Below are 57,671 nucleotides of genomic sequence, written 5' to 3' on the forward strand. Positions count from 1 at the left end.
TATTCCCCATATTCCCCACTGCTGCCTCCCGTAGGAGTCTGGACCGTGTCTCAGTTCCAGTGTGGCTGATCATCCTCTCAGACCAGCTAGGGATCGTCGCCTTGGTGAGCCCTTACCTCACCAACTAGCTAATCCCACCTGGGCATATCCTGACGCGAGAGGCCCGAAGGTCCCCCTCTTTGAGCCGAAGCTATTATGCGGTATTAGCCATCGTTTCCAATGGTTATCCCCCACATCAGGGCAATTTCCCAGGCATTACTCACCCGTCCGCCGCTCGACGCCGTTATCGTCACCCGAAGGGTCAGATARCTCGTTTCCGCTCGACTTGCATGTGTTAGGCCTGCCGCCAGCGTTCAATCTGAGCCATGATCAAACTCTTCAATTAAAGTTTTGTGCATCTAAGATGCGGCTCAATGAATACTGATAACATTACTGTGTAATGTTGAATTGACTGTGCCGGTATTACTACCGATTGGTCACTCAGTTCATTGATAAATCTTTTTGGATTATCATCAACGAGTGCCCACACAGATTGATAGGTTTAGTTTGTTAAAGAGCGTTCTTCTTTAGTTTTATTTACTACCTAAATAAGAGTCGGCCATTCTAGCCATATAAAGTAAAGAGTCAAACACTTTTCTTTATTTTTCTTTTGCTTAGCCTAGTAAAGCCAAACTGACCGATATATCAGTGCTTCTGCCCTGACAACAAGAGCGGATTATAGAGAAGAATTCTAAGAGCACAAGAGCAAAGCAGTAAAAAATTCAATTTACTGTATCGTTAGCTCACAATTCACACTAAAGGAGTAAAAACCACTCGATAGTAGAGCAAAGATTTACTCTACTATCAGGTATAAGCCTATTGCTGAGCAACTATCTGATCTTTACTCACTGATAGTTTAATCGGCTTGTCTGGTATCACCTTACCAGCAAGGATTGCCTTAGCTAGCGGATTCTCGACACTTTGTTGAATGGCTCTCTTTAACGGTCGAGCACCAAATACAGGATCAAAACCAACTTGAGCAATGAGATCTAGCGCTTTATCTGTTACTTGCAATTTATATCCACCGTCTTCCATTCGCTTGGAGAGTCTATCCAACTGAATAGAGGCAATAGATTTGATATGCTCTTGTGCGAGCGGATGAAACACTACACTCTCATCGACTCGGTTAAGAAACTCAGGACGGAAATGCTTGTTAACCACTTCCATTACTTCTTCCTTTATACCCTGATAATCCAATGAACCAAAGTTTTCTTGGATTCTTGTTGAGCCAAGGTTGGAAGTCATAATAACAACAGTATTGCGAAAATCGACGGTTCGACCTTGGCCATCTGTGAGTCTTCCGTCATCTAGAACTTGGAGCAATATGTTAAACACGTCTGGATGAGCTTTCTCAACTTCATCGAGCAAAATAACTGAGTAAGGCTTTCTTCTGACTGCTTCAGTGATATAGCCACCCTCTTCATATCCAACATATCCTGGAGGAGCACCTACTAGTCTGGCAACGGAGTGTTTCTCCATAAACTCTGACATATCAATACGAACCATGGCGTCTTCACTATCAAATAAAAAGTTAGCTAAAGTCTTACAAAGCTCTGTTTTACCTACACCTGTTGGGCCTAGGAATAAAAATGAACCAATGGGTTTATTGGGGTCAGATAGCCCTGCACGGCTGCGACGAATCGCGTTGGATACCACTTCAACCGCTTCTGTTTGACCAATAACACGAGTGTGGAGAACTTTTTCCATCCTAAGCAGCTTTTCTTTCTCAGCCTCAAGCATCTTAGATACAGGAATACCTGTCTGCTTAGATAGCACTTCGGCTATTTCATTATCCGTGACCTTATTGCGAAGCAGAGTCATTTCCTGCATCTCGGCTTGGGTCGCAAGGTCTAGCTGCTTTTCTAGTTCAGGAATACGCCCATACTGGAGTTCTGACATTCGATTAAGGTCACCAGCACGACGTGCAAAGTCCATATCAAGTCGCGCTTGTTCTAATTCACCTTTTATGTGTTGTGTACCCGATAGCGCTGCTTTCTCAGCATTCCAGACCTCTTCAAGCTCAGCAAAAGCACGCTCTTTATCTTGTAACTCCTCAGTGAGGTTAAAAAGGCGCTTTTCACTCGCTTCATCATGTTCATTGGTCAGTGCTTGCTGCTCGATCTTAAGCTGAACAATTTTTCGTTCAAGCTTATCCAATGATTCTGGTTTAGAATCTATTTGCATTCTGATACTGGATGCCGCTTCGTCGATTAGATCTATCGCTTTATCTGGTAACTGACGGTCCGAAATGTACCTGTGGGACAAACTCGCTGCAGCAACAATCGCTGGATCTGTTATCTCTACATGATGATGAAGTTCATAACGCTCTTTAAGGCCGCGTAGTATTGCCACTGTATCCTCTACTGAAGGCTCATCAACCAATACTTTTTGAAAGCGACGCTCTAGTGCTGGATCTTTTTCTATATACTGACGATATTCATCTAGTGTTGTCGCACCAACGCAATGAAGTTCACCTCTCGCTAAAGCCGGCTTGAGCATATTGCCCGCATCCATTGAACCCTCACCTTTACCAGCTCCGACCATAGTATGAATTTCATCTATGAACAGAATGACGCTGCCCTCTTCTTTAGACAGCTCACTAAGTACGGATTTGAGGCGTTCTTCAAATTCTCCTCGATATTTTGCACCCGCCACCAGAGCTCCCATATCAAGTGAGAGAACTCTTTTATTTCGCAATCCTTCTGGGACTTCATTATTTATGATACGCTGTGCCAAACCCTCGACAATAGCCGTTTTACCGACTCCAGGTTCACCGATAATGACGGGATTGTTTTTGGTGCGTCTTTGCAAGACCTGAATAGTACGACGGATTTCATCATCACGACCGATAACAGGATCTAATTTCCCCTGTTCAGCTCGCTCTGTTAGATCAATAGTGAACTTTTCAAGTGCTTGACGAAGTTCCTCTGCATTCGGGTCATTAACCGTTTGACCACCTCGAATTTTATCAATTGCAGCGCTCAGTTTCGCTTCAGTAAGGCCCAACTCTTTAAGTAACTCACCTAAAGGCCCTTTATCTTCTATTGCCGCGAGGAGGAAGATTTCCGATGAAATATAAGCATCTTTGCGCTTTTGTGCGACCTTATCACAAAGGTTAAATAAGGTTCCCATCGAACTTGATAGTTGTACATCGCCACCAATGCCACTCACTTTGGGCAAACGATCAAGGATTTCACTTAATTTGGATCTCAGGTGAGTAACATCAACATCGAGCGTGGTAAGCAATGGACGAATAGGGCTACCGTTTTGGTCCATTAAAGCAACCATAAGATGAACGGGTTCAATGTATTGGTGATCGCGCCCTAACGCCAGTGATTGTGCGTCAGATATCGCGATTTGAAATTTGCTAGTAAACCTATCAAGGCGCATATCTACCTTCCTAACCTTAACGAAGAAAACTCTTTTAGTCAGTATGATAGATGGATGCGAAAGCAGCGACTTTCAAGGGGAATGTATTGAAAAGTATTATTTATCGATCCAGATAAAAGTAGCTTGTCGACCTGTTATACCATCCCGACGATAGGAAAAAAAACGCTCAGGATCAGAAAAAGTACACATGCCGCTGTAATACACATCGTTAATGCCTATGCTATTCAATCTTTGAGTGATGAGTATGTTCATATCAGCTAACCATTTCAATGGTGAGTTCGTCGGATAAAATGCCTCACAAGCTGAGGGATTTTTTGCGACAAAAGCTTCTACTACGTCCTCCCCTACTTCAAATGCTGACACGCCAATCGCAGGGCCTATCCAAGCCATTACTTGGCTGTCAAATTGTGCAACCGCATTTTCAACAATCCCATTGGCTAAACCGCGCCATCCCGCATGCACTGCCGCCACTTCAGTGCCAGAGATGTTTGATAGCAACACAGGAAGGCAATCAGCTGTCATGGCAGAGCAAACCACGCCCGCATGCTTGGTATATAGACCATCAGCATTGAGTACTTCCTGAGTTGGCTTGGAGACTTCCAACACTGTGGTTGAGTGTGTCTGATTTAACCAAATCGGTGCACTAGGCATCGACGATTGTTGAGCTAACCAAGAGCGATTACTTTCAACATGAGTGATATCATCCCCAACATGACTACCAAGGTTTAACCCTTGGTATTTGCCATTCGAAAAACCCTGCTTACGAGTCGAAGAAAAAGCTTTAACATTTGCAGGCACAGGCCAGTTGGGAATAATCATCTCCACCTTACATGTCTTCCTCAATACCGTGTTCATGAACGTCTTGGCGCAAAGCTTCTGTCATCGATACCATATCTTCAGGTACCGGGGCATGAAACTCTAATTCCTCTCCCGAGATAGGGTGTTCAAACTTAAGCATCACGGCATGTAGGGCCTGACGATCAAATTGGCGTATCATGTTCGCCAATTGTTCCGAAGCCCCAGCAGGAATTCTTGCCCGTCCGCCATAAGCAGAGTCACCAAGCAATGGATGCTGAAGATAAGCCATATGAACACGAATCTGGTGAGTTCGGCCAGTTTCTAACCTTAAACGAATACGCGTATGCTCTCGAAAATGTTCAGCAACGCGATAATGCGTCACTGCTGGCTTACCCATAGGACTAACCGCCATCAATGTGCGTTTTGTAGAATGACGACCGATAGGCTGTTCAACTCGCCCACCAGCTGTCATGCGGCCAATCGCAATAGCTTCATATTCTCGGGTAATATTGCGTTTTTGTAGCGCTCGGACTAAACGCGTTTGTGCTGGCACTGTTTTGGCAACAACCATTAAACCAGTTGTATCTTTGTCGAGACGATGGACAATTCCAGCACGAGGAACTTCGGCAATATCTGGGTAATGATGCAGCAAAGCATTCAATACTGTTCCATCTGGCGTACCCGCTCCCGGATGAACGACAAAGTCCCTCGGTTTATTAATAACGATAATGTCGTCATCTTCGTAAACGATGTCCAACGCAATATCTTGAGCTTCCCAACGCTCTTCATCCTCTAATTCGGCTTGAACGATTATAATTTCACCACCCATAACTTTGGTACGAGGCTTAGTGACAACTTCTCCATTTACCTGAACTTTGCCATCTAATAACCATTCCTTAAGACGAGAACGAGAAAAATCGGCGAATAATTCTGCGATTGCCTGGTCAAGACGCTGACCCAATTGACTATCTTTTACTGTATTACTTAATTCAATCTGCTGAGCCATATCGAACTTTTTCAAAAACTGTGGGACTAATTGCCACTAGTGTGGAAGAATATTGCTCCATTGTATCTGCTCCCGACCAGAAAGTAACGGAAGCAACAAAATATTTATCTCAAGGAATCGAATCCTGACATGAAAAAGCATACTTTATCTGGCTTATTAGCATTATCTGTATTAGTCGGCTGCTCTAGCAGCGATGAGATTGTTCCGGATATCCCACCTTCCGAATTATATTCTGAAGCTCAAGTATCTTTGCAAAGTGGAAACTGGTTATCGGCAATTGATAAGTTGGAAGCTTTGGATTCTAGATATCCATTTGGTGCTTATTCAGAGCAGGTTCAATTAGACCTTATCTATGCCTACTATAAAAATGATGACTTAGCTCTAGGATTAGCAACCATAGAGCGCTTTTCCCGATTAAATCCAACGCATGAAAAGCTTGATTGGGTATTGTATATGCGTGGCCTGACTCACATGGCACAAGATCGTAATTTTATGCATGACTTATTTAACGTAGATCGCAGTGACCGAGATCCAGAACCTGTGAAAAAGGCTTTTGCTGACTTCAAGAAATTACTCGAGCGTTACCCAAATAGCCCATATGCAGAGGACGCTCACAAGCGCATGATTTCGCTAAAAAATCGCCTTGCTGATTACGACCTAGCGACTGCAGATTTTTATCTTCGCCGCGAAGCTTGGATAGCCGCAATCAACCGCGCACAAGAGTTACAAAAAACTTACCCTGACACTGAAGCCGCATTAAGATCGCTTAAAATTCAGCTGGAAGCATATCAAGAGTTGGGCCTAGAAGATGCTGTAAAGCACACTCAACAATTAATTGATTTGAACGATATGTAGATTGTGCTTTTGGGATATTGTGTTAACAACAAGACACTAAACGTATCCCACAAGTGCTCAGATAGCATTGGGGTATGTTTTTTTAAGCCGAGGGGATGCACTAAAAAGTATAGACTTTTTAGTTTATTACACCAACAAACTAGCAACTCCTCATTTCTTCACAAGTCTTTTCTTTCATCCAAAAGTTCAATTCTAGATATCGATCACGTTTAAATTGCCTATCTCGAGACATAAAACGAATATTGATCTTGATCACATTATTTTGGTGTTAGATAGGTAATCTGGAGTTAATCCATTAAGGGTGCTACAGAGGAAGAACATCTATGAAAGTAAACATCACTGGTAAAAATATTAACATCACCTCTGCTATCCGAACTCATATAGAGAGTAAATTTAAGAAGTTAGAAAAATGGCAAGTCGATATTATCAGCTGTCAAGCCTGCTTTAGTGAAGAACCAAATAAACAAATGAAATTTGAGGCAGTGATTACCGTACCTAAAGGTAAATTGGTTGCTTCTGCTATACACGAAGATCTTTATGCCGCTGTTAATGAAGTGGAACAGAAACTTGAGAGACAACTCAATAAGCTACGCCATAAGCCTGAAGCTCGGCGTGCTGAGAAACTAGAGCCCGAAGAAATCGAAGCTGAATAAGCTCTATCTGAATCAGTTTGGAATGACTAGTTAGAAAATAGCGCCTTGTGCGCTATTTTTTTGCTTGACGCTGATTAACCGCTTGCTTATTGTGTTAACGCCATCACAACTATATTGATAGATATGATTCTAAACAACCTGTTCTTTTTTGACTTCTTTTTTCTCCGATAAATCTGGAGGCACTCTCGTTTTCGAAAGATAAGTCAGAAACGAACAGGAAGCCTCCCATTTGGGAGGCTTTTTTAATGAGGACAACAAGATGACTGAACAAAAATACTCACTCGATGATATTCGCTCACGTTTGAATGAGTTAGACGACGAACTGTTAAAGCTCTTATCTGAGAGAAGACAAATGAGTATTGAGGTAGCCAAAAGTAAGGTTCAGACATCTAAACCTGTACGCGACGCAGCTCGTGAGCAACAACTTTTGGTAAAACTAATTAACGCAGGACGTGATAAATATGAGCTGGATGCCCAATATATCACAAAGCTATTTCATACTATTATTGAAGATTCAGTCTTACTTCAACAGTCTTACCTGCAGAACCTCGCTAACCCTGAACTCAGTCGTAAGCCATTAGCTAGGGTCGCATTTCTAGGGGCAAAAGGGTCATACTCTCACCTTGCTAGCCTTGAATATTTCAGCCGAAAAAATACCGAGTTAATCGAGCTTAATTGTCAGCATTTTAAAGAGGTCGCTCAAACGGTTGAATCTGGCCATGCTGACTTTGGCGTTCTACCAATTGAAAATACCAGCTCAGGCTCAATTAATGAGGTGTACGACCTACTTCAACATACGACTTTACACATTGTTGGAGAAATTATTCTGCCAATAGAGCACTGCCTAGTTGCCACGTCAGACGTGCGAATAGAAGACATCAAAACGCTTTACTCACATCCCCAGCCCCATCAGCAATGCAGTGAATTTCTGAGTCGATTTAAAAATATCACACTCGAGTCATGCACTAGTACTGCAGATGCAATGAAAAAAGTAAAAGAAATAAACCAAAGCGATGTCGCTGCCATTGGGCATGCTGCAAGTGGAAAGCTGTATGGTTTACAATCTATACAGACAAATATTGCGAACCAAACAGAAAACCATACTCGCTTTATCATTGTTGCAAGAAAGCCAGTGGAAGTCTCGAGTCAAATTCCAGCGAAAACAACATTAATAATGTCAACTTCTCAGGAAGCAGGATCATTAGTTGCAACCTTACTCGTATTGCAAAAATATTCAATTAACATGAGTAAACTAGAGTCTAGACCTATCATGGGAAATCCATGGGAAGAGATGTTCTATGTAGACTTGGAGTCTCATCTTGAATCAGAGCAAATGCAAAAAGCACTGCAAGAACTTACAAAGCTAACCAAGCATCTCAAGGTCTTAGGATGTTATCCCAGTGAAAATGTGTCGCCCACAACAATAAAAAGTGAATAAAAAAGGAATATAGATCAAATAAATAATCTCATATGACTGACACTAATAAGAAAAATATTTAGTATGACAACATTAGTTGCATATGAATGTAGTGTCAGTCATTTCAGGCATGTCATTTTGAGCGAATTTATCGGAGCATATGGAGCTTCCCGTTTGATATGAGATCGCTATTTCTCCTTTTAATCGCGTTCACCACGCAAAGCTTTTCAGCACAAACCAAAGCACCTATAAACATCTACATGTGGGAAGACACTATATCACCTTACGTCGTTGAAGATTGGGAGTCATCAACGGGCATGCCTCTAAAAGCAACCCATTTTGATAATGATGATGAACGCAACTTATTGATGATGAAAAGTCTTCAATTACCCTTTGATGTAGTGATTTTAGACAATGTCTCAGCCCAAATTTACGGCCGTTTTGGGGCTTTTAAAGATCTCAGTACTCTCAAAAATCGTCACCATAACGGAAACAAATGGTTGCAAGCTTGTGGTGATTACGCTGTCCCCTATTTCTGGGGGACAGTCGGAATAGCATATAGAAAAGACCTAGTCCCAACCCCACCTTCAACATGGAGCGAGTTTACTTCCCCTCCGAAGGAACTGGAAGGGCGTATTGGAATGATCAATGATACGATTGAGAGCTTTCTTCCTACATTTTATAGCTTAGGTTTAGCTCCTGATGAAGGTACCCCCTCAGCCATCAAAGCTGCTTATCCTCAACTACAAAGTTTCAATGAAAAAATATTAACATACGAATATATATTGAGTTACGTAAGGGGAACAGAAAATCACAACGATAAGCTTGCTATGGCTCTAGCCTATAGCGGAGACCAATATTCTCTCAACCGCTATTTTGTTGGTAATAAATGGGCGTTTACGATTCCTGATGGTGAAATATTCATCTGGCTTGATTGCCTTGCTATCAATAACCGCTCAACTAACCCTGAGGGAGCAAAAGCTTTTCTGGAATATTTGATGGACCCTGAGGTGGCTGCAAAAAATGCAATATTTATCAAGGCTTCAACTCCCAATCTTACTGCATTAAAACAAACGCCTGATTGGTATAAAAATGATGCATCATTGTTTCCATCACAGAAAAGAATAGATCAGGGTCGCGTTGATGTAGAGCTATCCCCTGAAAACATCAGTTTACGAACTAAAATACTCAACCGCATTCTAAAACGTCATGAAACTCAGTACTAGAGTACTGTTGCTAGTATCGCCAGTCATCCTAATTAGTGCTGCATTTTCTAGCTACGGTATATATAACAATCAAAAAGATGCGTTAGTAAAACGCGAAAATAGTTACCTTCAATTAACAATGGAAAAGCTGGCAGGGCATTTTCGTCAGTCTGTAGCTATGTTAAATAGTTACTCTTTGACTCTAACGAAAAGCGATATCATACGCCATTATTTCATCAAGGAAGATAACCCATATCGCGAGATGGAACTCATCGATACGCTGCACACTACGCTCTCTAGCCTTCAGGTAAATAAAAATAGCGATGTGGCAATAGCGATCCTTGATCACTCTCGTAGTCCCTTGTTTTATGCCGATAATCAACTTGACCCGTTTTCAACGCTCGATAAAAAGGTGCATAATTTTGTAGAAGCTAATTATCGGTTGACTGGAAGTGATTCTTTTATCGGATTTACCCAAAACCATCAGGGTCAAAGTGTCCTAGTCCGTTACGATGTCCTAGATATTGACACTTTAATGTCACCACTTAGTTATAATAGAGATCATTTCTTCTTTGTTGTTGTCTATATATCCTTAGACAAGTTTGATCAGCTCAAACATATTATTGAGTTTGACAATGACACCAGTATCTATTTCAGTGATTACCCTATTGTAAAATCGGGTCTAACTCAATCGGTTGAGCTGTTATCAGATATTTATGCTGTTTTGGATCCTGCTCAATATTTACTTACAGAGCAACTTTATACGATTAAACAGAGGCTGCTCCTTTTTTTTGGCGCTTCCACCGTAGTCACTATTTTTATTCTACTCTTTCTACTACATAACCGAGTTATCAGCCCGATTACTTTTTTAGATAAACAGTTACAGCAAGTAGAACAGCGACAAAGTTTTAATATTCAGCGCCTTAACACTAGCGATGAGATTGGACGACTATCAGCTAGATTCTACGACATGTATAAGGAGCTCAGTTCGATCTATCAAAAAACCAAGGCGATGGCTGAAAATGACCATTTAACCCAACTCGCGAATAGATACCAATTTCAAGTATATGTAAACCAAGCAATAAGAGATAATATTCTATGTACTCAGGCTTGGATTTTGTATATTGATTTAGACAATTTTAAATACGTTAATGACAAATATGGTCATCATGTAGGTGACTCTCTCCTAATCGATTTCGCGGAGCATATTCGTACAGTCAGCCATACATATGAACAGAAACAATGCACAAAATGCCTCGCATCAAGATTATCTGGTGATGAGTTTGCTATTTTTATTTCCTCTTCAACAAGCAGTGATTATTCTTATCAACTCGCCGTAGATATCCTAGAGCCAATACAAAACTCTCAAGGATCCCCCTTGGGTAATTTTCCAATCACTGCAAGTATAGGTATCGCAACCTACCCTGATGATGGCCAAGATCTGGAAAAACTACTTTCCAATGCAGATACAGCTATGTATCAAGCCAAACGAGCAGGAAAGAATCAAATTGCGCGATACTCACAAGAGCTAGATGAAGTTGTACGACGCAGAAATCAAATAGAACAAGCACTGAGAAACGGGGAGTTCGATGATGAGTTTTCATTGATGTACCAACCCTACTTTGACCGTTCAGGTAAGAAAATTGTGGGGGTTGAAGCATTACTGCGTTGGTTTTCCCCAAACATGGGAAAAGTCAATCCTGCAGAATTTATCCCCATTTCGGAAAAAACAGGCCTATTTGGTAAAATTGATCGTTGGGTTATTCATCAGGCATTCAAAGACTTCCAAGCATTGCAAGAGTGCTTCGAATACCCTCTTCAATTGTCTATTAATTTATCCTCTGCTGAATTGGATTCCCAGCAGTTAGCAAGAGACATACAAACGGCAGCTCAAAAATATCACGTAAAGCCCAGTTTAGTTGACTTCGAAATTACTGAAACTTTTGCGACTGACTCACAAAGCTATCCTCTGCTGCATGAACTTTCTCTAATGGGCTTCAAGCTAGCTATTGATGATTTTGGTTCAGGTTACACCTCTATCACTCAATTAGTGGAGTATCCAGTACAGAAGATCAAACTCGACAGAGAGTTTCTGACCACATTGATAAAAACCCAAAATCAAAAAGTCATCAAGCCATTGGTAGAACTATGCCACTCGCAATCAATGATAGTAATCGCTGAAGGAATAGAGTCTGTATCTATGTTAAACTGGCTCACTGACAACCAGTGTGACTATATGCAGGGTTATTTCCTATCTCCACCTCTATCACTATCAGAATTAAAAATTATCAATCAACCAGAACATAGGTGTAAAGATGTCAATACAGAAAGTTGTTATCACTTCTCTTAACCCTGCGAAGAAGAGGGCTGTAGAGAGTGCTTTTGAGGCTGTATTTGGCTCTCAGCGCTTTGATTTTATGTCGATTAAAGTACCAAGCGATGTTGCAGATCAACCTATGTGCGATAAAGAAACTCGTCGGGGTGCTATTAACCGGGTAAAAAATGCAAAAAGAAACCAGCCAAATGCAGACTATTACGTGGGCCTAGAAGCAGGAATAGAGGGTAATTCTACTTTTGCATGGATGATAATAGAGTCATCGACACAGAGAGGGGAGTCTCGCTCGGCCAGTTTAATACTTCCCCCTCTGGTATTAGAAAAACTGGTAGATGCAAACGAGCTGGGTGATGTAATGGACGACGTGTTTGGCACCGAAAATATTAAGCAAAAAGGTGGGGCGATTAGCCTATTAACCCATGACCGCCTTACACGTAGTCGTGTCTATCATCAAGCCTTGATATTAGCACTGGTTCCATTCACTAACCCTGAATACTTCCCCAACAACCTCCTAAATATCGATTAACCTTATTCGATATTTAGGAGTGAGAGTATCTGAGCTCTTTCTGTTGCTGACTTTGATTTTAACTCATTAGAGCCCCGGGTTATTGTCGCGACTCCCACACCCAATTTATTGCTTATCTGCCTTTGAGAAAGCTCACCTTTAAGTAATTCACAACAAATGTTTACTCGCGCAATCAAAGCCTCTCTCTCATCCGCAGTCAGTAGCATAGTAAGCAGCATCTCGTGTTGATTAGCTGTAGTGCTGCTTTTTATTAGATCTAAGATTTGTTGCCACTCATGATATTCGGTTTGTGTTGCCATTTATTGTACAGTTCCAAGAATTCTTAAGACAGATAGGGCTTGCTGGCCCTTTTGGGGTTGAATAGTAGCCAAAGTAAAAGCTCTTTAATCAAGTAAGATATTCAAATATGCTCTTTTAATGTTTAAACGCTAATACCTAGTTTCAATCTCATGCTGGTTTAAAAACGCACCATCTACTCCTAACAGATCACGGTAATATGTCTCGAACATCAAGATATTTTGGACATAGCCACGTGTTTCTTTAAATGGGATAGCTTCTATAAAAGCATAGGCATCAAGCCGGCCTTGGGTACGTTCTCGCCAAGTCTTGACTCTATGCGGCCCCGCATTATACGCCGCAAGAGCAAAGACTCGATTATTATCGTACCTGTCTAGCAAACCTTTCAAATAGTGACTGCCAATTTCAATATTTTTTCCGACTTCATACAAATCATTACTGCTGCGATACATTAATTGATATTTACGTGCCGTATATTTAGCCGTAGACGGCATGACTTGCATAATGCCTCTTGCACCAACAGGCGATCTTGCTAGAGCATCAAGTGCACTCTCCTGCCGAGCCAAAGACATCAACGTAATAGGGTCAATACTATGCTTTTCGCCATAAAAGTCGAACCACCACTGATGAGCCACGGGAAAACGCAGCTCGATATTGTCCCACATTTTAGCTTGAATACTAGCTTTGACAGACAGATGGGACCATTGCTTATTGGCAGCATAAGCGGCTAACATTTCTTTTTGTTCGTCATTAGCTCGGTCGAGTAACCATTGCCATTCATTTTTTGCGACTGCAATTTTATCACGTTCGATCAACTCTTCAATTCTAATTAAAGTGGTTCGAAACGGTTGTACTGCCTCTTGCTGAAAAGAAATAGTAGAGACAGGATAGTTAATCGAGCGCTTAATCTCTTTCGCTGCAGCAACACTGTAAAAGTTTCTCTGGCCAACAATTTTCTCTAGACGTTGACTCCCCTGCTTAATTTTTCCCTCTGCCAACTCACTTCGGCCCAACCAATATTGCCAGCGTAAACTTGCCTGATTGCTTTCAGGAAGTAAATCAATCCAATTAATGATCCCCTGCCAATCGGCGTCCTGTATTGCAAGTCGTATGCGTCTTTCTATCAGCTTATAGTTGGATGAGGTGGCTATTTTTTTATCACGCCAGTGTTGCTGCAGCAGCGAATCTGTATTGATTAATCGAAATGCTAGATGATCTGCCAAATCCTGAACTTGTTTCTTCGACATTTTCTTAGCCGAGACCACTTGCTCAAAAACACTAAAAGCTTTTTTACTATTTTTGCGAGCAAGTTTTCTTAAAGCCATTGCTGTCAAGGTTCGATACCAATCATTATCTGGCTTCTCAAACGCAAAATCGAGTACTTGTTCAGGGCGATTGAATAAGACTTTCATTTCCTTCGCTTGCTGCTGGGCTTTTTTCGTTCTGAGCTGCTTTCTCAAAAAATTCATCAGAGAGCCGTTACTTGTTTCGAATACAAGTTGCATTCGATCTAAAATATCTTGATCTGTTCTAACTCCTGATTGATCCCAAGCACTAAAAAGGCCATCACAAGCGTCAGAAATACTCTCTCCTGAACGCCATAGCTTCTTGGCTCCGATAAAGGCTTTGTCTTTGTGTCCCGATTTGTATAAAGCATAGTAATAATGACATTGATAGCTTTCTCCTCTAGGCTCAACCCTTTGGAATTCAATTAGCTTTTTCCACTGTTTTTTATGCGCAAGGCTATCGATATAAGGGGCTCGTATTCGGCCAGAAAAAGGTACTGTTTTGTAATTTTCAATAAAGGTATCAACTTCTTGTGGCGTTCTATCACCAATGTTAATCAAAAAGGCTCGGTAATCTGTATAGGGAGTGAGCGGATAGTCCTCAATTTGTTCACGAATATTAAAATACTGAGATACCTTCCCTGCATCCAATAAACGATGGGCTTTATCATAAATTCTGCGTTGCTGTTGAAGATCGCCAGCTAGGACAGGTAAGACAATTATTGAGCTGCAAACCATTGCCCCTAACGCAAGAGACAGTGAATGAATGCGATGCAGCGACTTAGGAAACATTAGTGTCATAAGTTCTCATCCCATAGAGAAATTAAGGTTTAGTTCGCGGTTATCTACGATTACTACAACAATCTGATACACGCTAGAAGAGAGCGTGTTGGTCTACTTTCAGCTCAGCCGAACTAGGCTGTTACCATTCTATTTCTTAAAACTCTTTTTAAAGGATAGCCATAAAAACAAGCTATGCATCACAAAAAAACCAATAGGCTTCTTTCTCAAATTAGAAAAAAACAGTGTGTTTACAAATCACTCCCAACATACCCCCATTCTAAACAGAACAGTCCACTTACTAGATATAAATACTAATAAAATCATATCAACGTGAAGCAAGTCGATAAAATCAATCCAATTAAAAACAAAAAAATCAGAATGATTATCCCTTGCTTGGACGGTAACAAAGCGTCTCGTCTTAGTATAAAATAGCCTTTTATTTCAATTCATAGTCTAGGGACAATCGGCAATGGCTGAATACGTATATACCATGTCTCGGGTGAGCAAAGTTGTGCCACCGAAACGTCAAATTCTCAAAGATATCTCTCTTAGCTTTTTTCCCGGAGCAAAAATCGGCGTTCTAGGTCTAAACGGTGCGGGTAAATCCACTTTACTGCGTATCATGGCCGGTATTGACACTGATATAGATGGCGAAGCGCGCCCACAGCCTGGCTTGAATGTCGGTTACTTACCTCAAGAGCCGGTTCTTGATGAGTCAAAAACAGTGCGAGAAATTGTCGAACAAGCGGTATCTGACGTTGCTGGAGCAATGAAGCGACTGGATGAAGTTTACGCTGCCTACGCAGAGCCTGATGCCGACTTTGACGCGCTGGCAAAAGAGCAAGGAGAGCTTGAAGCTTTAATACAAGCTAAAGATGGACATAACTTGGAAAATGCTCTTGAACGAGCGGCAGATGCATTGCGTTTACCTGAATGGGATGCACAGATTAAACACTTATCTGGTGGTGAAAGACGCCGAGTCGCCATTTGCCGACTGTTACTTGAAAAGCCCGATATGTTACTGCTTGATGAACCAACTAACCACCTAGATGCAGAATCTGTAGCCTGGCTTGAGCGCTTCTTAGTTGACTATACGGGGACGGTAGTCGCAATTACCCACGACCGTTACTTCCTCGACAACGCGGCTGGATGGATTCTAGAGTTAGATAGAGGTGAAGGCATTCCTTGGCAAGGTAACTACACGTCTTGGCTAGAGCAGAAAGACGCACGTTTACAACAAGAAGCGTCTCAAGAAAAAGCCAGACAAAAAACCATAGAGAAAGAGCTAGAATGGGTACGTCAAAATCCTAAAGGACGCCAAGCTAAATCAAAAGCTCGTATGGCTCGATTCGAAGAGCTTCAAAGTAACGATCACCAAAAGCGTAATGAAACTAACGAGCTGTTCATTCCGCCAGGTGAGCGCTTAGGTGACAAGGTTATCGATGCAAAGAACATCTCTAAGTCATTTGATGGACGTGTATTAATTGATGATTTGTCCTTTAGCATTCCCAAAGGTGCGATCGTAGGAATCATAGGTGCTAACGGTGCTGGTAAGTCAACGCTATTTAAGATGCTAAGTGGCGTGGAGCAACCTGATTCGGGAAGTATTGAAATAGGTGATACTGTCAAACTAGCTTCGGTAGATCAGTTCCGCGATAGCATGGATGATAAAAAATCCGTCTTTCAGGAAATTTCTGAAGGTGCTGATATTATCAAAATCAACAACTTTGAGATCCCAGCACGAGCATACTGCTCTCGCTTCAACTTCAAAGGCAGCGACCAACAGAAAATTATTGGAGAGTTATCAGGGGGCGAACGTAACAGAGTACACTTAGCCAAGCTGTTAAAAGCTGGCGGCAATGTATTACTACTTGACGAACCTACCAACGACCTAGACGTAGAGACTCTCAGAGCTTTAGAAGAAGCACTATTGGAATTCCCAGGCTGCGCCATGGTTATCTCTCACGACCGTTGGTTCTTAGACCGAATTGCAACCCACATTATTGACTATCGTGATGAAGGTCAGGTCAACTTCTATGAAGGTAACTATACTGAATACATGGAATGGCTGAAGAAAACGTTAGGGCCAGATGCGGCGGAACCTCATCGAATCAAGTATAAGCGTATTACTAAATAAATTTCGCTTAGCATTCGTAGTAAGGCCGCTTAACTTAGCGGCCTTACTTGTTTCAACGCCACAGCAAACAAAGCCATAATCTCACCTTGTTGATATTAAAGGCTAAGTGGTAGTTATTCCTGATTGGTGATCATTGAATACTAAGTACCACAGAGAGAGACAGTCATGATAGAACGCAGACAATTTTCGCGTATTATTTACCAGACGCCGGCAGTGTTATCTCAACATAATAAGGTAGTAGAATGCTTTATTTGCGATTTATCCCTGCACGGACTGCTACTCACGTCTGATAACGCAGACGAGTTAAGCCTTAATACCATGGTAGATGTAGAATTTTCGCTTCAAGACACTGATATCGTTATTGAACTTGTGGGAGAAGTTGTTGGCCTCAACAGCAATGTAATACGCCTGAGTATCGACCACATTGACATCGAAAGTATTGGGCACCTTAAAAGGTTAATCGAATTGAATGTGGGAGACGATGAACTTCTCCACAGAGATATAGAACACTTAACCGATTTGGGAGAATATCACTAGTTGTAAGAATACAAAATAGGCAACAACTCATAGGCCAGAACAAAAGTCTGACCTAATACCAGAAGACCGAATTGTGCCTCGGAAACATCTACTAACACTGGGAGACATTATCCCCTGTGTACAGCATCATTTGCCTGTTTCAACAAATTTTGGCTCTCATACAGAAAATGCTGGGAGTACTCACCAAACCACTCACTGACCTTATCAAAACTAGCAACAAAAGCTTGCTTATCTCGTTTATCAAGTATCTTAATCGCTTCGCCAAAACAGTGATGAAAGCGCTTAATCATCTGGATATTCTCATCCGATGAGAGAATAATGTCAGCATATAGGTTAGGATCTTGTCCGAATAAACGCCCTACCATAGCCAATTCAAGCCGATAAATAGGCGAACTGAGCTTAAGAAGCTTATCAATGCTTGGATTCTCTCGGCTCAAATGTAAACCATAAGCAAATGAAGTGAAGTGACGTAACGCTTGAATAAATGTCATACCATGATCATGTTCATAGGCTTCCATGTCACACAAACTTGCGCCCCATATAGAAAACTGTTTCAATAACCATTGGTATTGCTCTTCACCTCGACCATTACAACAAACAATGACTTGCTTGGCTAAACTCGGCACATCAGGTCCGAACATAGGGTGAAGCCCTACTACCGGTCCATGGTGAATATCTAGCATGGCCTGCAACGGCTTAGCCTTAATCGATGTCAAATCACAAAGAATACAGTTTTTAGGTAAATTACCCAGTTTACCGATTACCTCTAGTGTGAGGTTTATAGGTACAGTAACAACCACCAGGCCAGCGTTAGCTAGCGTATCACCGGCTTGCTCCCAGTCATCACTGCCAATGACTTCAACTTGATAGCCCGATAAGGTAAACATTTTACCAAACAAGCGCCCTAGCTTGCCTTGACCACCAACTATTATCACAGTCCCCAACTCGGGATTCAAACACTTAAAGCCGGCGTCTTTCTCACTTGCATAAGATTCTCGCATGGTACGGCGTAAAATATCTTCAATCAGCTGAGGAGGAACACCAATCTTTTCAGCTTCTTCACGGCGTGACGTTAACATGGCCGCTTCACGATCAGGAGCGTAAATGGGTAAACCATGAGTGCTTTTCACCTCACCAACCTGCTCCACCAAGGATAAACGTTGTGCCAATAAATCAAGAATTTTCTTATCGACAGCATCTATTTGATCGCGCAATGCGTTCAGTTCAACAGCCATGCGTATTCCTTTTTTAGTCTTCTAACCTTTAACTCGTTGCACCAAAAATGGCACCAACTCACTATGTGCTCGACGTAATAATGCCTCAGTGTCATCCCAATTAATACAAGCATCGGTAATTGAAACACCATATTCCATTTGATCAAATGGGATGTCCGAAGCTTGATTACCTTCGTTGATATGACTTTCAATCATCAAGCCCATAATGGACTTGTTACCCTCTCGGATTTGGTGAATCACATCTTCAGCAACCAGTGGCTGGCGACGGAAATCTTTTCGAGAGTTGGCATGACTGCAATCAACCATCAAGGATGGGGACAATCCTGCTTTTTCCATCTCCTGCTCGCACTCTGTCACCGATACTGAATCATAATTGGTCTGCTTCCCACCACGCAAAATCACATGGCCATCCGTGTTACCTTGGGTCGTTAGCAATGCCACTTGCCCTTCACGGCTGATCCCCATGAATCTATGACTCGAAGAGGCCGCTTGCATGGCGTTTATGGCTGTAGATAGACTGCCGTCTGTACCATTTTTAAATCCGATTGGCATTGATAGACCGCTGGCCATTTCACGGTGAGTTTGAGACTCTGTGGTTCTCGCACCAATTGCGGCCCAGCTAAAAGTATCAGCAAGGTACTGAGGACTTATAGGATCGAGAGCCTCAGTAGCAAGAGGGATTTCCATCTCAGCCAAATCCACCAATAACCTTCGGCCAACATGTAATCCTTGCTCTATATCAAATGAGCCGTCAAGTTGAGGATCATTAATCAAGCCTTTCCAGCCCACAGTCGTTCTAGGCTTTTCAAAATAAACTCGCATTACGAGGTAAATATGATCATTTAATTGCTCAGAAAGTGCTTTCAAGCGCCTAGCATAATCTTTGGCAGCATCGATATCATGAATTGAACATGGCCCACAGACAACCAACAAACGATGATCTTTTTTATGAATAATGTCCGATATTGTCTGACGAGACTGTTGAATAAAATGGCGAGCCTTTTCACTTAACGGCAACTTTGCTTTAAGTTCCTCAGGAGTGATAAGCACCTGCTCTTCGGTAATATTTATATTGCTCAATTCACTTTTTTGCATAACCACACTTTGTACATATAAGTTTACATCAATTCACCTCAAACCTGCCAAGGCAGGACAAACAAACCTTATCAGTCTTTGTTAAAAATTCAAAGTGTAAATCAAAAAAAACATTATGTAATAAAATATTTACAAACTTAGTCAGGGATGAATTTCATCGCCTCTGATGCATTTTTCCACTCTTGACTACGACGAAGTTCGTCAAGTTTAAACGATTGCTTCTTTAACAAACCCGTAGCCTTTGGAACCTGACTGATTGGCAAAGTATCTAGCACCTTGACTTGGGCATCACGTTGGTTACAAACAAGTATCATGTCACAACCTGCTGCTAATGATTTTTGCGCACGCTCTGCAACATTGCCCATGACCGCTGCACCTTCCATGGTCAAATCATCAGAAAAAATAATCCCTTTAAAGCCTAACTGTTCTCTTAATACTTTCTGCAACCAATATTCTGAACCACTCGCTGGCCTGGGATCATAATGAGGAAAAATAACATGAGCTGGCATCATGGCATCAAGCAAATTGTTTTTTATCTGAGCATCAAAAATTGCCATGTCCTGCTCAAAGATTGACTCTCGATTATCGCGGGGTGTTTCAAGGTGAGAATCTTCTGTTACCCCACCATGGCCTGGAAAATGTTTCCCTGTTGTCGACATTCCCACAGACTTCATTCCGCGCATAAATGCGCTGCTATGGCGAACTATGGTATCAATACTTTCACCAAAAGAACGACTTCCTATCGCTTTAGATTGATGACCTTTATCGAGCACCGGGGCAAAACTAAGATCGATATCATGAGCAATCAATTCAGCGGCCATGAGCCACCCTCCTAGCTCAGCTAACTTTTCACCTTGCGGCTGTTTAGCATACAGCTCTGCTGCTGGAATGTTAGAAAAACCCTGTTTAAAGCGCTGTACTCTTCCCCCTTCCTGATCGACGCCAATTAAAATAGGCTTCTTAGCGGCGGTTCGAATTGACTTATTTAGTGCCATAAGCTGTTCATTATCATAGTAATTTCGAGAAAAGAGTATGACTCCTCCAACTGTCGGATGCTGAAGGATTTCTCTATCTTCCGCCGTCAATTCACACCCTTTCACATCAAGCCATAAAGGTCCCATACCATTCTTCCTCATTATTTAAATAACTAGCAAAGTATTATCGTTGCAAAGAGACAAAGATAATAACAAGATCTCGACAGTATCGGCAGAGCATTTTCTTCTATGCCTCACTTGCCAATACCAGATTTGATTGAATAAACACGCAACACTCTAACTCATAGATAATAAGCCTATATAGCTCATCAAATAACACCTTATCTATCGCTTTTTCCTTCTGTATCATCGCATACTATGTACTAGGAACGTTCTAGAGAAGACAGGGGTCTATGAAGAAAGAGCAATACATTGGCATTATGTCAGGTACCAGCCTAGACGGCATCGATGTGGTATTAACGGAAATATGTGATGACAAGGTGGTATTGATTGAGGCTAAAAGCTTTGAATATCCGGATGTAATCAAGCAACAAGTCTTAAGTGTATCCCTTGGCCAGAGTACAGATCTAACCAAACTCGGTAAACTAGATAATCAACTAGGTCACCTCTATGCTGAGTCCGTACTGGCGCTCCTAAAAGAAACGGAAGTGGATAAAGAAAGAGTTACTGCCATTGGTAATCATGGTCAAACGGTTTTTCACCAGCCTACAGGGAAAACGCCATTTACCATACAGCTGGGTGATGCCAATATCATTGCTGCGAGAACAGGAATTACTACCATAGCAGACTTTAGACGCAAAGATATCGCACTGGGAGGTCAAGGCGCGCCATTGGTCCCAGCCTTTCATGACGCTCTATTTCGCTCACAAGAATTCACCACTGTGGTGCTGAATATCGGCGGCATTGCCAACATTTCTGTACTGAGCCCAGAGCAACCTGTGCTCGGTTATGATACGGGCCCCGGTAATCTACTAATGGATGCTTGGTGTGTGAAACATAAAGATTTGCCTTATGACAAGGATGCTATTTTTGCCTTGCAAGGGAGTGTACACACTCCGTTATTAGATGAGCTGCTAGCCGAACCTTATCTGACAAAACCATCTCCCAAGAGTACCGGGCGTGAGCTGTTTAATCTGACATGGCTAGGCAAGATATTAGAAAAATACTCATGCTCAGCTGAAGATGTACAAAGAACTTTATGCGAATATACAGCTCAAACCATTTGCAATGAAGTTAAAAAATACGATAACAATAGTCGGCAAAGGCTCCTAATCTGCGGCGGTGGAGCTAAGAACCCTTTATTAATGGAGCGATTGAAGGCGCTGTTACCGCTCTGGTCGGTTGAGTCAACAGAATCAGAGGGAATCGATAGTCAAAATATTGAAGCGATGGCGTTTGCTTGGCTTGCCTATCGCCGCATGCACAACCTACCAAGCAACATACCACAAGTCACGGGAGCAAGTCGCTTGGCTTCTCTTGGTGTCGTATATTTTGCCGATTAGACCGAGTGATACATAAGGAAGACCATGACAAACGACGCATTGATTAACGCACTTTCTCATTTGATATCAGAAGGTCGTAATCCAGATACCATGGACATTGACACACTTTCATCATTGGACATTGTTGAGCGTATTAACCAGCAAGATAAACTAGTACCTCTCGCTGTCGAGAAAGTTTTACCAGAGATAGCACAAGCCGTCGATAAAATCACTGACGCCTTTAAAATTGGTGGCCGACTTATATATATGGGCGCGGGAACAAGTGGTCGTTTAGGTATATTAGATGCCTCTGAGTGCCCCCCAACCTTTGGCGTTTCTGATGATATGGTAGTTGGATTAATCGCTGGTGGTAAAGAAGCAATATTAAAAGCTCAAGAAGGAGCAGAGGATTCACCATCATTAGGAGAGCAAGATTTAAAAGGTATTAAACTTTCCCAGCAAGATGTACTAGTTGGCGTCGCCGCTAGCGGGCGCACTCCATATGTAATTGGCGGGTTAGACTACGCCAATAAAGTAGGCGCAACAAGCATTGCATTATCTTGTAATCCAGAATCGCCGATTGCCAATATTGCCAGTATCGCGATATGCCCAGTTGTTGGACCAGAAGCATTAACCGGTTCCACTCGCCTCAAATCTGGGACAGCACAAAAGCTCGTACTCAATATGCTGACAACAGCAAGCATGATTCGCTTAGGCAAAAGCTACCAAAATTTAATGGTCGATGTTAAAGCGACTAACGCCAAGCTGGTTGCAAGAGCTACCCGCATTGTCATACAGGCAACCAACTGTAATCAACAACAAGCCCAAGACACCCTTAAAAAAACCGACTATGACGTCAAACTCGCTATTTTGATGATATTAACTGGCCTAGAAAAGGATACAGCTCAAGAACAGTTAAACCTTCAACATGGTTACTTGAGGAAAGCTGTCATTGAACAAACAAGCGGGAGTTAACATAAATAATGCGCCTAACTTTAAATTAGGCGCTTGGTAATATTGGCGATGGAACAGGTTCAATGTTAAATGAGTTAATTGGAATACTCATTCCAGCCACGCTGCCATTCCATGCGAAACTTTTGAGCATCATCACTTCCCTCACAGACACCATCATAGTGCTGACCTGTAAGCCCTATTTGGTAGGCATGGTTAGGATTGCAAAACTCTTCTAATCCAACCATATAACCTTGTTCATAATCACTATGCTTGGTACTTCCTAGTTTAGAAAGCTGGTTTATGGAACGCTGATTATTACCTCGAATACCATCTTGATAACCTATCGTGTACCAATCACCTTGTTGGACAAGCAGCTCTGTCGTAGCCGCACACGCGAATAACGTAGTTAGCATAGTGAGAAGGGTCAGTTTTTTCACGATTTTTCCTTGTTTGTCTCTCAAGTATCTAACGGATGCAGAGAGATAATGTCAATTGCCGCCGTTTGCGTCAACACCCGCTATTAATCAACTTTCTAAATCCTAAACAAAGTAATAAAAACGGATTTATTGAGAACAATAACCGAGCTAACAGAACCTACTGGCATAGATATGTATTATGTCAACTCAATAACTCACTTATCACTGTGGAGCAAGTGTCATGATTTGGTTTTTAAGCTGTGTTGCAGCGCTCATTGGAGGCTACTTCCTCTATGGAGCATTTATCGAAAAAATTTTCCGTATAAACGTAGAACGTCAAACTCCAGCACACAGTCAATCTGATGGCGTTGATTATGTGCCCATGTCAACTAAAAAGGTTTATCTAGTTCAGTTACTCAATATAGCAGGCGTAGGCCCTATTTTTGGTCCTATAATGGGCGCCTTGTATGGTCCGGCGGCTATGCTGTGGATAGTGATTGGCTGTATTTTTGCGGGCGCTGTACACGATTATTTCTCTGGTATGTTGTCGGTACGTAACGGCGGGGCATCTATTCCGACAATTACTGGTAAATACCTGGGCAAAAGCGCCAAACACTTTATGAATATTTTTGCGATTGTCTTGCTGCTACTGGTTGGTGTTGTATTCGTTTCAGCCCCTGCTGGTATGATCACCAACCTTATCAATGACCAAACTAACCTATCGGTTAGCATGACAACAACTGTGATCGCTATCTTTATTTATTATATTGTCGCTACCCTCGTCCCTGTAGATAAAATAATCGGTCGGTTTTACCCATTGTTCGGTGCCTTACTCCTTTTCATGTCTATCGGTTTAATCAGTGCAGTTACACTATCAAGTGAACACACGCTAATGGGGAGCTTTCATGTCAAAGACATGTTTACCAATCTAAATCCAAACGATATGCCTCTATGGCCAGCATTATTTATTACTATTGCTTGTGGTGCTATATCAGGCTTCCATGCGACTCAATCGCCACTCATGGCTCGCTGCATGGAGAATGAGCGCAATGGACGATTTGTCTTTTATGGTGCAATGATTGGTGAAGGAGTCATTGCCCTTATTTGGTGCGCACTTGCTCTGTCCTTCTTCGACAATTTAGAGGCTCTATCACAAGCGGTAAGTGCCGGAGGACCTGGAAAAGTCGTCTACAGTGCGTCTTTTGGCTTACTAGGAGTACTTGGTGGCGTCATGGCTTTTCTGGGAGTGGTCATTTTGCCGATTACCTCAGGGGATACCGCCTTTCGTTCAAGTCGTCTGATATTAGCTGAATACTTCAGCATGGAACAGAAAACACTCAGTAATCGCCTAGTAATAGCCGTCCCACTCTTTATTATCGGTGGCATACTGACCCAAGTCGATTTTGGGGTCATTTGGAGATATTTTGGGTTCGCAAATCAAACCACAGCAGTGATGATGCTATGGACAGCTTCAGCTTACTTAGTTCGTCAAAATAAACTCCATTGGGTAACCACTATTCCCGCGATCTTTATGACAACGGTTGTGACCAGTTTTATTCTCAATAGCAGCACTCTTGGATTGGGGCTTGCAATAGACATATCAACCGCCGTTGGTCTCATCTGTTCAGTTATGACTACTCTTTATATCACCAAGCTTCCGAGAAAGGCTCAACCAGATGACGGTGAAGAAAGCGATACTGAAACCGAAAGGCTAGCATAATCGATAAAAAGGCTCCCTAGGAGCCTTTAAACGTGTAAACAATATTCATGGGAAAAAGCACTGAAGAGCGGCAAGCTAGACTAATCAACTTGCTTAATTTGTAGCTCTCTCGGTACTTCGAAGAACATATTTTCTTCTCTACCTTGTACTTCTTCTACCGTCCGGGTTCCAATCAAGTCTTGAATTCGTTCGAGAATCTTGTTCACAAGCTCTTCTGGTGCAGAGGCTCCAGCGGTAACACCGACTTTTACTTTCCCTTCTAACCATTCAGGCTCAATATCTTCAGGACAATCAGTCAAATAGCCAGGTGTTCCCAACTTTTCAGCCAATTCCTTTAAGCGAGTGGAGTTAGATGAGTTTTTCGACCCCACTACAATCACAACATCAACATCGACTGCCATATCTCGCACAGCATCTTGGCGATTTTGTGTCGCGTAGCAAATATCATCTTTACGCGGACCTTGGATATGTGGAAAAACACGACGAAGCTCTTCAATCACATCCGCAGTTTCATCAACAGACAAGGTTGTTTGGCTCACATAGTGAAGGTGAGTAGGGTCTTTAACTTTGTCGACAAGCCCAACAACATCTGCTGGCGTTTCAACCAAATACATACCACCCTGATCGCTTGCGTATTGCCCCATGGTTCCCTCGACTTCAGGATGTCCGGCATGGCCAATCAATACAACTTCCATATGTTTACGGCTTGCGCGTGCAACCTCCATGTGGACCTTGGTTACCAGTGGGCAAGTTGCATCAAAAACCGTTAAATCTCTCTCTTTAGCTTCCTTTCGAACTGCTTGCGAAACACCGTGAGCAGAAAATATCACAATATTATCATCTGGAACTTCACGCAACTCTTCAACAAAGACAGCACCTCTTTGCTTCAGTCCCTCCACAACAAATCGGTTGTGAACAACTTCATGGCGCACGTAAATGGGAGGCTGATAGATCTCCAACGCACGCTCAACAATACTGATGGCACGATCGACACCTGCACAAAACCCTCGAGGGTTAGCTAAAAGAATTTTCATTTCATCGCTCATAATGAGTCTATTGTTACTTCAGTTCATTATTCTACTGACAAAATCTCAACTTCAAAAGTCACATCTTGACCAGCTAGAGGGTGATTAAAGTCTACCGTTACTGAATCACCTGCGATTTCAGTAATGATTCCAGGAATTTCCACGCCATCTGGACCGGAAAATGCCATAACTGTTCCAATTTCCACTTCTGCATCACCGACAAACTTAGCTCGGTCCATATAGTGGACATTATCAGGGTTTGGAGCGCCGAATGCATCTTTAGCTTGCAGCTCAACGGTCTTCTGATCCCCAACCTTCAAACCCAGCAAACATTGTTCAAAGTTTTCACTAAGACTCCCATCACCCATAACGAACTTAGCTGGTTTGCCCATGTTATAGGTACTATCGGCGACAGAACCATCTTGAAGTTTGATCGTAAAATGCAGAGTCACTGCAGATTGTTGGACAATCGTCGTCACAATATTATTTCCTTGATACTATTTAGAGTTCTCAATTTATAGAGAGCTCAAGCATAAACGCATTACCTATTTACCAGAAGTAATAAGCTTAAATTTAACCCGTCTCTTGGCCTTTCTTGTTACGGAGGCCATCCAGAATAATCATCACTGCGCCAATACAAATTGCACTATCGGCAAGGTTGAACGCAGGCCAATGATAACTTCCCCAGAAGAAGTCCAGGTAGTCAATCACAAAACCATGTACAACGCGATCAAATACATTGCCAACTGCTCCGCCAATAATTAGAGCGTAAGCAATGTTGTTCCATTTCTCTTTAGCCGAAAGTTTTCTCATCCAGTAAGTTAGTAGACCCGTAACCCCGAAGGCAATACCAGTAAATAACCAGCGTTGCCAGCCTGCTTGATCACTTAAAAAGCTAAATGCAGCTCCATAGTTATGAACGTAGAGTAAATTAAAAAAAGGTAACACCTCGATGCGATTAGCCCAACCATATCCCATGGTATCCATGACTAAAAGTTTAATACCTATGTCCATCAGAAAAATAACCATGGCGACCCACAGCCAGCGCACCCCTGAATTCTTAAGAGTTAATGCTTGTTCGTTCATACCATTCCTAAAACTAGCCCCAGTAAAGACTGGGGCTATCAACTGACTAAAAAGTTCCGAATGAAGGTAACATTCGCTTGTTAAGCGAATTTACGAACTTCACCCTCTCCTTCCACGTTAGATACGCAGCGACCACAAATTTTTTCATGGCCCTCAATGCTGCCTACATCAGGTGAATGATGCCAGCAACGATCACACTTTTCTGCATCTAGCACTGAAACCTCAACAAATAGCCCCTCAATATCGGTAGCCTGCGCTGCATCAGATTTATCACTGATAGGCCTTACAAGCGCGGCTGAAGTGAGCAACACAAAACGCAATTCGTTGGCCAGCTTATTTACTTTTTCTGCAATAGCATCATCGGCGTATAAAATCACTGAAGCCTGCAATGCACTACCTATGGTTTTGTCATTTCTAGAGGTTTCTAGCAGCTTATTTACTGAGCCTCTAATAGTCTGAATGTCAGACCAGAATTCGTTATTTAGTGCTTCACCATCGGCAAGGCCAAACAAGCCATCAAACCATTCGCCTGTGAAAACAAATGTGTCACGTTCACCTGGCATCTCGTTCCATATTTCGTCTGCAGTAAATGACATAATAGGTGCCATCCAGCGAACCAGAGCTTCAACAATATAGTAAAGCGCCGTTTGACAGCTGCGCTGAGCATGCCCACCACGCTTGGCCGTGTACTGGCGATCTTTAATTATATCGAGGTAGAAAGAACCCATTTCGATCGAGCAGAATTGCATTAGACGCTGTGTTACCGCATGAGTATTATACTCATCGTAGGCTTTAACGATTTCTTCTTGGGCTGCAAGCGCACGCCCTACAGCCCAGCGATCTAACGCCACCATATCTTCTGCTGCAACAATATCCGTTTCAGGATTAAAGCCACTAAGGTTGGCTAAGAAGAATCGAGCTGTGTTACGAATACGGCGATAAGCGTCCGCGCTGCGTTTTAAAATCTCATCAGAAACGGCCACTTCGCCAGTATAATCCGTTGATGCTACCCATAAGCGCAATATATCCGCACCGAGCTTGTTAGTCACATCTTTCGGAGCAACAACATTACCAATAGATTTAGACATCTTACGGCCTTGACCGTCAACCACAAATCCATGGGTTAGAACTTGTTTGTATGGCGCTTCACCCTTCATCGCTATCGACGAAATGAGCGACGACTGGAACCAACCTCGGTGTTGGTCAGAGCCTTCAAGGTATAAGTCTGCACTATGACCATTGTATTCTTCACGAGCATCAACAACAGAATAGTGAGTCACGCCTGAATCAAACCATACGTCGAGTGTATCTAACACTTTTTCGTACTTGTCTGCATCATCACCTAGTAACTCTGAAACTTCCAGGTCCCACCATGCTTGAATACCTTTTTGTTCAACCAGCATAGCAACTTGTTCAATCAGCTCTGATGTATTTGGGTGCAATTCAGCCGTTTCTTTATGAACAAACAGTGCAATCGGCACGCCCCAAGTACGTTGACGAGAGATACACCATTCAGGACGGCCTTCAATCATGCCTTCAATACGGCTCTGTCCCCATTCAGGCATCCATTCAACGCTTTTGATAGATTCAAGCGCTTTGTTGCGCAGACCGGCTTGATCCATAGACACAAACCATTGCGGTGTCGCACGGAAAATAATAGGGGTTTTATGGCGCCAACAATGCGGGTAGCTATGTTCATAAGCATGGTGATGAAGTAAAGCACCCTTTTCTTTTAGCGTTTCAACAACAGCATCATTGGCTTTAAACACATGTTGACCAGCAAACAGCTCAGTATCTGGAAGGTAAACACCGTTAGAGCCGACAGGGTTTGCTACTTCCAAATCATATTTATTACCCACTGCGAAGTCTTCTTGACCATGACCTGGAGCAGTATGAACCACACCTGTACCAGATTCAGTGGTGACATGATCACCAAGAATAGCTGGCACGCTAAAACCGTAAAACGGGTGATCAAACTTAGACAGTTCAAGATCACTTCCTTTAGCAAAGCCTAGGTTGTGATAATGCTCGACACCAACGCGATCCATGACGTCTTTGGCAAGCTCAGAAGCCACTATGATTCGCTCCGGGTTGTCCCCTTCTACTTGCACTAGGACATACTCAAGATCATCACGCAGACATACTGCTCGGTTTGCAGGTAGTGTCCAAGGTGTTGTGGTCCAAATAACGATGGAAATATCACCTTTGCCTTCATGCCCTTCAGTCAATGAAAACTTAGACAGTAAAGCCGCCTCATCACTGGCTTTAAAGCGCACGTCGATAGATGGGGAGACTTTATCTTTATACTCAACTTCTGCTTCAGCTAGTGCACTACCACAGTCTGTACACCAATGAACGGGTTTAAAACCTTTTAAGAGGTGGCCATTATCGGCAATCTTACCGAGTGCACGAATGATATTGGCTTCTGTAGCAAAATCCATAGTGCGGTATGGTTTATCCCACTCACCCATAATACCAAGGCGCTTAAAGCTCTCTTTTTGGCCCTCAACTTGGCCTGCTGCATACTTACGGCATTCTTCACGAAACTCAGCCGAAGAGATTTTTTGTCCCGGTTTACCTTTCTTTTTTTCTACCATTAGTTCAATTGGTAGGCCATGACAATCCCAACCAGGAATGTATGGCGCATCAAAACCAGAAAGTGTTTTGGATTTAATAATAATGTCTTTAAGAATCTTATTTAGTGCATGGCCAATGTGAATGTCACCATTCGCGTAAGGGGGACCATCATGTAGAACGAAAGATTTTTTGCCTTTCTTCGCTTTACGGATTTCACCGTAAAGGTCTTCTTTGTACCAACGCTTAAGCATTTCTGGCTCACGATTAGCCAGGTTGCCACGCATTGGAAACCCTGTTTCAGGAAGGTTCAGGGTATCTTTATACTCACTCATCGACTCTTAATTCCGTTGTGTTGGGTGACAGTTAGACATTATGCCAAGCAGCGAACTAAACCGCTTGGTCTTCATACTGACGCAGCCACACCCTTGCTGCTTCAGCATCCAATTTAATTTGTTGTTTTAGCAAGTCAAAAGACTCAAATTTTTGCTCATCTCGAATTTTATTCAGCAGAACAATTTCAAGCTGTTTGCCGTATAAATCCGTATCAAAGTCAAACAGATGCACTTCTAGTTGCTGGCGAATACCATTCACCGTTGGTCGAGTGCCTATATTCGCAACACCACCTATCGGCCGCTCATTTAGACCAAGAACATGAACCGTATACACTCCTGCAACTGGTGAGACGCAGCGTTTAAGTGGAATGTTTGCGGTAGGAAAACCAATGGTTCTACCTAGCTTTCTGCCATGAGCGACTCTGCCACTGATGCTGTAATTTCGCCCCAACATCTTTGAAGCAAGTGGTAAGTTATCACTCGCTAAAGCTTCTCGTATTGCCGTACTGCTGATACGTAGCTGCTGCAGACAAAAGCTATGGGTATTCACCACATCGAAGCCATGCTCCTTACCAGCCGCTTGTAACATTGCAAAGTTACCTTGCCGCTCTCGACCAAAGCAAAAGTCATCTCCAACGACCAGAAACTTAACACCCAATCGCCTTACCAACAAGTCACCAATAAAGTCTTGGGCAGTTTGATTAGCAAAGCCATGGTTGAAATTGACACACAGCAGGCGGCCAATATCAAGTTTCTCTAATTGAGTAAACTTATCTCTCAGGCGAGTTAATCGAGCAGGCGCTTTATCTTTAGCAAACAGCTCCAATGGCTGTGGTTCAAACGTCATGACTGTCGAGGGCAAACCGATTTCTTTTGCTTTATCAGACAGTTTATTCAAAACAACCTGATGGCCAAGGTGTACTCCATCAAAGTTACCTATCGTCAGAACGCACCCCGAATGATGTGCTTTGATATTGTGAATACCTCGAATCAATTCCATTCAGCGCGTCTAAGTCCTATTAGCTTCAAATTTAATACTACGTGAAACCGACAGATTATATACTAATCATCATTGCTATGTCGCGGCTTTTAAATCTTTTAAACGAACACCCATAGTCAAAAGCGAGATTAAATAAACCGCAGCGCCTGCGACGATCAAAAGGAATAGCCAAATAACTCGATTAGATAAGCTCCAATTTAACCAAACTGAGATATCTTCCAGTTGCCATAAAATAGCACCAGCCATCAAACCACCAGCAATGAACGATTTGACAATGAAAACCATAGTTCGTCGAGTCAATTGATACACTTCAGCCAGATGGAGACCTCGATATAACAAAGACATATTCACAAAAGCAGATAACGCCGTGGCAATAGCCAAGCCAACATACCCATAAAACCAAGCGAATATAGCGTTAAACACCATATTGGTTACCATGGCGATAATTCCGTACTTAACAGGCGTTTTGGTATCTTGGCGCGAGTAGTAGCCCGGAGCGAGAACCTTAATCAGCATAAAATTAAGCAGGCCAGAGGCATAAGCCATCAAAGACATGGAGGCACGTTCAACGTCCATAGGACTGAACTCACCACGCATAAAAAGAACCATTAACATAGGCTTAGCTAGCACCATCAAGCCCAACGTGGCTGGAACACCGAGCAAGACGACCATGCGAACTCCCCAATCCATAGTCTGCGAAAAGCCAACACTATGAGAATCTACGTGCTTTCGCGACAAAGCAGGTAAAATGACGGTAGCAATAGCGATACCAAACAAGCCTAAAGGGAATTCAAGTAAACGATCTGAATAATAAAGCCAACTAATTGACCCCGTTTGTAAGAAGCTGGCAATAAAGGTATCAAACAGTAGGTTTATCTGGCTAACCGACACACCAAATAAAGCCGGGATCATTAGTGTCCGAATTTTAACAACTCCTGGCTCCTTCCACCCCCAAGCAGGTTTAACAAACACCCCGGCTTTAACTAAAAAAGGAATTTGAAATAGAAACTGCACTAAGCCGCCAAGAAAAACACCAATCGCCAAGCCTACCTCAGGCTGAGAGATATTAGGCGAGATATACCAAGCCGACAAAATTATCATTACATTTAGGAAAACAGGCGTAAAGGAAGAGACGGCAAATTTCCCTAAGGTATTTAAGATCGCGCCCGACAAAGCAACAAAGGTGATGAACCACAGATATGGAAAAGTGATCTTGAGCATAAAGCTCGCCAACTCAAATTTTCCGGCAGAAGGGCCGCCATTAAGCCAGTCAAGAAACCAACCAAAGCCAAATAAAGCGGTCACAGCGCCTGAGCATAAAACGCCTAAGACGGTGACGATAGACACTAAAACACCTAACGTGCCCGCAGCTCTCGCAATTAATTGACGTGTTTTATCCATATCACCCGTTGCATGATATTCCGTTAGCACAGGTACAAATGCCTGAGAGAAAGCGCCCTCTGCAAATAAACGACGCAGAAAGTTGGGGATTTTATTGGCAAAAAAGAACACATCCGCACTGGCGCCAGCCCCCATTAAATTGGCCACAACGACATCGCGTACCAAACCCAGTACACGGGAGACAAAAGTCATAGCACTAACAATTAGTCCTGATTGGAGTAGACGTTTACTCACAGCTACCTCGAAAGTCCTGTAATACTAATTATTAACCTCCACTCTACAACGCGAATGTCAGCGCTAGAGTAGATTAGTATTAGCAATGAAAAAAAAATACTGATAGAATCCCCGCCATCTTAACCGTGAAGACCCCTCTAATCCAAAATTTGTTTGGCTTCGATTGGTTTTTGCACAAATCATTTGACATTTAAGCGCAAATAGGGGATATTCCTCGCCCTTAAATTGTCACCGAACTTAAGTTTTTGGGAGTTAGACCCTTGGCAAATAGTAAATCTGCTAAGAAGCGCGCTATCCAAGCTGAGAAACGTCGCCAGCACAATGCTAGCCGTCGTTCAATGATGCGCACTTACATGAAGAAAACTGTTGCTGCTATCGAAGCAGGCGACAAAGCTGCTGCAACTGAAGCTTTCGCTACAGTTACACCAATCCTAGACCGTATGGCAACTAAAGGCCTTATTCATAAGAATAAAGCTGCTCGCCACAAGTCTCGTTTCGCTGCGGCAATCAAAGCTCTGTAGTAAAGCTCAGATTCCTTTAGCGAAAAAAACCGGCCTAGGCCGGTTTTTTTATATCTAAGAAAGCCAAGTTCAGGCGTCTGCCGCTTCTGCACAATATATACTATGCAGAAGGTGTATCATTGACTTAACTTCTTCACTACTTAACGTGTAAAACACGGTTTGTGCTTCTTTGCGAGTGTTCACTAAACCATCACGGCGCAACCATGCTAAATGCTGCGATAATGCCGATTGGCTTAACTCTAACTGACTACATAACTCGCCAACAGAAAGTTCTTGATTATGCAATAAGCATAAAATTTGCAGGCGTCTTTCATTTGCCATGGCTTTGAGTAGTACCACCGCTTTGGCAGAATTTTTTTCCATTTCTTTTAAATTCATCGGCTAGCACCTCTTAAAACACCATAAAATCTCAAGCCTGTCATTTACATATTGATACATTCACAAAGCTGATATTAATCTATTTGCATCAAGTAATCTATTTGTTATAACCAGAAATATTAGTACTGGAATAGATCCGTAAAATCAGCATCACATACATTCTTTACCGAAGGGTGTTGAATCATACGTTCCGCAAAAATAACGTAATATTCTTCTTTAAGTTCTTTTACATGCTCTATCAGTCGTAGAGGCAGATCATTCTCAACTTCAGACATATAAAGAGAGGGCGCCAACAAAATCACATCTGAGTGATAACGTGAGAATGATTTCATCAAGGCCGCATCATCAAACTCTCCTAGAATATTAGGTTGTAGTCCTTGATAATCAAACCACTGTAATACTTTTCTCCCCATTGCTGTTCGGCTACCAGGTATCAATAGTTTTTTCTCCTCTAATACCGCTGGAAACATTAGATGCTCAGTATCGCCATTAGAGAAAAAGCCCATATGACATTCTCCAAGCTTTTTACTATATAAACCTGGTAGCTGACTTGAATCAACGGGGCAGTCAGACAAAATCATATCAAGCTTATGTTGAGACAATTGCTCAAGAAGCATTTCATGGGTCGATTCAAAACAGCGTAAGTGGATACTATTGTCAGGTGGCACAGCGGTCATAAGAACCTTACTTACCAAGCGTTTAGATAAAGCATCCGCAACCCCAACATCAAACAACATATTTGCTCGCTGGCTGTAATTAACGATATCCAACATCTCGTAACTAAGACCAAACATACGCTCCGCATATTTAAAAACCAGTTGCCCTAACTCAGTAGGTTCAATGCCCCGGCCACTGCGTTTGGTTAACTTACCTCCCATGCGCTCTTCCAATGCCTTTATTTGCCCTGTTACTGTTTGAGGGGTAAGAAATAGGGCATCAGCCGCTTTTGTTACTGACCCTTGGCTACATACCATCCAAAAGTAGTAAAGGTGATTGTAATTTAAATGCGACATCATCTCTCTCTGCTTTCAATATCGTTATCGGTTATAGCAAAACCAGTTTATGACAACAAGCATTCGAAAAAACCGAAGTAAACACAAGAATAAGCATGAATAAGGCGAAGTCTACTTCACGTAGAATGACCATCAGGAGTAATCTGCATCACAAAACTTTGTTTTTAAATTCTAACTAGAGAAAACTAAAATATAAATATTTAATAAAATCAAAAACTAAAGACCATTAGAGCTTCTTAATAAGCAAAAAATCACCGCAACATATAACTGTAATATTAATGACATAATTAACCTCTACTATCGCCAACAGTTTTAATAATTGACCGTAACAATGATTCTGGTCCACGGAGAAAATTTATGAACCAAGCTATTACAACAGCAGCACCTATTTCGAGTACAACTCGATGGTTGCGCTGGGCTAACTTGGCATTCATGCTGTATCTATTGCTTTTAGCAGTATCTATGGTTGGTAGTGGTTTTAAATGGGCAACCGGCGATCAAGCGAAGGTTTTATTTGAATTTGCTTCGCATCCGGTTGCGGGCTTGATGATAGGTTTAGTTGCCACTGCTCTCATTCAATCTTCAAGTACTGTGACTTCTATTATTGTAGGGCTTGTTGCGGGTGGACTACCTGTTGAAACTGCTATCCCAATGATCATGGGAGCGAATATAGGAACGACGGTAACCAATACGCTCGTTTCTCTGGGACACATTCGCAATAAAGAAGAGTTCAAGCGCGCTTTTGCCAGTGCCACGATTCATGACTTCTTCAACTTATTAGCCGTGGCGATTTTCCTACCTCTGGAAATGATGTTTGGTATTTTGGAAAAAGTTTCTCATTGGCTAGTTTCACCATTTCTGGCGACAGGCGACATGAGTATGAAGGGACTAAACTTCATCAAGCCTATTACTAAGCCCGTTGTCGGAGCACTCAAGGAGCCATTGAGCACCTTTGGCGATACAATGGGTGGCGTGATGCTTATAGCTATCGGTATAGCAACTATTTTTGTAGCGATTACCGTGATGGGTAAATTGATGAAAAGCCTGATGGTTGGGCGTGCTCGTGAGATCCTCAAAAGCGCAATCGGTCGCGGCCCAATCCATGGCATCTTATCAGGTTCAGTAGTGACAGTATTGGTACAGTCTTCTTCGACAACCACCAGCTTAATGGTACCTCTGGTAGGCTCTGGCGTATTAAAAGTGAGAGATGTTTATCCATTTACTTTGGGTGCCAATATAGGTACTTGTATTACCGCATTACTGGCAGCAACGGCTGCATCAGGTGAGTTTGCTGTTTTTGCTCTGCAGATAGCACTAGTCCACCTATCATTTAACATACTAGCAACCGTACTTATTTTTGGTATTCCAGTACTGAGAGAATTACCGGTCAAGGCTGCAGATATCATCTCGGACATGGCGGTAAAAAATAAAGCGGTTGTCGCTGGCTACCTCTTAGCGGTATTCCTAGTATTGCCCGGTACTATCCTCGCACTCAGTGCATAAGTAAAACCGATAAAACAAAACCCCGCACATGATTGCGGGGTTTTCTGTTTTAGATACGCCAGTAAAAATGTTATTAAACTGAAAATGGGTATTGAATAGGATCGTGATGCTCATACCCTTCAACCCAAAAATCATCCAACGTCACCCATGTTTCCAAATCTTCAAGTGACTTTATCTCAGGATTGATATGAAAGGTGGGGGCTTGCAATGGTTCACGTTTCAGCTGTATATCTCGCATTAACTCAAGTTGATCATTATAGATGTGAGCGTTAACAATTTTATGATATGCCTGGCCAGCTTTTTTCCCCGTGATCTGAGCCATAACAGCCAGAAACACATAAACTTGCACCATATTAAAGTTTAGGCCCAGAGGCACATCACAAGACCGCTGAGTACTGTTCAAGTACAAGGTATCACCAAGCAGAGAAAAGTGATGACTATACATACATGGACGTAGGCAGCCCATGTGAAATTCTCCGGGGTTATAAAAATTGAGGATCTCTCCCCTATCATCAACACCTCGGGTTAAATCATCGACAATTTTCCGCAATTGATCAACAGAGCCACCACCTGGCTTTGCCCAAGAGCGTCCCTGGACACCATAAACACGGCCCATATCATCGTTGCCTTTTCTATATGGGTTTTTCAACCAAGCTGAATTTTGGTTAGCGTTTGCATCCCATGTTTTCGTGCCAAGTCTTCGGAAATCCTCGGCGTTATCATAACCTCGGATATAACCTAGTAGTTCTGCAACCGCGGCTTTCCAAAAACTTTTTCTGGTTGTCACCAAGGGAAACTGATTCTGAGCAACGTCATAAGTGAGATCTGAGTTAATCACAGTTAAGCAGCGTTTGCCTGTACGTTCATTTTTGACCCACTCACCGTGGTCTACAATACGCTGACACAGATCTAAATATTGTTTCACATTTGTTCCTTATTTTATTTCGTCTGCTGTGGGATCACATCTTTATAGTGGCCACGTTTATATGCCCACAACATCATGAAAATGCCGCCAATAACCATAGGTAATGACAAAATTTGCCCCATGGATATAAAGCCGCCAAATAATCCTAAGTGCGCATCGGGTTCACGAACATATTCAACTAAGAAACGGAATGAACCATAGCCCGCTAAAAACAATCCAGACACGGCGCCAAGTGGACGCGGCTTTTTGATAAACCAATTCAAGATCAGAAACAAAACAACCCCTTCAAGGGCCATTTCATATAACTGAGAAGGATGGCGAGGTAGAGGCCCACCCGTAGGGAAAACCATTGCCCATGGCACATCCGTTACACGTCCCCAAAGCTCACCGTTCATAAAGTTACCAAGTCTACCCATACCTAAACCAAAAGGAACCAGTGGGGCGATAAAGTCAGCAACACCGAAAAACGTACGGCCATTCTTTTTGGCATACCAGAACATGGCGCTAATCACACCCAACAAACCACCATGGAATGACATGCCACCAGTCCAAACTTTGAATAGGTAAAGAGGATCTTGTAGGAAGAGATCAAAGTTGTAGAATACAACATACCCGATACGACCGCCGATGACGACCCCAAGGAATCCAGCAAACAAGAGATCCGAAACCTGTTCCCTTGTCCAACCACTATCAGCTTGGTCTGCTCGCCTATTAGCCAACCAGAGAGCAAACGCAAAACCAATTAAATACATCAAACCGTACCAACGAATTGATAAAGGCCCAAGTGAGATCAGAACGGGATCGATATTGGGGAATTCAAGGAATCCTTGAGACATAAAACTACCACTCTTTTGGTGTTAAGATAATTAAATGAGAGTTCGTTACCACAGCATAGTTCCCGCAACAAAGAGCAAAAACACCGCAAAGATTTTTTTCAATGCATTAGTCGGTAAAGAAGTCGCCAATTTAGCACCAATACGTGTCGTCAACATGGACGCTGATGCAATCGCGAAAAGGGCAGGTAAATAAACATAGCCCAAACTATACATTGGCAGAGATTGTGCCTTATAACCATGCAAGATGAAACCTATCATTCCTGCCATGGCAATAAAACATCCGCACACTGATGAAGAACCAACAGCCTTGCGCATTTCCACACCATGACGGTTAAGAAAAGGAACTGATAATGAGCCGCCGCCAATACCTGCAAGACTTGATACCATACCGATACCAGTACCAATAGAGATAGTCGCCAAGTTGCCAGGCATGGTTTTAGTGCTCTGCCTTTTAATCGAGGACAGCATTTGGATAGCCAAACCTAACACAATAAAACCAAAGACCTTGGGCAAATATTCAGCTGGTAGCCATTCGGCAATATTTGCTCCGAAAAAACCACCAACCATAACTCCAGGCATCAACCACTTAACAACATGAATATCGACATTACCGAGCTTAAAATGATTAAAAGCTGAAGAAGCTGAAGTGACTATAATTGAGGCAAGAGAAGTGGCTAGCGCTATTTGCATACTAATTGAAGCATCGATTCCGGCAAGTGGTAAAAGAAATAGTAATGCGGGTACAACAATTAAACCACCACCAATACCAAGTAGCCCTGCCATTATCCCCACAAATCCCCCAAGAAGGGCTAGCATAGCTAAAAATTCAATATTCACATCGTTCCTTTTTATTTTCCTGCGCGGATAAAGCCAGAGAAGCCTTTGACATCAAAGAAGGTTTTCATCATAGTATAAATCTCGTTACCATATGGCTTCATCAAAGCTTGGGTAGCGAGATCCTGTAATTCACGGCTGTCTGTGTGTCGCAGTAAATATTTAATTTTTGCCACGTTTGAGGTATTCATACTCAAGCTTCGATATCCAAGTCCAACCATAAGCAGAGCACCAATAGGATCGCCTGCCAATTCTCCACAAATACACACGGGTAATTTGAGTTGCTCACATGTTTGATGGATATGCTCTAGCGCCATCACAACAGATGGATGCATAGATTCATAAACATCGGCCACCCTAGCATTGTTTCGATCGACTGCCAGCAAGTATTGGGTAAGATCGTTGGTGCCAATTGATACAAAATCGACTTTCTCTGCGATAAGAGGCAACAAATATATCATAGATGGAACTTCAATCATGACTCCAATGGCAGGCATAACGATTCTACTGTCTTGCTTAGCCAGTTCCAAATGAGCACGCTCGATCAATTCTAAAGCACTATCAAGTTCTTGGGTACCTGAAACCATAGGAAGTAGAATACTGAGATTTTGATGATTGACACTCGCTTTCATCATAGCTCTTATTTGCATTAGAAAAATATCTGGATGATCGAGCGTAAAGCGGATACCTCGCCACCCTAGGAAAGGGTTATCTTCCTCTATGGGTAGATAAGGTAATGCTTTGTCCCCTCCTATATCCAGAGTACGCATTACTACACGTTTATCTGGGTAAGTGTTAAGGACCGATTTATACTGAAGGACCTGCTCCTCCTCGGATGGGAAACGATGGTGGAGTAAAAAAGAAATTTCCGTTCTATATAAGCCCACGCCATCAACACCTTGATTTATTGCTATGTTAGCGTCAGCGCTAAGTCCGGCATTGAGCATTATTTCGATACGTACATTGTCTTTAGTTTGCGCAGGTTCAAGGGCTTTTTGATTGACCAAGGTAGCAAGCTCTCCTTCTTCATCAACCAACTCACGATATTCCCTCAGCAATTGCTCATTAGGTGAAATAAATAACTTGCCACTGTATCCGTCTACAATACCCTTCTTGCCATTAATTTCCTTTAGGTTTAACGTAACCCCCATAACAGTCGGGAGCCCGAGAGCACGAGATAATATTGCAGCATGAGAGTTTGCCGCTCCTTCCAGAGCAACGACGGCAAGTAACTTTTTTCTCGGTACGGACGCAAGCAATGTTGCTGTCAACTCACGAACAACCAAAATCACAGGTTTTTCAAATTCTGGTTGGCATCTCTCAGTATTCTGGAGAAAAAAAAGCAGGCGCTGTCCAAGTTCTTTGACATCCTGAGCTCGTTCACGCATATATACATCTGACATTTTTGCAAAGCGATTAGAGTAGTTCTCGACTACTTGCCTCAATGCCCAATCCGCGCGGTCTCCTTTTTGCACCTGACTTTTGAGATCCTTACGAAGCATAGGGTCATTGAGCAAATGTGTAAACAGATCAAAAATAGCCAATGCATCTTTGTTAATTTCACCATCAAATTTTTTCCGCATTCTACGAAAATCACTCAGGGCTTCTTCAATCGCTAGCAGTAATACCTCTTGCTCATGTTCGATATCTAGAGTAGATGCAGGATACACCTCTGATAAATCAACCAAGGTGTCGTCCCAACGAAACTCACCAATAGCAACACCAGAAGAGGCAGCAATACCTCTAATATCATCTTGACCTTTCTCTAGACGCCATTGGCCTTGGCTTTGGGCATGAGCAATAATCACCGCTAACTGAGCAGCAAGCGTTACCAGAAATGACTCTTCAATTTCATTAAATTGACGGGGTTGCTTTTGCTGCACGACTAAAACGCCAAGCACTTGTCTTCGGTAAATAATGGGAGTGCCAAGAAAGCTATGGTAGATTTTTTCACCAAGCTGAGAAAAATATTTGAAATTAGGGTGCTTCGAAGCTTCCGCAAGATTTAACGGTTCAGCACTGCGCTTAACTAGACCAACTAGCCCTTCACTGAAGCTTATGTGGATTTTTTTCCCCTTAAACTTAAGCCCCTTTGTGGCCATCAGTTCTAAACGCTGCATATCTTCATTGGCAAGGTAAACCGTGCAGCATTCAGTCTTCATCGCACTGCACGTTTGCGTAACCAGAACTTTTAAAGCCTGATGAATATCCTCTAATTTGGATACCTGTTCAACAATGTCCCTTAGTTGAGAAAGCATGTCTACCCTCTTCTGTGCTTACGCTTACCTTTCGCTTTACGCTCCTTAAATGGCATAGCCACCGAAGAAAACTCTTTCATTGCCCTGCGATAAACATCGCGTTTAAAAGACACAACTTGCCTGACTGGGTACCAATAACTTACCCACCGCCAACCATCAAATTCAGGGGCATTTCCTCGCTGCATATTAATCCGTGATTCATCACAGTCCAAACGAAGAAGAAACCATTTCTGTTTTTGTCCAATACAGACAGGCTTGGAGTCCCAACGAACCAATCTTTTCGGTAACTTATATCTCAACCAATGACGACTTGTTGCGACGATCTTGACATCTTTACTGGTAAGACCAACCTCTTCGTATAACTCCCTATACATTGCCTGCTCAGGAGTTTCCCCATCATCAATTCCTCCTTGAGGAAATTGCCATGAATGTTGCCCGTATCGTTTAGCCCAGAAGACCTGACCATGGTTGTTACAAATTACTATCCCGACATTCAAGCGGTAACCATCGCCATCTATCACTGGCCAACCTCTAATAAATTCTTAATTACTGTGATTTTTCCACATATCCCCAGATGTAGCAAACATCCTCTTCTAATTGACACATAAAACATGCAGTGCAAAACAGTTTATGAATAAAAATCCTTCTAATAGATAGTTATTCACATAACAATGAGAGACTCACCACATTTATTCACCTTTTCTGTGTATAAGTATGTGAAGAATTCAAAAAAATGAGAATTGCTTACTCTTAAGATTCAAGCTCCTATTTAAACCTTTTGACGAACAAGGAAATAAAATAAATTAAAATCATAATCTTAATGATAAATACAGCCCCTACAAAAAAAAGAGTAAAGCTAGAATCACGACTAAATCTTAGATCGGTCAAAGATCCATCAGGGTTTAGTTTATCCACAAAAAGATCTTGTCAGATACGTGTTTTTCGTAAAATACAAGCCCTAAATCATCAAAAAAACCTGTTTATTCATACACTCTCCACTGGCGATTTCCTATGTATCTACATAGTGTGTGGATAACTTGACTGACAGTGATCTTTTCACCTAGTAAGATCGACGGTAAGCACTTTTAACTATAAATCCGGTACAATACAGTCATACGAAAGATCAAATAAAGCACTATGAAAGTTGAACCGAAATCTGAGCAGGAACTATTTCAACGAGCAATGGAAGTTGCAGGTATTAGCTTTAAGGAATTGGCACAAGAAGCCAACCTGACGGTTCCACCAAACCTAAAAAAAGACAAAGGCTGGGTAGGCCAGCTCATAGAATGGCACTTGGGTGCGCCTGCAGGAAGCAAAGCTGAGCAAGACTTTAAGCACCTGGGAATCGAATTAAAAACGATACCTATTAGTTACACAGGTAAACCATTAGAAACAACCTTCGTCTGTGTGGCACCATTGATGGGAATCCAAGGGCTAACTTGGGAAACTAGCCACGTATGTAATAAGCTTTCTCGAGTACTATGGGTCCCAGTTGAGGGCGAGCGGGAAATACCGCTCGCTGACCGCCGAGTTGGAACGCCCCTAATATGGACACCGAATGAAGAAGAAAACGCTCAACTCAAAGCAGATTGGGAAGAGTTAATGGAAATGATCGTCCTTGGTCACGTGGAAAAGATTACCGCTCATCATGGTCAAATTCTGCAACTTAGACCAAAAGCAGCTCACAGCCGCGTCTTGACTGAGGCATATGGGGCTTCTGGGAAACCGATTATGACCTTACCGCGCGGTTTCTACCTTCGTACACAATTTACTTCAAGCATCCTAGAAAAACATTTTTTCTAATGCGTTGTTAGGGATAGTTCAACATCATAATATAATGGACCATCGCCTGCACCACATTCATCATAGGTATTGTGCAGCCGCAGATATGCTTTATTAATCCCAAGCTTTAATAGTGCTTCTCTAACCATGTCCAGAGATTCGAAATGAATAAGCTCATCCTTTTCTTTAATCGGCTCTAATCTGTGTTTATATTCAACAGCAAGAAGATAGTGAGACAGATCAGAGCACCCTATCACAAAAACTTTCGGCGGCTGATAGTTATCTTTATGATGACCGTGGATCCATTTATCTAGTTGACTTTTTTGCATACTTCACCCCCATGTTAGATTTTAGTTAACATTAACAGTTTTGCGAAATTGTTACCGAGATAGATTTCATCCAACGCTTCGATACCCTATATTGGTATAAAAGCGATTAGTGTAAGGAAGGTTTATGCAATACAACAAGTTACCTCACTCCTCTCTTGAAATCAGTCAGATATGTCTTGGCACTATGACCTATGGTGAACAAAATTCAGAGAGAGAAGCATTTGAGCAGCTAGATTATGCACTAGAGAGAGGGGTAAATTTTATAGATACTGCGGAAATGTACCCAGTTCCATCCAGCTCTGAGAGCCAAGGGTTAACAGAAACATACATTGGTAATTGGCTAAAAAAGTCAGGGAAACGAGAAAAAGTCATACTAGCCACCAAAGTTGCAGGCCCAAGAAATATACCCTATATTCGCGACAATATGAGTCTAGATCGACGCAATATTCACCAAGCGATCGATGATAGTTTAAAACGACTACAAACCGATCACATCGACCTCTACCAACTTCATTGGCCACAGAGACGTACAAATTGTTTCGGCCAACTCAATTACCCCTATCCAGATCAACAAGAAGATGTAACTTTAATCGAAACTTTAGACAGTCTCGCCGGTCTTGTTCAGGCAGGAAAAATACGTTACATCGGCGTATCCAATGAAACTCCATGGGGGGTAATGACACTACTCCGCTTAGCAGAAAAACATGAGCTCCCACGTATTGTTTCTATCCAAAATCCATATAATCTTCTTAACAGAAGCTTTGAGGTGGGGTTATCAGAAATTAGTCATTATGAAGGTGTAAAGCTGTTAGCATATTCACCGCTTGCTTTCGGGTGCTTGAGTGGTAAGTACCTAAATAATACTCGCCCAAAAGGAGCGAGGTGCTCTTTATTTGAGCGTTTTGTGCGTTATTTTACACCTCAAGGCATTCAAGCGACAGAGGCGTATGTGAGCTTAGCAAGGGATCATGGCTTAACTCCAGCCCAAATGGCATTAGCATTTGTTAATCAACGTCCATTCGTTGCTTCTACCATAATAGGTGCGACCAACTTAGAACAACTAAAATCGAACATTGATAGCCTAGACATTGAGCTCAGTGAGGAGCTACTTAACGATCTTCAAGAAATAGGAATAACTTACTCTAACCCGTGTCCCTAAACATAAAAATCCGTTAGCTTATCCAGCTTGCGACAGACCAGGGCCAATCGAGAGTCAATTGGCCCGATAAATTACGTCGGTATTCGCGAAGAGAGCACTCGTCGAAGGTGGCGAATACGGCGTTCGGTTTTCACATCATCAGGGACAGTATCTCCAATGCAACGGCCACCTTTTTCTAAACCTATATCACGCATAAGGTGCTCATTAGTAAAAGGGATTTGAAATGCAGCACGACGAACTCGGCGCTTCCACTGTCTTTCTTCACGGCGTAAATCGATTTTAACTAAAAAAATAGCAAGCTTTAAATAAACAGAATGACTCATAATGATTCTCCAGTCGGTGCGGCTGGGGAAAGTTAACGATCTAACCAAAGATAGGCTTTATTTTAATTCGCTGCTTTCTCCGCAGCCAATTAAAATAAACAGGCACGGATTAATTAAATTACTTTTCTACTCTTAAAATCACAGGCACCAGATGTGATGCTTTTGTCTGAGATAAAGAAAGATTCACAAGCAGAAGCATTGTGAGATGGTACAAATTTAAAATGTGTCATTCTTTGCCTCCAAGTAAATTATTAATCCATATAAGATAGGTATGATCTTTTAGATCACATGATGATTATATACATACAGAAACATATATCAATTTATTTCTGTCGATAATTTATAATAAGGATTATTAATCTGATATTAGCCATGAGAAAATAAATAGAACACCATATTTAACTTAGGAAAAGTAATTATAGCCGTTTATCTGCTATTACTCGTGCTAACCTATTACAATATGACCACACATATGAAATATGTGGTCATACCCGATTAAACCTAACTAGTAATATCAGCAATCAGATTGTGCTTGTTGAGTAGTCTATACATAGTTGCGCGAGAAACACCGAGTTCCTTAGCTGCCATTGCAACTTGTCCCGAATGTGATTCCAATACCAGCAGCAGCGCATCTCTTTCACTGCTTTCGCGTATACTCTTCAAACTGCGCTTCACTTCACTTCGCTTTGGCAGATCTAAATGCTGCTCATCCAACATCACAGTATCCGACATGAGAACAATGCGTTTTATCTGATTCATCAACTCACGAACATTGCCAGGCCAATGGTATCGAGTTAGATCACGAACCGCTTCTTCAGTAAAACTCCTTGCCTGAGCGTTATATTCTTTAGAATATTCTTGGAGAAAATGACGAGCCAAAATGGCAATATCACCAGCTCTCTCTTTCAAGCTTGGTACATTTATACGTAATACATTGATGTAATGATATAACTCATCATTAAAGTTACCATCCATTAGCGCCTTTTCAATATCACCAGAATTTGCAGCCAAAATACGAACATCTACCTCTTTTGTTCCTTCCTCCGTATCTATGGTACCTTCCTGCAAAAATCGTAGTAGATTTAGTTGCTGAGAATGAGGCAAAGTCAAAATATCATTAAGTAGAATCGTTCCTCCATCCGCTTTCTCTAGGATAGATGGTTCAGATAAATCATCTCGATTAATGCCAAAAAGATCACTTTCTAATCTTCTTTCAGACATGGCACGGCAGTTTACCGAAATAAACTCTCTCTGCGAACGAGATGATGTTTTATGCACTGCTCTAGCAACGGTTTCTTTGCCCGTACCACTTTCACCGTAAATCAAAATACTGACATCTGTCGGCCCGATGCGTTTTATCTGATCCCGCAGACGCTTAAGTGGAATAGAGTTACCAATTAGCCCCATATTGTCATTGCTTCCGTAATAAGGCCACACTTTCTTCTCTAGCTTTAACATACCAAGCTGATGCCCAATGGTACTCAACAATTGAGCATCGGGTATAGGTGCAGTAAAAAAGTCGATACAAAAGTTAACAATGAATTGGCAGATAGTATCTGAGCTTAGCTGAGATTCTCTGATAAATGCTAGCCAACGGACTTGCTTATGATTACTTACTAAGTTGGCGATACCATTGAGACTAAATTCATCATGACTCAAATCAACGATACCAATACAAGGCCCTGTCTCACTAAATAATGAATCTGCTTTACGCAAATCTGCACACTGAGTACAGTACCATCCGACCTGCTCTAGGACTGATAACCATGGTTCATATGTCCCGCCTACAACAATAAGTGAACCAGGAATGGAGTCCATTCGGAATTGACTAGCCATGCAATACATCCCTTTTATTTTTTTGAATTATAATTGTGTGTTCCCGAAAACACGCTGACACAAGGTTACATTATCGAGACTCTTCTAGATAATCTGTCTCAAGATTAAGACTAGTGAGTTAATTATATAATTTAAAGAAAATTCTTTGCCATTTAAAAAATAAAAAAATCAATAAATCCCCACAAAACGAGATATTGAGCCAAGTTATTTATAAGCCTTTGAATGGTATGTTTTTTTAAATATGGCGTTCTCTTATGAATCGTAAAAACAATATTATTACTCGTTTATATAACTTTAAATTGAATTTAAATATAAATTTAATGAATAAAAAATCATCATCAAGATCATTTAAACTTACCCAGTTAGTAAGAAGATTACTGTGATAAAAATTGCTCTTTCCGTCGAGTTCTATCGTCACGTACATCCTTAGCTAACATAACAACAACAAACAAACTTAAAGTTATATTCGACAAAGGGTAAGCTATCCATATACCTGTCATACCGATTAACTTAGGCATTATATACAAGAATGGTAATTGAATGAGCATATTACCCACGGTAACAAACATCGCTTTTGACCCTTTATTAATCGCTTGGTAATAAGCTGCAACGACAACAAGAAAGCCATCAAATGCTAGCGCAAACAAGTGTAAGCGAATGCCGATAATCGCATTTTCAATCAATAATTCATTAGTGTGATTAAATACTGATACAAATTCTTTAGGAAATACATTCAACAAGCACACAGATCCAAGCCCAATCGCTACGGTACTTATTATTGCCATTTTCAGTAATTTTCTGACATTTTCTTGGTCATTTGCCCCATGATTATAACTGACTAAAGGCTGCATACCATTTGCGATTCCTTCAGCAATGAGGTAATAAACGGTAACAATATAGCCAAGGATTGCATAAGCCCCAATAACCATTTGATCACCATAATGAGAAAAAAGACTATTGTGAACTGCAATCATAAGTGCGCCATAGGCATACATGAAAAAGCTCGCAAAACCTATGCTAACAATCTTGGGTGCCAAATATAACTTGGGGCTAAATTCTGACAAGCGTAGGCGCAATGTCGCTTTATGGGAAAAAAAATAGAACACTCCGACTAGGCTTACAAACATCTGAGCCAATCCTGTCGCGATAGCAGCGCCGGTTAATTCCCAACCTAGAAAAGCGATGAAAACATAGTCAAAAAGAATATTAAGTAGAGCACCTGTAATCATCAAAGAAGTGGCAAGACTAGGGCTATTATCATTACGCAGTAAAAACGGCATAGCAATGGATCCCAGTGTAAACACGCAAGCCAGAACAAGAACCTCCAAATATTGCAAACCCAATTCAAGTACGCGCTCTTCAACTCCTTGCCAGCGTAAAAAGTCGTCTGATAACCAATACAAAGCACTGGCAATAACTGGCATCAATAAAGCGAGCAACAATAGCCCTGTTGAAAGAACCTGTTTAGCTCCTTTACTATCTTGTTGACCTTGACGAATGGAAATCAGCGCCCCAGTTCCTACGCCAACCATCATACCTATAGCCAGAATAGAGCCAATTACAGGCCATGCGACGTTAATTCCCGCTAAACCATCAGCCCCAACAAAACGACCTATAAAAATACCATCTACTACTTGGTAAAATCCTGAGACTAGCATTGCTAATACTGTGGGAAAGGTATATTTAAAAAACTGGCGATGAATTGATATTTGCATAGAAAGCCATTGTATAAAATCAGGAGCAACGACGTGAATCACTCTAGGTCACAGTCTGATACCTGTGTTATGTACTTGTAGGTTTGCGTGTTCTCGCAATAAAAAGCCGCAGCTTGACTAGACCGCGGCTTCAAACTTAAATGATTGTTGAGTTAACGAGATACTTGTTTATCCATTGAGCCAGACGGCTCCCTTTTCTGTATTTGTTCATAGATTCCCTGCAACTCAAGAAATGCGTAGCGATGCTCTACATAATCAAAAACATTAAAAGAAATCGCTAATTTATAGAAAGAAACGGCTTTGGCTAAATCACGCTCAGTTCCTTTTGCCTGATAACGCTTACCTAAATAAAAATACGCTTCCGTCAATCGTTGCGCTCGAACCGTTCTATCTTTGCTCGTACTGTATATTGCATTAAAGGCATCTTTCTCAGACACCTCATCTAGCATGATTGCAACAAGAAACCATCCCCATTGCCTGTCACTATTTTTATAACGTTGCTCAAGCTCTTGTTTTGCAACATCAGGGGAGAACTCAGACTTTACGATATACAGCCATAGAGCCCTGAAAGGGTCACTCGGATCTTGATCATAATGCTTTTGCATATCTTCTAAGGCTAGCTCAAACCGATCACCATAATACAAAGCAATTGCCCTATTTCGAGCAGCATACGCATTCTCTGGTGCAAGCTCTAACGCTGAATCAAACGCATCATACGCAGCATCAAAGTTTCTATTTTCAGTAAAATAAACACCGAGCAAATTAAATAAATCAGCCTGAGCAGGAACAATAGCCAATGACTGTTCGTAGTCTAGTCTTGCTAAGTTTCTCAAGCCTACACTGTCGTAGTAACTCCCTCTTTCAAAATACATCTTAGCTCGAGTTTCATTCGGCAAGTCATTCCTTTGCAGTAATTGACTCAATCTAGCGATTTGCACTTCTTGCTGTAATGTTGGTTGCAGAGCTTCCACCATTGGAGGTAATACCCAATCGGGTTGACGATCAATCAAAGAGGAACAACCCAGATTACCCAACAAAGTCATGCTTAATATGGCAGCTTGAAACCATTTCACAAATAAATACTCCTATCGCTAAAATCCTGATTGCCTAACAGACATAAAAAAGGGAGCTCAATGCTCCCTTTATACCATGCTTTAGGTCAAATTAGCCACTTACTCGGCATCAACAGATGGCTTATCTGCTACTGCTTCCTCAGCTGGCTTTTCAACTGCTTCTTTCATACTTAAACGCACACGACCTTGGCGATCAATTTCAAGCACTTTAACCTGAACTTCTTGACCTTCAGTTAGGTAGTCAGAAACTTTTTCTACACGCTTCTCTGCAATTTGAGAAATATGAACCAGACCATCTTTACCAGGTAGAATAGTCACAAATGCACCAAAATCAGCTAGGCGAGCAACCTTACCCAAGTAAATACGGCCAACTTCAACTTCAGCGGTGATTTCTTCGATACGACGAATCGCCTCTTTAGCTGCAGTACCTTCTGTTGCGGCAATCTTGATCGTGCCATCATCTTCAATTTCGATAGTTGTACCCGTCTCTTCGGTTAGAGAACGAATAACAGCGCCACCTTTACCTATCACATCTTTGATCTTTTCAGCGCTAATCTTCATCGTATGGATACGAGGTGCAAATTCAGAGATGTCTTCACGAGCGTCAGAGATAGCTTCATCCATCACAGACAAAATGTGCTTACGCGCGCCTTGGGCTTGGTTAAGCGCAATTTGCATGATCTCTTTAGTGATACCTTCGATCTTGATGTCCATTTGAAGTGCAGTAATACCTGTGTTCGTACCTGCTACTTTAAAGTCCATGTCACCTAGGTGATCTTCGTCGCCTAGGATATCAGAAAGAACGACAAAATCGTCACCCTCTTTAACAAGACCCATTGCGATACCAGCAACAGAAGACTTGATTGGCACACCAGCATCCATAAGTGCTAGAGACGTACCACATACAGAAGCCATTGAAGAAGAACCGTTAGATTCTGTGATTTCTGATACAACACGTACCGTGTATGGGAACTCTTCTACAGACGGCATAACTGCTGCGATACCACGCTTAGCAAGTTTACCGTGGCCGATTTCACGACGCTTCGGAGAACCAACAAAACCTGTTTCACCAACACAGTATGGAGGGAAGTTATAGTGTAGTAAGAAGTGATCTTTACGTTCACCCGTTAGCTCGTCGATGATTTGTGCATCGCGCTGCGTACCAAGAGTTGCAGTTACAAGCGCCTGAGTTTCACCGCGAGTGAATAATGATGAACCGTGGGTACGTGGAAGAACGCCAGTACGTACGTCTAGCGCACGAACCATATCTTTTTCACGACCGTCGATACGTGGGTTACCAGCTATGATGCTGCGACGCACTACTGTCTTCTCTAGATCATGGAAGATAGTGTGAATTTCTTTTGTATTTGCTTCTGGATCTTCAGCAAGCAGCACTTCGTTAACTTCGGCAGCAATCTCGTGGATACGATCGTAACGCGCCATTTTTTCAGTGATTTGGTAAGCTTCAACAAGCTTCGCTTCTGCAAGTTCAGCAATCTTAGTGTTAAGTGCAGTGTTCTCTTCAGGAGCAACCCAATCCCAAGCAGGCGTAGCAACTTCAGCTTTAAACTCGTTAATTGCTTTGATAACCGCTTGCTGTTGGTCGTGACCATAAACCACCGCAGATAGCATTTCTTCTTCAGTTAGATTGTCCGCTTCTGACTCAACCATGAGAACTGCTGATTCAGTACCGGCAACAACTAGGTCTAACTTAGACGTTTCTAGTTCAGTATTGCTTGGGTTAAGAACAAGTTGACCGTCGATGTGGCCAACACGTGCAGCTCCGATAGGACCGTTGAACGGGATACCAGAGATAGCTAGTGCTGCTGACGTACCGATCATTGTTACGATATCTGGCTGAACATCAGGGTTTACCGATACAACTGTCGCGATAACTTGCACTTCATTTTTAAATGCATCAGGGAAAAGTGGGCGAATTGGACGGTCGATTAGGCGTGCCGTCAGAGTTTCGCCTTCTGAAGGGCGACCTTCACGTTTAAAGAAACCACCAGGAATTTTACCCGCAGCATATGTGCGTTCTTGATAGTTAACAGTTAGAGGGAAGAAGTCTTGACCTTCTACCGCTTCTTTTTTACCTACAACCGATACAAATACGGCTGTATCATCCATAGTAACCATCACTGCTGCGGTCGCTTGACGAGCAATAACGCCAGTTTCTAGAGTAACGGTGTGATTACCGTATTGAAACGTTTTAACAACTGGTTTTTCGAACATTGTTATTCCTTGATTCTGAGAATTCCAAAGTGACTCTCAGAGTGTGTTAAATGACACTCAAGACACTACAAATCGCGACTAGTAAAAATGCACTATCTTGACGCCAGCAAATAGGGGGGCAGTAGTGACATTTATAATAGCCGCGACCTTTTGGTCGACGAGGTTGACTGTAATGTAATGAGCTATACCTTGACGAACTCATACAATATGAGAACGCGCGTGCGTAGTATAACGAGTTAAATTTGATTTGGCTAAATTTAGCCAACAAAAAAGGGGCAAAAGCCCCTTTTTCGACAAACTGCTCTATGCAATCGCTAAATTAGCGACGTAGGCCTAGACGCTTGATTAGGTCATGGTAACGATCTAGATCTTTACCTTTTAGGTAGTCTAGAAGCTTACGACGACGAGAAACCATACGTAGCAGACCACGACGGCTGTGGTGATCGCCTTTGTGTGCTTTGAAGTGACCTTGTAGGTGGTTAATAGAAGCAGTAAGTAGAGCTACTTGAACTTCTGGTGAACCTGTGTCGCCTTCGCCACGTGCGTAGTCAGCAACGATTGCTGCTTTAGTTTCTGCATTCAGAGACATAATTCTCTCCTAATAAGAGTAAGTTAAACATTGTGCCAGCCAATCTCTGATTCAGCCGACACGAGAAGCGCGGATTATAGGCGATAGGCTCTGCTTAAGCAATATAAAATTCATAATCTACTCTATCACTTTCAGTTCTGTCGCAAAGTTTATTGAAGACAAGCAGACTCATCTCCAGACGCGACTATCCTGCGAGGGCTTAACATCGATGCATACAGTGCAACATGATCATACTACTCCTCTCAATCGCCACTTTCTGAGTTAAGCTTGAGCGATAGCACTATTGAGAAAGGCTTTACAGACCGCTTCATCCCAACTTTTACTAAAGTAGTAATCAAGGACATCGCCTTGTTTGTCGACGCTTCGGTAGTAATATAGCTACTCTACTTTGATGTAGGGTTCATCCATTCGCCAAGAGCATGCTACCGCTTTTTCTTACGTCCAAGAATATACTCTAGGATGGATGTAAATTTGATGCCTCAACGAATAATGGTTGCATGATCAAACGCTAATCTACACTCAAGTATATCTATTCAATATCGTGATAATTGAGCTTGTAAGCAAGATAGCAACGAACGGTTTCGAGAATGGCTTCAGAAGGAAAGTGACAACCTCTAAACATTAAGAGCTAGAGTGGTAAATGTAAATTGTTCAGATTCTAACTTAACGCTCTAGCGTTTGCCACAGAACCATAAATGTCTTAATAACGCTGTAGAAGTATGTAACGTAAGAAAGTTGCTTGGATATACTGGAGGCTGCAGGATATCAGTTATGGAACAGATCAAGTTATATAATATTAGTACCATTAAGATAAAGAAATGTGAGACGGAATTAATATCAGAGATATGATTATTTAACTAGGTGCTTCTACTGACTTTAGTGCAAACAGAACACTGTTCAAAGGGTATGAATTTTCCTCCACTGCCAGTTTCAACTTAATAAATAATGTAGTAACAGTTTCTGAAAGTTAGGGCTTTCTATGAATATGGGAAATATGTTTACAGGATAGCTCCGAGAGAATAATTACCTGAAAACTAGATTTGGTATCAAATGGAAAAGATTTTTAATTAGATTGGAGAAGAGACCTGTAATTGACTAAAAGGCAATTAACTTACTTACCCAAATTAACGAGTTTTAAAAGCTACTTATCTTATTGGCTCTTATGAGATTTTTCTATATTTACACCCAAATAGTAATCCAAACTTTATGAAGGCTAATTTCTAAAGTAATATGTTAATAATTATTTTTTAATTTTTATTGACATATTGATATTTATTTTTATAATATCAACCATTTATGAAACAGATCACATATGATTGAGTTGTTTTTTATCAAGTAAATTAGGCCAAAGCGATTATCCAAAAGTACTCATAAGTAAATGCATTATTTGGGTCTAAGTCTTTATCTGTATGAATTAAGGAAAGCTATGTTTTTACAAGATTGTGTAGGGAATACTCCAATAGTGAAGTTGGAAAAAACTTCTGACTCATTGTTTGCAGATATTTATGTCAAGTTAGAATTCTTAAATCCATGGGGGTCAATTAAAGATAGAGCCGCAAAATCAATGGTTGACTCCGGAATATCGGAAGGAAAAATTAATGAAAATACCATAATAGTGGAGGCGACTACTGGAAATACTGGTATTTCTCTTGCTGGTATATGTGCTTCTATGGGTTTGAAGCTCATTATAGTAATGCCAGAGTATGTATCTGAAGAGCGTAAGAAAATATTAAGCATGCTGGGTGCTGAAGTCGTTTTGACGCCTAAGGATCTTAACTATTCTGGTGCTGTTAACAAAGCTAAAGAACTTTCACATAAAGAAAACCACTACCTCATAGACCAAGGAAATAATTTAGCTAACCCCAATGCTCATAAACAAACTGGTAGAGAGATCATCGATTTTTTTCATGGCACACCTGATATCTTTATAGCCGGTATAGGTACAGGAGGACACTGTAATGGAATAGGAAATACGCTCAAACTACACAACGATAATGTAAAGGTTGTAGCGGTTGAACCAACGCAGGCAGCAGTACTGAGTGGTAATACACCTTTAGACCAAGTTAACTCAGATCATGGAATCCTAGGAATTGGCCCCGGAATTATTGCAGCAACTGTTGATAGAAATGTGATCGATGAAGTATTCGTGGTTAATGAAGATATTGCTCAACAGACGACAAGAGACATCATTAAGAATGAGGGGTTACTATTAGGATTTTCCTCAGGTGCATCCATAGCTTGTGCGATTCACTATGCACAACGTCCTGAGAATGAGGGCAAGAAAATTCTTACTGTCGCTGCTAGTCAATCAGAACGCTATTTCTCAGCTGGCCTATAGAGACGACTAAAATGAACACTATCGGTATTATAGGGAGCGGGGCTGGGTGTATCGCTATCCTAAAAAGTTTGTGTAAACATAATGTATGTAATCTGAAAATATATATCTTCAGCGAGGATCATTCGCAAGTAGGTTATGCATATAAAAAAGCTCCCGACTTTTTCATCATGAATACAAGGCTAGATTCATTAACCCAGTTTGACGAGATCATATCAGTACAGAAATGGCTTCAATCCCATAACTATTTTTTCTCGGATGACGATTATATCCCTAGATCTGTATATGGAAAATATCTACAAGATGTAAAAGAAAATTTATTCTTACAATTAGAAAATAGTTCCTGTGTTTTAGAGTTAATCGAAAAGGCGGATTATATAGATAATGCTGGCAAAATAGTGTCGGATGGAAAAAAGTATAACGTCGATACAACAATAGTCAGTATCGGGTTCGGAAGTGATTTACTTAACGATCGTCTTTTCTCTGCCATTCAAAGCTGTGACAGTTCTCGACCGATAAAAATATATGGGTCGGGCCTAACAGCCATAGACCTAATATTATACGCTCATTCAATGCATCCTAACTCATCAATTGAGTGTGTATCTTATTCAGGTAGGTTTCCGCGTGTACGCAGCCAGTTCAAATCAGGAGAAGGCTCTCTATTTGAAGGTTTTTCACCAGGCAACTTTGGGTTAAGTAATATTATTAAAAACTTTAATGGTCTATTAAAAGATGACATTGAAAAAAGTATTATCTACGATGAAAAATTTAGTCTTATTGATGAAATAAGATATTGTGAATCGAATATTCCAGAATGGCAGAAAGTGATATACTCTTCAACCCCTAGTTATTGTAAGGTGTATCAAAGCCTTCGAAAGAAAGAACAGCTGTTGATCCATAAGATGAAATCCCGGATTATTGAAAATAGAGCTATGTTCCCATTAAAGAATGCTCGAAAAGTTTGGAATTTAATCAACAATAAACAGCTCAAAATATCAAAGGGATATTATTCCGGTGAACCTAGTACTGGAAATGAATTCTTAGCTTTTAATACCACAAAAACAACTCCGTTTTTAACTTTTAGCAAGCTTCCTAAACATGATATCACTGGTGTTAACGTCGATAATAACTGTAAAGTTATCGATTCTAGAAATATTTATTGTTTGGGACCATTGACGAATGGTAGTCGTTTCTTTACTGAAGCGACGTCATTAACCGTTCGGGACGCCTCGATCATTGTAGATAACATTCTCATGCAACATGGACATATCTAATATGAATAACACCGATGTGTATAGATTTAGAAAACTACTTAAAGGCGTTCACGTTGTGGATATTGTGTCTTTCGGAAGCGCTATATCTCCCGAATATCTCATAAACCTTCTGAGTGCAGCAAGTTGGAATGGAAATTCGCCCCAAAAGTATGGCTTTATTGCTTCGTCTTTACCCGGTAATGGATGGTTTGGTGGATTCAATACGTTAATAAACTCGAACAATGTTGACTGGGTTGTGGGTGGTTTTTTTGGTACAGTAGATTGTGTGAATCTTGCTCTAGAAACCAATAGTATAGAAGTCCACAATATACCACAAGGCGTATCGAGCGTCCTCTTAACTGAAGAAAAACGTAGTATCCGAACCCGTATTGGTGCTGATACGTTTCTTGACCCAAGTAACAAGGGGACGTTAGTAAACTCAAATTATCTAGGCCAACTTAATATTTCGAAAAGAATAGGGACTGAAATTGAGTACAGTCTACCTGAAAGTGACTTAATACTTATTAGGGGTTCAGGTATGACAGAGGGTAGTTCTGTCGTATTGGAAACTGATCCAATAAACTTAGACATAGAGTTATGTATTAGATCAGCGAGAAAAAGAGGAGCGAAGGTAGTCATACAGACACCTAATACAGTTATCAATAATCCAAAAATTACTTGTAGCCTAGATCTCTTTGATGCGGTTTTTTCCCCACCTAGCGGTCTTCATAAAGTGGGGTTTGTTCCTTCGAGATACCACCAGTTTTCACAGAATCTTACCAGAAAATGTGAGGTCTCGCATCATATAGCAAACGCACTTCATGAACGTATAAGACACAATGAGACTCTAATCGTGGGAATAGGGCTACCTGTTCCTGCGATAAACCGTATACAAAGTTTATATACAGAAAAAAAATTCAATATTTTTGTTGAATCAGGGATGACGGGAGAGATTTTGTATGATGGTGATGGATTTGGCCTATGTAGCAACGGAAAGCCAGTGATGTCACAAAAACAAATATTTAAAAAAATATGGAATGGAGAAATTGACCATGCTGTATTGGGTGTTGGGGATTTGGATTCTCATGGTAATATACACGTGGCAAGTTTAGGAAAAAAATTTTTCGGGGTTGGTGGTTTCGTTGATATTAGTCAATCAATTAACAAACTGTCTTTCTGTCACAGGAAGAAATTACTTACCTGTAACTTACCTGATATAAGCTATAAGTTTAATAATTCACAAGATGTTAAGTTTATAGAAGGTTAATAAAGAGGATAGTTACCTATGATGACTAGCTATGCACTTCTAGTTTCTTTGGGAATCATGAGCCCAGGCCCTGGTTTTGTTCATACTGCCACACATTCAATAAATGGTTCAAAGTGGAGCATCTTTAAAGTAGTATTCGGTTTAGCTATAGCAAATTTATTTATTTCTACAGTAGGTTCGTTAGGGCTCGGTTCATTTCTATCAGAACCTAGAGTAAGAACAATAATTACTATTACTGGCTGTATCTATTTAACATTTGTGGCATATAAACTTCTAGTCTCAAGCCAAAAAAGCCCAACTGATATAAATAAGGAAGCGAGTTTTATATCTAGTTTTATGATACAAATTTCCAATATTAAAGCGATACTTTTTATCACAAGCGCAGTGACTATAAGTATGAACACAGCTCATCACCTCCAAATGACAATTTTATTTCCCATAATAACCTTCAGCATCAGTTTTATATGGTATGGTTTTGTCGGGATTATATTTCAAGTACAAAAGTTTAGTGATTTTTTAAAGACCAAAGTTTGGATTATAAATAAAATAGCATCATTTGTTATTATTTATATGATAATTCAATTGATTAGTAGCGAAACATTGGTTTTTTAAACGTATAGCAAGTGGTTCTTTCACAAAGTTGATTCATGACGAGCTGACTCATATCCAGAAGCGACTATCCTGCGGGGGCA

Annotated in this window: 48 protein-coding genes, 1 rRNA gene, 1 pseudogene and 1 other annotated feature; of the genes and pseudogenes, 19 read left to right on the forward strand and 31 right to left on the reverse strand. The window is 41.5% G+C overall.

What is annotated here, in order from left to right; all coding sequences use genetic code 11:
* The 4 genes from DPF90_RS20355 to rluD all read right to left on the reverse strand — a co-directional run.
* Positions 1 to 385: ribosomal RNA gene (locus tag DPF90_RS20355) — 16S ribosomal RNA — on the reverse strand; the annotation flags it as partial.
* Positions 386 to 855: 470 nt separating this feature from the next.
* The gene (gene clpB, locus DPF90_RS13805; RefSeq protein ID WP_114786926.1) at positions 856 to 3,429 is read right to left on the reverse strand and encodes an ATP-dependent chaperone ClpB; all 2,574 of its coding nucleotides are present in this window, start codon (positions 3,427 to 3,429) and stop codon (positions 856 to 858) included.
* A gap of 96 nt (positions 3,430 to 3,525) precedes the next feature.
* On the reverse strand, positions 3,526 to 4,254 hold the full coding sequence (pgeF, locus tag DPF90_RS13810) for a peptidoglycan editing factor PgeF (protein ID WP_114786927.1): 729 nt from the start codon (positions 4,252 to 4,254) through the stop codon (positions 3,526 to 3,528).
* A 1-nt stretch (position 4,255) separates the two neighbouring features.
* Complete coding sequence (rluD, locus tag DPF90_RS13815; RefSeq protein WP_114786928.1) at positions 4,256 to 5,233, reverse strand: 23S rRNA pseudouridine(1911/1915/1917) synthase RluD; 978 nt, start codon at positions 5,231 to 5,233, stop codon at positions 4,256 to 4,258.
* 129 nt (positions 5,234 to 5,362) lie between these two features.
* Between rluD and DPF90_RS13820 the strand changes: the two genes are divergently transcribed.
* The 6 genes from DPF90_RS13820 to yjjX all read left to right on the forward strand — a co-directional run bounded on the left by DPF90_RS13820 (position 5,363) and on the right by yjjX (position 12,224).
* Entirely contained in the window at positions 5,363 to 6,088 is a 726-nt protein-coding gene (locus DPF90_RS13820; RefSeq protein ID WP_114786929.1) for an outer membrane protein assembly factor BamD, read from the forward strand.
* Positions 6,089 to 6,411: 323 nt separating this feature from the next.
* Positions 6,412 to 6,741: a ribosome hibernation-promoting factor, HPF/YfiA family gene (gene hpf / locus DPF90_RS13825; RefSeq protein ID WP_114786930.1), complete on the forward strand. Its 330-nt coding sequence runs from the start codon at positions 6,412 to 6,414 to the stop codon at positions 6,739 to 6,741.
* A 125-nt stretch (positions 6,742 to 6,866) separates the two neighbouring features.
* Positions 6,867 to 6,988 (forward strand) — a sequence feature (Phe leader region).
* Between the two features lie 12 nt (positions 6,989 to 7,000).
* Positions 7,001 to 8,179 carry a prephenate dehydratase gene (gene pheA, locus DPF90_RS13830; RefSeq protein WP_114786931.1) on the forward strand — a complete coding sequence of 393 codons (1,179 nt, stop codon included), beginning with the start codon at positions 7,001 to 7,003 and terminating at the stop codon, positions 8,177 to 8,179.
* A 158-nt stretch (positions 8,180 to 8,337) separates the two neighbouring features.
* Positions 8,338 to 9,384: a polyamine ABC transporter substrate-binding protein gene (locus tag DPF90_RS13835; RefSeq protein ID WP_114786932.1), complete on the forward strand. Its 1,047-nt coding sequence runs from the start codon at positions 8,338 to 8,340 to the stop codon at positions 9,382 to 9,384.
* Positions 9,368 to 11,713 (forward strand): putative bifunctional diguanylate cyclase/phosphodiesterase, encoded by a 2,346-nt coding sequence (locus DPF90_RS13840; RefSeq protein ID WP_114786933.1) that lies wholly within the window; start codon positions 9,368 to 9,370, stop codon positions 11,711 to 11,713. Before DPF90_RS13835 ends, DPF90_RS13840 begins: the two co-directional genes overlap by 17 nt.
* The gene (yjjX, locus tag DPF90_RS13845; protein WP_114786934.1) at positions 11,679 to 12,224 is read left to right on the forward strand and encodes an inosine/xanthosine triphosphatase; all 546 of its coding nucleotides are present in this window, start codon (positions 11,679 to 11,681) and stop codon (positions 12,222 to 12,224) included. The genes DPF90_RS13840 and yjjX overlap by 35 nt, the downstream gene beginning before the upstream one ends.
* A gap of 2 nt (positions 12,225 to 12,226) precedes the next feature.
* On the opposite strand, the gene trpR is transcribed toward yjjX, so the two are convergent.
* Positions 12,227 to 12,523, reverse strand: coding sequence for a trp operon repressor (gene trpR, locus DPF90_RS13850; protein WP_114786935.1), 297 nt, complete (start codon positions 12,521 to 12,523; stop codon positions 12,227 to 12,229).
* Positions 12,524 to 12,652: 129 nt separating this feature from the next.
* Positions 12,653 to 14,608, reverse strand: a complete 1,956-nt coding sequence (gene sltY / locus DPF90_RS13855; protein ID WP_114786936.1) for a murein transglycosylase — start codon at positions 14,606 to 14,608, stop codon at positions 12,653 to 12,655.
* A 451-nt stretch (positions 14,609 to 15,059) separates the two neighbouring features.
* Between sltY and ettA the strand changes: the two genes are divergently transcribed.
* A complete protein-coding gene (gene ettA / locus DPF90_RS13860; protein ID WP_114786937.1) occupies positions 15,060 to 16,727 on the forward strand; it encodes an energy-dependent translational throttle protein EttA in 1,668 nt (555 codons plus the stop codon).
* A gap of 165 nt (positions 16,728 to 16,892) precedes the next feature.
* Positions 16,893 to 17,264 carry a PilZ domain-containing protein gene (locus DPF90_RS13865; protein WP_114786938.1) on the forward strand — a complete coding sequence of 124 codons (372 nt, stop codon included), beginning with the start codon at positions 16,893 to 16,895 and terminating at the stop codon, positions 17,262 to 17,264.
* A gap of 107 nt (positions 17,265 to 17,371) precedes the next feature.
* Here DPF90_RS13865 and tyrA read toward each other — a convergent pair whose 3' ends face one another.
* The 3 genes from tyrA to nagZ form a co-directional block, all read right to left on the reverse strand.
* Complete coding sequence (gene tyrA / locus DPF90_RS13870; protein ID WP_114786939.1) at positions 17,372 to 18,499, reverse strand: bifunctional chorismate mutase/prephenate dehydrogenase; 1,128 nt, start codon at positions 18,497 to 18,499, stop codon at positions 17,372 to 17,374.
* A gap of 21 nt (positions 18,500 to 18,520) precedes the next feature.
* Positions 18,521 to 19,594 (reverse strand): 3-deoxy-7-phosphoheptulonate synthase, encoded by a 1,074-nt coding sequence (locus tag DPF90_RS13875; protein WP_114786940.1) that lies wholly within the window; start codon positions 19,592 to 19,594, stop codon positions 18,521 to 18,523.
* 137 nt (positions 19,595 to 19,731) lie between these two features.
* Positions 19,732 to 20,715: a beta-N-acetylhexosaminidase gene (gene nagZ, locus DPF90_RS13880; protein WP_114786941.1), complete on the reverse strand. Its 984-nt coding sequence runs from the start codon at positions 20,713 to 20,715 to the stop codon at positions 19,732 to 19,734.
* 266 nt (positions 20,716 to 20,981) lie between these two features.
* On the opposite strand from nagZ, the gene DPF90_RS13885 reads away from it, so the two are divergent.
* Together DPF90_RS13885 and murQ are read left to right on the forward strand one after the other, a co-directional pair.
* The gene (locus DPF90_RS13885; protein WP_114786942.1) at positions 20,982 to 22,091 is read left to right on the forward strand and encodes an anhydro-N-acetylmuramic acid kinase; all 1,110 of its coding nucleotides are present in this window, start codon (positions 20,982 to 20,984) and stop codon (positions 22,089 to 22,091) included.
* A gap of 24 nt (positions 22,092 to 22,115) precedes the next feature.
* Complete coding sequence (murQ, locus tag DPF90_RS13890) at positions 22,116 to 23,045, forward strand: N-acetylmuramic acid 6-phosphate etherase (RefSeq protein ID WP_114786943.1); 930 nt, start codon at positions 22,116 to 22,118, stop codon at positions 23,043 to 23,045.
* Between the two features lie 74 nt (positions 23,046 to 23,119).
* Here murQ and DPF90_RS13895 read toward each other — a convergent pair whose 3' ends face one another.
* The gene (locus DPF90_RS13895; RefSeq protein WP_420855765.1) at positions 23,120 to 23,461 is read right to left on the reverse strand and encodes a DUF2799 domain-containing protein; all 342 of its coding nucleotides are present in this window, start codon (positions 23,459 to 23,461) and stop codon (positions 23,120 to 23,122) included.
* Between the two features lie 220 nt (positions 23,462 to 23,681).
* On the opposite strand from DPF90_RS13895, the gene DPF90_RS13900 reads away from it, so the two are divergent.
* Positions 23,682 to 25,160, forward strand: coding sequence for a carbon starvation CstA family protein (locus DPF90_RS13900; protein WP_114786944.1), 1,479 nt, complete (start codon positions 23,682 to 23,684; stop codon positions 25,158 to 25,160).
* 80 nt (positions 25,161 to 25,240) lie between these two features.
* Here DPF90_RS13900 and ispH read toward each other — a convergent pair whose 3' ends face one another.
* From ispH to murJ, 6 genes are all read right to left on the reverse strand, one after another.
* Positions 25,241 to 26,206: a 4-hydroxy-3-methylbut-2-enyl diphosphate reductase gene (gene ispH, locus DPF90_RS13905; RefSeq protein WP_162814035.1), complete on the reverse strand. Its 966-nt coding sequence runs from the start codon at positions 26,204 to 26,206 to the stop codon at positions 25,241 to 25,243.
* A 26-nt stretch (positions 26,207 to 26,232) separates the two neighbouring features.
* Complete coding sequence (gene fkpB, locus DPF90_RS13910; RefSeq protein WP_114786946.1) at positions 26,233 to 26,664, reverse strand: FKBP-type peptidyl-prolyl cis-trans isomerase; 432 nt, start codon at positions 26,662 to 26,664, stop codon at positions 26,233 to 26,235.
* Between the two features lie 94 nt (positions 26,665 to 26,758).
* Positions 26,759 to 27,271: a signal peptidase II gene (lspA, locus tag DPF90_RS13915; RefSeq protein ID WP_114786947.1), complete on the reverse strand. Its 513-nt coding sequence runs from the start codon at positions 27,269 to 27,271 to the stop codon at positions 26,759 to 26,761.
* Between the two features lie 80 nt (positions 27,272 to 27,351).
* Positions 27,352 to 30,180, reverse strand: a complete 2,829-nt coding sequence (gene ileS / locus DPF90_RS13920) for an isoleucine--tRNA ligase (protein WP_114786948.1) — start codon at positions 30,178 to 30,180, stop codon at positions 27,352 to 27,354.
* Positions 30,181 to 30,235: 55 nt separating this feature from the next.
* Entirely contained in the window at positions 30,236 to 31,180 is a 945-nt protein-coding gene (ribF, locus tag DPF90_RS13925) for a bifunctional riboflavin kinase/FAD synthetase (RefSeq protein WP_114786949.1), read from the reverse strand.
* A gap of 75 nt (positions 31,181 to 31,255) precedes the next feature.
* On the reverse strand, positions 31,256 to 32,815 hold the full coding sequence (murJ, locus tag DPF90_RS13930; RefSeq protein ID WP_114786950.1) for a murein biosynthesis integral membrane protein MurJ: 1,560 nt from the start codon (positions 32,813 to 32,815) through the stop codon (positions 31,256 to 31,258).
* 260 nt (positions 32,816 to 33,075) lie between these two features.
* Here murJ and rpsT point away from each other — a divergent pair, with 260 nt between their 5' ends.
* Positions 33,076 to 33,336: a 30S ribosomal protein S20 gene (gene rpsT / locus DPF90_RS13935; RefSeq protein WP_004410238.1), complete on the forward strand. Its 261-nt coding sequence runs from the start codon at positions 33,076 to 33,078 to the stop codon at positions 33,334 to 33,336.
* Between the two features lie 69 nt (positions 33,337 to 33,405).
* Here the strand turns inward: rpsT and DPF90_RS13940 are convergent, their stop codons facing one another.
* On the reverse strand, positions 33,406 to 33,714 hold the full coding sequence (locus tag DPF90_RS13940; RefSeq protein ID WP_114786951.1) for an ArsR/SmtB family transcription factor: 309 nt from the start codon (positions 33,712 to 33,714) through the stop codon (positions 33,406 to 33,408).
* Positions 33,715 to 33,833: 119 nt separating this feature from the next.
* A complete protein-coding gene (gene nhaR / locus DPF90_RS13945; RefSeq protein ID WP_114787049.1) occupies positions 33,834 to 34,727 on the reverse strand; it encodes a transcriptional activator NhaR in 894 nt (297 codons plus the stop codon).
* 357 nt (positions 34,728 to 35,084) lie between these two features.
* Between nhaR and DPF90_RS13950 the strand changes: the two genes are divergently transcribed.
* A complete protein-coding gene (locus DPF90_RS13950) occupies positions 35,085 to 36,230 on the forward strand; it encodes a Na/Pi symporter (protein WP_114786952.1) in 1,146 nt (381 codons plus the stop codon).
* Between the two features lie 73 nt (positions 36,231 to 36,303).
* On the opposite strand, the gene DPF90_RS13955 is transcribed toward DPF90_RS13950, so the two are convergent.
* From DPF90_RS13955 to rppH, 5 genes are read right to left on the reverse strand one after another with little or no spacing between them, the layout of a single operon-like run.
* A complete protein-coding gene (locus tag DPF90_RS13955; RefSeq protein WP_114786953.1) occupies positions 36,304 to 37,155 on the reverse strand; it encodes a thymidylate synthase in 852 nt (283 codons plus the stop codon).
* A gap of 14 nt (positions 37,156 to 37,169) precedes the next feature.
* Positions 37,170 to 37,991, reverse strand: a complete 822-nt coding sequence (gene lgt / locus DPF90_RS13960) for a prolipoprotein diacylglyceryl transferase (protein WP_114786954.1) — start codon at positions 37,989 to 37,991, stop codon at positions 37,170 to 37,172.
* 45 nt (positions 37,992 to 38,036) lie between these two features.
* Positions 38,037 to 38,807, reverse strand: a complete 771-nt coding sequence (locus tag DPF90_RS13965; RefSeq protein ID WP_114787050.1) for a sulfite exporter TauE/SafE family protein — start codon at positions 38,805 to 38,807, stop codon at positions 38,037 to 38,039.
* 32 nt (positions 38,808 to 38,839) lie between these two features.
* The gene (gene ptsP, locus DPF90_RS13970) at positions 38,840 to 41,083 is read right to left on the reverse strand and encodes a phosphoenolpyruvate--protein phosphotransferase (protein WP_114786955.1); all 2,244 of its coding nucleotides are present in this window, start codon (positions 41,081 to 41,083) and stop codon (positions 38,840 to 38,842) included.
* Between the two features lie 2 nt (positions 41,084 to 41,085).
* Positions 41,086 to 41,604, reverse strand: coding sequence for an RNA pyrophosphohydrolase (rppH, locus tag DPF90_RS13975; RefSeq protein ID WP_114786956.1), 519 nt, complete (start codon positions 41,602 to 41,604; stop codon positions 41,086 to 41,088).
* A 616-nt stretch (positions 41,605 to 42,220) separates the two neighbouring features.
* Between rppH and mutH the strand changes: the two genes are divergently transcribed.
* Positions 42,221 to 42,886: a DNA mismatch repair endonuclease MutH gene (gene mutH, locus DPF90_RS13980; protein WP_114786957.1), complete on the forward strand. Its 666-nt coding sequence runs from the start codon at positions 42,221 to 42,223 to the stop codon at positions 42,884 to 42,886.
* On the opposite strand, the gene DPF90_RS13985 is transcribed toward mutH, so the two are convergent.
* Positions 42,883 to 43,194 carry a DUF6482 family protein gene (locus tag DPF90_RS13985; protein ID WP_114786958.1) on the reverse strand — a complete coding sequence of 104 codons (312 nt, stop codon included), beginning with the start codon at positions 43,192 to 43,194 and terminating at the stop codon, positions 42,883 to 42,885. The genes mutH and DPF90_RS13985 overlap by 4 nt on opposite strands.
* 124 nt (positions 43,195 to 43,318) lie before the next feature.
* On the opposite strand from DPF90_RS13985, the gene DPF90_RS13990 reads away from it, so the two are divergent.
* Entirely contained in the window at positions 43,319 to 44,353 is a 1,035-nt protein-coding gene (locus tag DPF90_RS13990) for an NADP(H)-dependent aldo-keto reductase (protein ID WP_114786959.1), read from the forward strand.
* 71 nt (positions 44,354 to 44,424) lie between these two features.
* On the opposite strand, the gene DPF90_RS13995 is transcribed toward DPF90_RS13990, so the two are convergent.
* From DPF90_RS13995 to DPF90_RS20625, 7 genes and pseudogenes are all read right to left on the reverse strand, one after another.
* On the reverse strand, positions 44,425 to 44,676 hold the full coding sequence (locus DPF90_RS13995) for a DUF1127 domain-containing protein (RefSeq protein ID WP_114786960.1): 252 nt from the start codon (positions 44,674 to 44,676) through the stop codon (positions 44,425 to 44,427).
* Between the two features lie 501 nt (positions 44,677 to 45,177).
* On the reverse strand, positions 45,178 to 46,512 hold the full coding sequence (gene vpsR, locus DPF90_RS14000) for a cyclic-di-GMP-binding transcriptional regulator VpsR (RefSeq protein WP_114786961.1): 1,335 nt from the start codon (positions 46,510 to 46,512) through the stop codon (positions 45,178 to 45,180).
* A 374-nt stretch (positions 46,513 to 46,886) separates the two neighbouring features.
* Complete coding sequence (locus DPF90_RS14005; protein WP_114786962.1) at positions 46,887 to 48,227, reverse strand: MATE family efflux transporter; 1,341 nt, start codon at positions 48,225 to 48,227, stop codon at positions 46,887 to 46,889.
* Between the two features lie 152 nt (positions 48,228 to 48,379).
* Positions 48,380 to 49,300: a lipoprotein NlpI gene (gene nlpI, locus DPF90_RS14010; protein ID WP_114786963.1), complete on the reverse strand. Its 921-nt coding sequence runs from the start codon at positions 49,298 to 49,300 to the stop codon at positions 48,380 to 48,382.
* A 99-nt stretch (positions 49,301 to 49,399) separates the two neighbouring features.
* Positions 49,400 to 51,535, reverse strand: coding sequence for a polyribonucleotide nucleotidyltransferase (pnp, locus tag DPF90_RS14015; RefSeq protein ID WP_114786964.1), 2,136 nt, complete (start codon positions 51,533 to 51,535; stop codon positions 49,400 to 49,402).
* Between the two features lie 319 nt (positions 51,536 to 51,854).
* On the reverse strand, positions 51,855 to 52,124 hold the full coding sequence (gene rpsO, locus DPF90_RS14020; RefSeq protein ID WP_006957756.1) for a 30S ribosomal protein S15: 270 nt from the start codon (positions 52,122 to 52,124) through the stop codon (positions 51,855 to 51,857).
* A 261-nt stretch (positions 52,125 to 52,385) separates the two neighbouring features.
* Positions 52,386 to 52,448 (reverse strand): annotated as a pseudogene (locus DPF90_RS20625) (hypothetical protein); the annotation flags it as partial.
* A gap of 1,102 nt (positions 52,449 to 53,550) precedes the next feature.
* Between DPF90_RS20625 and DPF90_RS14030 the strand changes: the two are divergent.
* The 4 genes from DPF90_RS14030 to DPF90_RS14045 are packed head-to-tail and all read left to right on the forward strand — an operon-like array spanning position 53,551 to position 57,591.
* Positions 53,551 to 54,462, forward strand: a complete 912-nt coding sequence (locus DPF90_RS14030) for a PLP-dependent cysteine synthase family protein (RefSeq protein ID WP_114786965.1) — start codon at positions 53,551 to 53,553, stop codon at positions 54,460 to 54,462.
* 11 nt (positions 54,463 to 54,473) lie between these two features.
* Positions 54,474 to 55,733, forward strand: a complete 1,260-nt coding sequence (locus DPF90_RS14035) for an FAD/NAD(P)-binding protein (protein WP_114786966.1) — start codon at positions 54,474 to 54,476, stop codon at positions 55,731 to 55,733.
* 1 nt (position 55,734) lies between these two features.
* Positions 55,735 to 56,979, forward strand: coding sequence for a propionate CoA-transferase (locus DPF90_RS14040; protein ID WP_114786967.1), 1,245 nt, complete (start codon positions 55,735 to 55,737; stop codon positions 56,977 to 56,979).
* A gap of 18 nt (positions 56,980 to 56,997) precedes the next feature.
* Positions 56,998 to 57,591 (forward strand): LysE family translocator, encoded by a 594-nt coding sequence (locus DPF90_RS14045; RefSeq protein WP_114786968.1) that lies wholly within the window; start codon positions 56,998 to 57,000, stop codon positions 57,589 to 57,591.
* The last annotated feature ends 80 nt before the right edge of the window (positions 57,592 to 57,671 follow it).

Origin of the sequence: Vibrio tetraodonis, assembly GCF_003350295.1 — a bacterium.
Classification (GTDB): Bacteria; Pseudomonadota; Gammaproteobacteria; order Enterobacterales; family Vibrionaceae; genus Vibrio; species Vibrio tetraodonis.

Coding starts and splice junctions, on each gene's coding strand:
- clpB (WP_114786926.1), bottom strand. CDS start 3,429: ATGCGCCTTGATAGGTTTACTAGCAAATTTCAAATCGCGATATCTGAC.
- rluD (WP_114786928.1), bottom strand. CDS start 5,233: ATGGCTCAGCAGATTGAATTAAGTAATACAGTAAAAGATAGTCAATTG.
- DPF90_RS13820 (WP_114786929.1), top strand. CDS start 5,363: ATGAAAAAGCATACTTTATCTGGCTTATTAGCATTATCTGTATTAGTC.
- hpf (WP_114786930.1), top strand. CDS start 6,412: ATGAAAGTAAACATCACTGGTAAAAATATTAACATCACCTCTGCTATC.
- pheA (WP_114786931.1), top strand. CDS start 7,001: ATGACTGAACAAAAATACTCACTCGATGATATTCGCTCACGTTTGAAT.
- DPF90_RS13835 (WP_114786932.1), top strand. CDS start 8,338: ATGAGATCGCTATTTCTCCTTTTAATCGCGTTCACCACGCAAAGCTTT.
- DPF90_RS13840 (WP_114786933.1), top strand. CDS start 9,368: ATGAAACTCAGTACTAGAGTACTGTTGCTAGTATCGCCAGTCATCCTA.
- yjjX (WP_114786934.1), top strand. CDS start 11,679: ATGTCAATACAGAAAGTTGTTATCACTTCTCTTAACCCTGCGAAGAAG.
- trpR (WP_114786935.1), bottom strand. CDS start 12,523: ATGGCAACACAAACCGAATATCATGAGTGGCAACAAATCTTAGATCTA.
- sltY (WP_114786936.1), bottom strand. CDS start 14,608: ATGACACTAATGTTTCCTAAGTCGCTGCATCGCATTCATTCACTGTCT.
- ettA (WP_114786937.1), top strand. CDS start 15,060: ATGGCTGAATACGTATATACCATGTCTCGGGTGAGCAAAGTTGTGCCA.
- DPF90_RS13865 (WP_114786938.1), top strand. CDS start 16,893: ATGATAGAACGCAGACAATTTTCGCGTATTATTTACCAGACGCCGGCA.
- tyrA (WP_114786939.1), bottom strand. CDS start 18,499: ATGGCTGTTGAACTGAACGCATTGCGCGATCAAATAGATGCTGTCGAT.
- DPF90_RS13875 (WP_114786940.1), bottom strand. CDS start 19,594: ATGCAAAAAAGTGAATTGAGCAATATAAATATTACCGAAGAGCAGGTG.
- nagZ (WP_114786941.1), bottom strand. CDS start 20,715: ATGGGACCTTTATGGCTTGATGTGAAAGGGTGTGAATTGACGGCGGAA.
- DPF90_RS13885 (WP_114786942.1), top strand. CDS start 20,982: ATGAAGAAAGAGCAATACATTGGCATTATGTCAGGTACCAGCCTAGAC.
- murQ (WP_114786943.1), top strand. CDS start 22,116: ATGACAAACGACGCATTGATTAACGCACTTTCTCATTTGATATCAGAA.
- DPF90_RS13900 (WP_114786944.1), top strand. CDS start 23,682: ATGATTTGGTTTTTAAGCTGTGTTGCAGCGCTCATTGGAGGCTACTTC.
- ispH (WP_162814035.1), bottom strand. CDS start 26,206: ATGAGCGATGAAATGAAAATTCTTTTAGCTAACCCTCGAGGGTTTTGT.
- lspA (WP_114786947.1), bottom strand. CDS start 27,271: ATGAACGAACAAGCATTAACTCTTAAGAATTCAGGGGTGCGCTGGCTG.
- ileS (WP_114786948.1), bottom strand. CDS start 30,180: ATGAGTGAGTATAAAGATACCCTGAACCTTCCTGAAACAGGGTTTCCA.
- ribF (WP_114786949.1), bottom strand. CDS start 31,180: ATGGAATTGATTCGAGGTATTCACAATATCAAAGCACATCATTCGGGG.
- DPF90_RS13940 (WP_114786951.1), bottom strand. CDS start 33,714: ATGAATTTAAAAGAAATGGAAAAAAATTCTGCCAAAGCGGTGGTACTA.
- nhaR (WP_114787049.1), bottom strand. CDS start 34,727: ATGTCGCATTTAAATTACAATCACCTTTACTACTTTTGGATGGTATGT.
- DPF90_RS13950 (WP_114786952.1), top strand. CDS start 35,085: ATGAACCAAGCTATTACAACAGCAGCACCTATTTCGAGTACAACTCGA.
- lgt (WP_114786954.1), bottom strand. CDS start 37,991: ATGTCTCAAGGATTCCTTGAATTCCCCAATATCGATCCCGTTCTGATC.
- DPF90_RS13965 (WP_114787050.1), bottom strand. CDS start 38,807: ATGCTAGCCCTTCTTGGGGGATTTGTGGGGATAATGGCAGGGCTACTT.
- ptsP (WP_114786955.1), bottom strand. CDS start 41,083: ATGCTTTCTCAACTAAGGGACATTGTTGAACAGGTATCCAAATTAGAG.
- mutH (WP_114786957.1), top strand. CDS start 42,221: ATGAAAGTTGAACCGAAATCTGAGCAGGAACTATTTCAACGAGCAATG.
- DPF90_RS13985 (WP_114786958.1), bottom strand. CDS start 43,194: ATGCAAAAAAGTCAACTAGATAAATGGATCCACGGTCATCATAAAGAT.
- DPF90_RS13990 (WP_114786959.1), top strand. CDS start 43,319: ATGCAATACAACAAGTTACCTCACTCCTCTCTTGAAATCAGTCAGATA.
- DPF90_RS13995 (WP_114786960.1), bottom strand. CDS start 44,676: ATGAGTCATTCTGTTTATTTAAAGCTTGCTATTTTTTTAGTTAAAATC.
- vpsR (WP_114786961.1), bottom strand. CDS start 46,512: ATGGCTAGTCAATTCCGAATGGACTCCATTCCTGGTTCACTTATTGTT.
- DPF90_RS14005 (WP_114786962.1), bottom strand. CDS start 48,227: ATGCAAATATCAATTCATCGCCAGTTTTTTAAATATACCTTTCCCACA.
- pnp (WP_114786964.1), bottom strand. CDS start 51,535: ATGTTCGAAAAACCAGTTGTTAAAACGTTTCAATACGGTAATCACACC.
- rpsO (WP_006957756.1), bottom strand. CDS start 52,124: ATGTCTCTGAATGCAGAAACTAAAGCAGCAATCGTTGCTGACTACGCA.
- DPF90_RS14030 (WP_114786965.1), top strand. CDS start 53,551: ATGTTTTTACAAGATTGTGTAGGGAATACTCCAATAGTGAAGTTGGAA.
- DPF90_RS14035 (WP_114786966.1), top strand. CDS start 54,474: ATGAACACTATCGGTATTATAGGGAGCGGGGCTGGGTGTATCGCTATC.
- DPF90_RS14040 (WP_114786967.1), top strand. CDS start 55,735: ATGAATAACACCGATGTGTATAGATTTAGAAAACTACTTAAAGGCGTT.
- DPF90_RS14045 (WP_114786968.1), top strand. CDS start 56,998: ATGATGACTAGCTATGCACTTCTAGTTTCTTTGGGAATCATGAGCCCA.